Annotated in this window: 44 protein-coding genes (2 of these 44 running past the window's edge); 31 read left to right on the forward strand and 13 right to left on the reverse strand. The window is 27.9% G+C overall.

Going from position 1 to position 57,671, the window contains the following annotated elements; genetic code table 4:
• The 10 genes from topA to MYB_RS00920 all read left to right on the forward strand — a co-directional run.
• Positions 1–1,412: the 3' portion of a type I DNA topoisomerase gene (gene topA / locus MYB_RS00880; protein ID WP_022934972.1), read on the forward strand. The gene continues 475 nt to the left of window position 1, outside the view; the window shows 1,412 of its 1,887 coding nt (coding positions 476–1,887); its start codon lies beyond the left edge, outside the window; it ends in the stop codon at positions 1,410–1,412.
• 9 nt (positions 1,413–1,421) lie between these two features.
• Positions 1,422–2,114: an MHJ_0274 family protein gene (locus tag MYB_RS00885; protein WP_022934973.1), complete on the forward strand. Its 693-nt coding sequence runs from the start codon at positions 1,422–1,424 to the stop codon at positions 2,112–2,114.
• Positions 2,102–2,692, forward strand: a complete 591-nt coding sequence (pgsA, locus tag MYB_RS00890) for a CDP-diacylglycerol--glycerol-3-phosphate 3-phosphatidyltransferase (protein WP_022934974.1) — start codon at positions 2,102–2,104, stop codon at positions 2,690–2,692. The genes MYB_RS00885 and pgsA overlap by 13 nt, the downstream gene beginning before the upstream one ends.
• Before the next feature lie 65 nt (positions 2,693–2,757).
• Positions 2,758–4,101 carry a hypothetical protein gene (locus tag MYB_RS00895; protein ID WP_025279596.1) on the forward strand — a complete coding sequence of 448 codons (1,344 nt, stop codon included), beginning with the start codon at positions 2,758–2,760 and terminating at the stop codon, positions 4,099–4,101.
• A gap of 141 nt (positions 4,102–4,242) precedes the next feature.
• Positions 4,243–5,571: a hypothetical protein gene (locus tag MYB_RS00900; protein ID WP_025279597.1), complete on the forward strand. Its 1,329-nt coding sequence runs from the start codon at positions 4,243–4,245 to the stop codon at positions 5,569–5,571.
• Positions 5,572–5,694: 123 nt separating this feature from the next.
• A complete protein-coding gene (locus MYB_RS03290; RefSeq protein WP_276211260.1) occupies positions 5,695–5,829 on the forward strand; it encodes a hypothetical protein in 135 nt (44 codons plus the stop codon).
• 100 nt (positions 5,830–5,929) lie between these two features.
• Complete coding sequence (locus tag MYB_RS00905; protein ID WP_022935688.1) at positions 5,930–7,270, forward strand: ABC transporter ATP-binding protein; 1,341 nt, start codon at positions 5,930–5,932, stop codon at positions 7,268–7,270.
• A complete protein-coding gene (locus MYB_RS00910) occupies positions 7,263–8,111 on the forward strand; it encodes an ABC transporter permease subunit (RefSeq protein WP_022935689.1) in 849 nt (282 codons plus the stop codon). Before MYB_RS00905 ends, MYB_RS00910 begins: the two co-directional genes overlap by 8 nt.
• Positions 8,112–8,124: 13 nt before the next feature.
• A complete protein-coding gene (locus tag MYB_RS00915; RefSeq protein WP_025279599.1) occupies positions 8,125–8,949 on the forward strand; it encodes an ABC transporter permease in 825 nt (274 codons plus the stop codon).
• Positions 8,934–10,670 (forward strand): type 2 periplasmic-binding domain-containing protein, encoded by a 1,737-nt coding sequence (locus tag MYB_RS00920; protein ID WP_022935691.1) that lies wholly within the window; start codon positions 8,934–8,936, stop codon positions 10,668–10,670. Before MYB_RS00915 ends, MYB_RS00920 begins: the two co-directional genes overlap by 16 nt.
• A 259-nt stretch (positions 10,671–10,929) precedes the next feature.
• Here the strand turns inward: MYB_RS00920 and MYB_RS03270 are convergent, their stop codons facing one another.
• Together MYB_RS03270 and metK are read right to left on the reverse strand one after the other, a co-directional pair.
• Positions 10,930–11,484, reverse strand: a complete 555-nt coding sequence (locus tag MYB_RS03270) for a hypothetical protein (protein WP_025279600.1) — start codon at positions 11,482–11,484, stop codon at positions 10,930–10,932.
• Positions 11,485–11,728: 244 nt separating this feature from the next.
• Positions 11,729–12,865, reverse strand: coding sequence for a methionine adenosyltransferase (gene metK, locus MYB_RS00930; RefSeq protein WP_022935526.1), 1,137 nt, complete (start codon positions 12,863–12,865; stop codon positions 11,729–11,731).
• Between the two features lie 196 nt (positions 12,866–13,061).
• Here metK and MYB_RS00935 point away from each other — a divergent pair, with 196 nt between their 5' ends.
• Positions 13,062–14,441, forward strand: coding sequence for a hypothetical protein (locus MYB_RS00935; protein WP_022935525.1), 1,380 nt, complete (start codon positions 13,062–13,064; stop codon positions 14,439–14,441).
• 155 nt (positions 14,442–14,596) lie between these two features.
• On the forward strand, positions 14,597–15,619 hold the full coding sequence (locus tag MYB_RS00940; protein WP_022935524.1) for a hypothetical protein: 1,023 nt from the start codon (positions 14,597–14,599) through the stop codon (positions 15,617–15,619).
• Positions 15,620–15,783: 164 nt separating this feature from the next.
• Here the strand turns inward: MYB_RS00940 and gap are convergent, their stop codons facing one another.
• Complete coding sequence (gene gap, locus MYB_RS00945; RefSeq protein ID WP_022935523.1) at positions 15,784–16,800, reverse strand: type I glyceraldehyde-3-phosphate dehydrogenase; 1,017 nt, start codon at positions 16,798–16,800, stop codon at positions 15,784–15,786.
• A 117-nt stretch (positions 16,801–16,917) separates the two neighbouring features.
• On the opposite strand from gap, the gene MYB_RS00950 reads away from it, so the two are divergent.
• From MYB_RS00950 to MYB_RS01000, 11 genes are all read left to right on the forward strand, one after another.
• On the forward strand, positions 16,918–18,852 hold the full coding sequence (locus MYB_RS00950; protein WP_022935522.1) for a DNA gyrase/topoisomerase IV subunit B: 1,935 nt from the start codon (positions 16,918–16,920) through the stop codon (positions 18,850–18,852).
• Positions 18,842–21,448, forward strand: a complete 2,607-nt coding sequence (locus tag MYB_RS00955; protein WP_022935521.1) for a DNA topoisomerase (ATP-hydrolyzing) — start codon at positions 18,842–18,844, stop codon at positions 21,446–21,448. The genes MYB_RS00950 and MYB_RS00955 overlap by 11 nt, the downstream gene beginning before the upstream one ends.
• A 1-nt stretch (position 21,449) precedes the next feature.
• Complete coding sequence (gene ileS, locus MYB_RS00960; RefSeq protein ID WP_025279601.1) at positions 21,450–24,098, forward strand: isoleucine--tRNA ligase; 2,649 nt, start codon at positions 21,450–21,452, stop codon at positions 24,096–24,098.
• Positions 24,091–24,741, forward strand: a complete 651-nt coding sequence (locus MYB_RS00965) for a signal peptidase II (RefSeq protein WP_022935519.1) — start codon at positions 24,091–24,093, stop codon at positions 24,739–24,741. Before ileS ends, MYB_RS00965 begins: the two co-directional genes overlap by 8 nt.
• A gap of 230 nt (positions 24,742–24,971) precedes the next feature.
• Entirely contained in the window at positions 24,972–25,277 is a 306-nt protein-coding gene (locus MYB_RS00970; RefSeq protein WP_022935518.1) for a hypothetical protein, read from the forward strand.
• A 92-nt stretch (positions 25,278–25,369) separates the two neighbouring features.
• Positions 25,370–26,224 carry an exonuclease/endonuclease/phosphatase family protein gene (locus MYB_RS00975; protein WP_022935517.1) on the forward strand — a complete coding sequence of 285 codons (855 nt, stop codon included), beginning with the start codon at positions 25,370–25,372 and terminating at the stop codon, positions 26,222–26,224.
• A 414-nt stretch (positions 26,225–26,638) separates the two neighbouring features.
• Complete coding sequence (gene pth / locus MYB_RS00980; protein ID WP_022935516.1) at positions 26,639–27,193, forward strand: aminoacyl-tRNA hydrolase; 555 nt, start codon at positions 26,639–26,641, stop codon at positions 27,191–27,193.
• Entirely contained in the window at positions 27,171–28,058 is an 888-nt protein-coding gene (gene tilS, locus MYB_RS00985) for a tRNA lysidine(34) synthetase TilS (RefSeq protein ID WP_022935515.1), read from the forward strand. Before pth ends, tilS begins: the two co-directional genes overlap by 23 nt.
• 32 nt (positions 28,059–28,090) lie before the next feature.
• Positions 28,091–30,289: an ATP-dependent zinc metalloprotease FtsH gene (gene ftsH, locus MYB_RS00990; protein WP_022935514.1), complete on the forward strand. Its 2,199-nt coding sequence runs from the start codon at positions 28,091–28,093 to the stop codon at positions 30,287–30,289.
• Positions 30,290–30,405: 116 nt separating this feature from the next.
• The gene (lysS, locus tag MYB_RS00995) at positions 30,406–31,872 is read left to right on the forward strand and encodes a lysine--tRNA ligase (protein ID WP_022935513.1); all 1,467 of its coding nucleotides are present in this window, start codon (positions 30,406–30,408) and stop codon (positions 31,870–31,872) included.
• Positions 31,873–31,881: 9 nt separating this feature from the next.
• Positions 31,882–32,709, forward strand: a complete 828-nt coding sequence (locus tag MYB_RS01000) for a Cof-type HAD-IIB family hydrolase (protein WP_022935512.1) — start codon at positions 31,882–31,884, stop codon at positions 32,707–32,709.
• 71 nt (positions 32,710–32,780) lie between these two features.
• On the opposite strand, the gene MYB_RS01005 is transcribed toward MYB_RS01000, so the two are convergent.
• Entirely contained in the window at positions 32,781–34,307 is a 1,527-nt protein-coding gene (locus tag MYB_RS01005; protein ID WP_022935511.1) for an ATP-binding protein, read from the reverse strand.
• Between the two features lie 132 nt (positions 34,308–34,439).
• Here MYB_RS01005 and lgt point away from each other — a divergent pair, with 132 nt between their 5' ends.
• Both lgt and MYB_RS01015 read left to right on the forward strand, forming a co-directional pair.
• Entirely contained in the window at positions 34,440–35,369 is a 930-nt protein-coding gene (gene lgt / locus MYB_RS01010) for a prolipoprotein diacylglyceryl transferase (protein WP_022935510.1), read from the forward strand.
• Between the two features lie 80 nt (positions 35,370–35,449).
• The gene (locus MYB_RS01015; protein WP_022935509.1) at positions 35,450–36,367 is read left to right on the forward strand and encodes an NAD(P)/FAD-dependent oxidoreductase; all 918 of its coding nucleotides are present in this window, start codon (positions 35,450–35,452) and stop codon (positions 36,365–36,367) included.
• 259 nt (positions 36,368–36,626) lie between these two features.
• Here the strand turns inward: MYB_RS01015 and MYB_RS01020 are convergent, their stop codons facing one another.
• The gene (locus MYB_RS01020) at positions 36,627–38,000 is read right to left on the reverse strand and encodes an FAD-dependent oxidoreductase (RefSeq protein WP_022935508.1); all 1,374 of its coding nucleotides are present in this window, start codon (positions 37,998–38,000) and stop codon (positions 36,627–36,629) included.
• A gap of 261 nt (positions 38,001–38,261) precedes the next feature.
• The gene (locus tag MYB_RS01025) at positions 38,262–38,936 is read right to left on the reverse strand and encodes a 16S rRNA (uracil(1498)-N(3))-methyltransferase (protein ID WP_025279603.1); all 675 of its coding nucleotides are present in this window, start codon (positions 38,934–38,936) and stop codon (positions 38,262–38,264) included.
• Positions 38,937–39,062: 126 nt separating this feature from the next.
• On the opposite strand from MYB_RS01025, the gene alaS reads away from it, so the two are divergent.
• The 3 genes from alaS (at position 39,063) to MYB_RS01040 (ending at position 42,616) form a co-directional block, all read left to right on the forward strand.
• Positions 39,063–41,720, forward strand: coding sequence for an alanine--tRNA ligase (alaS, locus tag MYB_RS01030; RefSeq protein ID WP_022935505.1), 2,658 nt, complete (start codon positions 39,063–39,065; stop codon positions 41,718–41,720).
• Positions 41,696–42,142, forward strand: a complete 447-nt coding sequence (ruvX, locus tag MYB_RS01035) for a Holliday junction resolvase RuvX (protein ID WP_022935504.1) — start codon at positions 41,696–41,698, stop codon at positions 42,140–42,142. Before alaS ends, ruvX begins: the two co-directional genes overlap by 25 nt.
• Positions 42,143–42,364: 222 nt before the next feature.
• Complete coding sequence (locus MYB_RS01040; RefSeq protein ID WP_022935503.1) at positions 42,365–42,616, forward strand: ATP-binding protein; 252 nt, start codon at positions 42,365–42,367, stop codon at positions 42,614–42,616.
• A 68-nt stretch (positions 42,617–42,684) separates the two neighbouring features.
• On the opposite strand, the gene MYB_RS01045 is transcribed toward MYB_RS01040, so the two are convergent.
• From MYB_RS01045 to MYB_RS01075, 7 genes are all read right to left on the reverse strand, one after another.
• Entirely contained in the window at positions 42,685–44,871 is a 2,187-nt protein-coding gene (locus tag MYB_RS01045) for a YobI family P-loop NTPase (RefSeq protein ID WP_022935502.1), read from the reverse strand.
• A gap of 73 nt (positions 44,872–44,944) precedes the next feature.
• Positions 44,945–48,121, reverse strand: a complete 3,177-nt coding sequence (locus MYB_RS01050; protein WP_022935501.1) for a type I restriction endonuclease subunit R — start codon at positions 48,119–48,121, stop codon at positions 44,945–44,947.
• Between the two features lie 17 nt (positions 48,122–48,138).
• Positions 48,139–48,702, reverse strand: coding sequence for a restriction endonuclease subunit S (locus MYB_RS01055; RefSeq protein WP_022935500.1), 564 nt, complete (start codon positions 48,700–48,702; stop codon positions 48,139–48,141).
• Between the two features lie 7 nt (positions 48,703–48,709).
• Positions 48,710–50,026, reverse strand: a complete 1,317-nt coding sequence (locus tag MYB_RS01060; protein WP_318023977.1) for a restriction endonuclease subunit S — start codon at positions 50,024–50,026, stop codon at positions 48,710–48,712.
• Entirely contained in the window at positions 49,980–51,185 is a 1,206-nt protein-coding gene (locus MYB_RS01065) for a restriction endonuclease subunit S (protein WP_084626635.1), read from the reverse strand. Before MYB_RS01065 ends, MYB_RS01060 begins: the two co-directional genes overlap by 47 nt.
• Complete coding sequence (locus MYB_RS01070; RefSeq protein ID WP_022935615.1) at positions 51,175–52,737, reverse strand: type I restriction-modification system subunit M; 1,563 nt, start codon at positions 52,735–52,737, stop codon at positions 51,175–51,177. Before MYB_RS01070 ends, MYB_RS01065 begins: the two co-directional genes overlap by 11 nt.
• Positions 52,738–52,831: 94 nt before the next feature.
• Positions 52,832–54,046 carry a phosphoglycerate kinase gene (locus MYB_RS01075; RefSeq protein WP_022935614.1) on the reverse strand — a complete coding sequence of 405 codons (1,215 nt, stop codon included), beginning with the start codon at positions 54,044–54,046 and terminating at the stop codon, positions 52,832–52,834.
• A gap of 189 nt (positions 54,047–54,235) precedes the next feature.
• Here MYB_RS01075 and MYB_RS01080 point away from each other — a divergent pair, with 189 nt between their 5' ends.
• From MYB_RS01080 to mgtE, 3 genes are all read left to right on the forward strand, one after another.
• Positions 54,236–56,251 carry a hypothetical protein gene (locus MYB_RS01080; RefSeq protein ID WP_022935613.1) on the forward strand — a complete coding sequence of 672 codons (2,016 nt, stop codon included), beginning with the start codon at positions 54,236–54,238 and terminating at the stop codon, positions 56,249–56,251.
• A gap of 173 nt (positions 56,252–56,424) precedes the next feature.
• Positions 56,425–57,030: a diadenylate cyclase gene (locus MYB_RS01085; RefSeq protein WP_022935612.1), complete on the forward strand. Its 606-nt coding sequence runs from the start codon at positions 56,425–56,427 to the stop codon at positions 57,028–57,030.
• Positions 57,023–57,671: the start of a magnesium transporter gene (mgtE, locus tag MYB_RS01090; protein WP_022935611.1), read on the forward strand. Its footprint extends 788 nt past the window's final position; the window shows 649 of its 1,437 coding nt (coding positions 1–649); it begins with the start codon at positions 57,023–57,025; its stop codon lies off the right edge, out of view. The genes MYB_RS01085 and mgtE overlap by 8 nt, the downstream gene beginning before the upstream one ends.

The raw sequence follows: 57,671 nt of genomic DNA on the forward strand, positions 1-57,671 counted from the left end.
AAAACGCGCCAACAAATCCATCAGCTGGTAGGGTGCAATCTGTCGCACTAAAACTTGTTATTGATCGTGAAGCAGAAATTGAAGCATTTATTCCTTATCACTATTTTATTTTGTTGGCACATATTGGTCAATTTGAAGCCAAATATTTTAATAGAAGTTTTCTAGAATCACCAGATTGAATTCCAACTGATCAAGTTGAACAGATTCTATCTGATTTATCAAATGTTGAATATTTAGTTGTTACTAAAAAACAAGTAAGTAATAAAAAAGATCCTCAAATCAGCCCTCTAAAACAAGCAACCGTCTTTAAAAAACTTTCTAATTATTCAGCCACTCGTGTGTCTATGTCACTTCAAAAACTTTACGAAGGATTTGGAGATCAAGGACTTATTTCCTATCCACGTACAGATTCCACACGTTTGAGTCAAAGTTTTATAGATACTGCTAAAGTTTTTATTGAACAAAAATATGGGGTTGAATATTATAGTGAAACTGTTAAAGGTTTTGCAGGTGATCAAGATGCTCACGAGGCAATTCGTCCAACTAATTTTGAACTTACACCAGCTCTTGCAAAAGAAAAATATGAATTAGATGAATTAGATTTTCGTGTTTATCAATTAATTTATAACACAACTTTGCAAGCATTAATGAAACAACCTATTAGACAAATAACTCGTTATGAATTTTTGGCAAAAGAAGTTCACAATTTCTTTTTATCAGGTTCAACTATTGTTTTTGATGGGTATTATAAAATTCTAGACCCTGAGGAAAAACCACTTGAGTTGCCAATTTGATCAGAAGGTGATCAAGTTAAAGTAGACAAATTTTCTCATAGTGCTCATCAAACTAAACCACCAGCTCGCTATAATGATGGTTCATTGATTGATAAATTAGATCAAATCAAAGTTGGTAGACCATCAACTTTTGCTGTTTCAGTTAAAATTTTACAAGACCGCCTTTATGTTGAAAAAGAAGGTCGTTCATTAAAACCAACAGCTTTTGGTGAATTAGTTTTAAAACAGCTATTGCAAGTTAGCCCTGAAATTATCAACATTGACTACACAGCTAAAATAGAAGAAGACTTGGACCTAATCGCAGAGGGTTCTATTGATTATAAAGAGAATTTAACAACTTTTTGAAATAGTTTCCAAAAAACTATGGAAAAAGCAAGTGATATAGAACAAACAGTAATTCAACTAGAAAAAGTTGGTCAAAATTGTCCTGAATGTCAAAAAGATCTAATTTATCGTAATAATAAAAAAACTGGTCAACGTTTTATAGGTTGTTCAGGTTTCCCAGCTTGTCGTTATATGGCTTCAGACCCTAATGCTAAACCGGTTTATCGTAAAAAATTTACAAAAACTTCAACAACAAGTCAAGGTAAAGAAGTAACCAAACAAAAAGAAAAATAAAGGAATTAAATGGAAACAGATGCAAGTTTAATTGTCTTAATCTCAATTTTAGCTATTGCAATTGTTGGTTTTTTGTCCTACAGTTTTGTTAGCAATAAGATAAAACGTGACAGAATTATGAAACACAAAAAAGCAATGAAAGAGTTAGAAGAACGAAGTCTTGCTGAGTTTTGTGCACGTGTAAATATAGTGATTGAAAATAATAAGGAGATGTTAAATAAATTTGTGGTTTCCATAGGTTTTATTAAAATGTCTGATATTAATTTGATTGCCAAATATAGTTTAGAACATTTTATGAAACATGAAAAAGTTGTTGAATCTTTTATTAACAACCCTTATAAAACAACTGATATTTTCATTGATAATCTTAGTGAATTGGTTCAATCTAAATCAAATTTGTGAGATAAAAAAAATTCAAAAAATCTTGAATATTTTAGAGATCTTCAAAGTTTTTTACAAAATTATGAAGATCCTAAAATTGCTGATTTGTACAAACAATCACAAGAAAAATATAGCCAATTTTTTCAAAATTTGGTTTCAGATTTGAACTTTGGAAAAATTGATATTGATAAATTTAAAAATGAAATCATTGCTTATGATGAACAAATTAGTGCTTTAGAAAAATCTATTGAAACTAAACCACTCACAAAAAAAGAACAAATTATTGAAAAATTCAAGTCATTATTGATATGAAAACGCTAGTTAAAAAAAATTTTGCAAATTGGTTGACTATTTCAAGAATAATTCTAATTGTTCCCTTACTCACTTTTTTAATTATTTCTTATTATTATAAAGCATACAATAGTTACTTTAGTTGACCAATTAGCTTCTTTTTACTAGCTTTTTTTATTTTTTTATTAGCATCATTTACAGATTTTTTAGATGGTTGATTTGCTCGTAAGTACAAGACAGTGTCGAATTTTGGTAAAATTTTTGATCCTATAGCTGATAAAATTTTAGTGGCTTCAGTTTTAATTAGTTTTGTAGCAATGAATATCACTCCTTGATACTTAGTTATAATATTTTTTCTTCGTGATATTAGTGTTGATGGACTTCGAATTTTTGCAGCGAGCAAAAATATTGTTGTTGCGGCTTCTTTTTGAGGAAAGTTGAAAACAGTTTTACAGATTATTGCAATATCAGTATGTTTTCTTTGTGCACCTTTGATTATAAATTCTTTAAATTATTGGTTGATAAATTTACCTTTAATTTTGGCATCTTTGGTTTCACTATTTTCGGGCATCCTTTATATTAAACAAATCTTAAGCAAAATTTTTTAATAAATTTTGCTTTTTTTATAAAAATATGTTATAATGCCCCAAAAAAGATTGAACAAAGAGGCAAAATGAAAATTAAAAAAATACTTTCAAGTTTAACTTTATTATTAATTCCAATATCAGTGGTTTCTTGTTTTCAATTTCAGACAAACAAAAGTGAACTCAAAAAAGAAGATTTGACTAAAAATGATTATAAAGATAATGAAGAAAAGTATACAAAATTTATGAATGAATTGTTTGGTTTTTTGGATAAATATGAACTAGACAATAATTTTTCTAATAATGTTTATTGACCTAATCATTTAATAGAAAATAGATTTGGAGCACCTATTGATAAAGATGATTATCAACCAAGAACTTGAAAGGATTTGTTTAAATTATCTAATATTAGAGACTTTCAACAGTTTATTGCAAATCCTATTAATAATAAAGAAAAACATCTTAGCTTAGATAGTTTGCAAAAATTATTTGAGCTATCATTTCTAAATGGTGAAAAATTAAATGATGTTTTAAAAACAGTTGATTTATATGTATATCAGTTGATAGATTCTCCATATGAATATAAAAAATATAAAACTTTGCCAATTTACATTAAAGAACAAAGTAACGTTATTTATATAAATCATATTTGGCAAGGTGTTATTAAAGAACACTTTAAACAATCTCTTGAAGGTCATCCAGCGGAAAGAGAATATCCTTACTATTGAAAAATTGTTAGAATTCCAAAAAATAAACAAGTAAAAATTAAGGAAATTAATGAGTTTGAAAAAATTCAAGAAATTAAAGATGAACTTGCTTCTAAATATAACAATTCTGACAACCAATTATTTTATAATGTTTTAAAACAAAAAAATGAAAAGATATTTGATTTTTTTGTTAAAAACCAAACAAAAAACAAAATAATGGCAAAATCACCTTGATTTTTAAACAAACTTGCAAGTTCATCATTAATTAGTTATGACAAACCATTTTTAGAAAATTACACAACTCAAATCACAAATCCAAGTGATTTTCAAAGTTTTGTAAATAAAGTTATAAATTTAGATTCAAGTCAAACATCAAGACAAATATCTTTCAATTTTAGGAAAAGTTTTTTAAATGGACAAACTCCTGAAAGAGTTTTAAAAAACAACAACATTTTTATTTTAGAAACTTGAAAACCAATGTATTTTTCTGATTGATTACTTGTTAAAAAACAAGATAACAACAATATTTATTTAACAACAGCTAAAACAAGTGATTTTGAATTTGAAGAACAATTACAAGATCATTTTAGCTTTGATAAAGTGGGTTTTCAAGTTATTGTTGTGCCAAAAACTCAAAAAATTACTTTTAATTATAAAACTAATTTCAAAGAACTTAATCAAGATTTTATAAAACAAGAGTTGAATTTTAATATAAATGGCAATTAGTTTTCTAAAGGTAATTTTCACATTTTACAAAACAATAGTTATACAAAGAACTATTTCAATCATATTACTGATAAATGAAAAATATTTCTAAAAATTAAAAATATGTTATAGTGTACCAAAAAGATTGAACAAAGAGGCAAAATGAAAATTAAAAAAATACTTTCAAGTTTAACTTTATTATTAATTCCAATATCAGTGGTTTCTTGTTTTCCATTAAAGGCAAGCGAAAACAAACTAAAAAAAGAAGATTTAACTAAAAATAATTATGGAAATAATGAAGAACAATATACAAAATTTATGGAAGAATTGTTTGGTTTTTTGGATAAATATGAACTAGACAATAATTTTTCTAATAATGTTTATTGACCTAATCATTTAATAGAAAATAGATTTTGAGCCCCTGATGATGGAGATGATTATGAACCAAGAACTTGAAAGGATTTGTTTAAATTATCTAATATTAGAGACTTTCAACAGTTTATTGCAAATCCTATTAATAATAAAGAAAAACATCTTAGCTTAGACAGTTTGCAAAAATTATTTGAGCTATCATTTCTAAATGGTGAAAAATTAAATGATGTTTTAAAAACAGTTGATTTATATGTATATCAGTTGATAGATTCTCCATATGAATATAAAAAATATAAAACTTTGCCAATTTACATTAAAAAACAAAGTAATGTTATTTATATAAATCATATTTGGCAAGGTGTTATTAAAGAACACTTTAAATATCTTGTTCCAGGTCATCCATCAAACGGGCAATATCCTTACTATTGAAAAATTGTTAGAGTCCCAAAAAATAAACAAGTAAAAATTAAGCGAATTGATCAATTTGAAAAAATTCAAGAAATTAAAGATGAACTTGCTTCTAAATATAACAATTCTGACAATCAATTATTTTATAATTTTTTAACACAAAAAAACGAAAAGATATTTGATTTTTTTGTTAAAAACCAAACAAAAAACAAAATAATCGCAAAATCACCTTGATTTTTAAACAAACTTGCAAGTTCATCATTAATTAGTTATGACAAACCATTTTTAGAAAATTACACAACTCAAATCACAAATCCAAGTGATTTCCAAAGCTTTGTAAATAAAGTTAGAAATTTAGATTCAAGTCAAACATCAAGGCAAATATCTTTCAATTTTAGGAAAAGTTTTTTAAATGGACAAACCCTTGATAGAGTTTTAAAAAACAACAACATTTTTATTTTAGAAACTTGAAAACCAATGTATTTTTCTGATTGATTACTTGTTAAAAAACAAGATAACAACAATATTTATTTAACAACAGCTAAAACAAGTGATTTTGAATTTGAAGAACAATTACAAGATCATTTTAGCTTTGATAAAGTGGGTTTTCAAGCTATTGTTGTGCCAAAAACTCAAAAAATTACTTTTAATTATAAAACTAATTTCAAAGAACTTAATCAAGATTTTATAAAACAAGAAAGTGAAAATTAATAAAATTTTATTAATTAAAAAACCATAAATAAAAAGATATTTTGTAGATTTGTGAAAAAATCCAACTAAATTTAACAAATTTGTATCAAAAAAAATTTTTTATATATAATTATTACTTTTATTATGTTCGAAGACAAAAAATATTATTATTTTTATAAGTTTTATCAAATTTGGGCACTTAAATATAGTGATCCATCTTTTTGTCTTGAACAAACTAGCCAAGATATTTTTGATAAATTCCCCATCGTTCTTCATTAGAGAAGGAACTTTTTTCTTCAAATATGAAGTTACCAAAATTGTTTAATAAATAATTTATTTTTTATTTGTTTTTTAATTTTTAGTATAGGAATTTATATATATGATAACCAACCAAAACAATATCATCATCTCTTTAGTCGATGTTGATAAGGAATTTGGCAATAGAAAAGTTTTAGACCAAATTAACCTTGACATTAAAAAAGGAGATTTTGTAACACTTTTAGGGCCATCAGGTTCTGGTAAAACTACTATTTTGCGTTTAATTGGTGGATTTGAGTGAGCTACTCGTGGTGAAATTAAATTTGAAGGAATCGATATCAAAGATGTTTCAGCTAATAAACGTGAAACAGCAACTATTTTTCAAGACTATGCGCTTTTTCCACACTTATCAGTGCGTGGAAACATTGAGTTTGGGCTTAAGTTAAAACGTATTGCAAAAAATAAAGCTGATATTCCTGCATCAGTTTGAGAAAAATTGGAAAAATCAAAGCAACAATGAATCAAAAAACGTGATCAAAAAATTGCTGAATTAACCAAATTACAAAACGAAATAGATGCTAAACTAGAATCTGGAAATTTAACAGAAAAAGCTAGACATAAATTGCAGGAACAACTAGATGATTCAGATTTTAGATACTCTAATTGAGAAAATTATGTTCATGCAAAAACAGAACAGTTTGAGAAAAAATATTTAACACGCAAAATTACCAAAGAAGAAATAGATGCTGAAATCAAAAATATTATTGAACTTGTTGGATTAACAGGTCATGAAAATAAAGCAATTCATCAACTTTCAGGTGGGCAAAAACAACGTGTGGCTTTGGCTCGTTCACTTGTTATTGAACCCGAAATTGTACTTTTAGATGAACCTCTTTCAGCTTTGGATGCAAAAATTCGTGACAAAATGCGTGTATTTTTAAAAAATATTCAACAAAAATTAGGACTTACTTTTATTTTTGTTACTCACGACCAGGATGAAGCACTTCAACTTTCAGATAAAATCGCAGTTATTCGTGATGGGAAAATTGCGCAATATGATGAACCTAAACAAATTTATGACTATCCAATTAACAAATGAATAGCTAATTTTATAGGTGATTCTAATTTTTTTGATGCTAAATTTATTGATAAAAATAAGGTTGAAATTCTTGGTAAACAACTTTATACTATTCACCAAGAATTTCAACCAGGTGAAATTTTAGATGCATTAATTCGACCAGAAGATATTGACATTGATTTGAATTCAGGATATTTTGAAGGAACAATTGAACAAAATATTTACAAAGGCTCATATTATTGAGTGACAATTAATGTTGGACAAAAAATTCATGTAGAAACTAATGATTATTATGAAATTGGTCAAAAAGTCTTTTTAAAATGAGACGACGATGCTATTCACTTAATGAGAAAAGAAAATCTTGCAAAGGAAGACAATGATTAAAATAAATGATGCATGGTCCAGATTTAAATCTAATTTAAATTTTAGACTTTCACTTGTGATTCCTTATGCTATTTTTGCCTTGATTTTTATCATTATTCCTTTAATTTTATTGCTAGTTAAAGCAGTGACGCCTCCAGTGCCTAATGTTAAATTTGACAATTATATTTTAACTAAAGATAAAACAACTTGAGTTATCATTGGCCGTTCTGTTTTTGTAGGATTGCTTTGTGCACTAGTTTGTTTAGTCCTAGCTTTTCCCTATGCTTTCATTGCTGCTAATAGCAAATCTAAGGCTTTTAAAATTTATTCACTTTCATTAATTGTTTCACCACTGATTATTTTTACAATTGCTAAAGTGTTTGCTCTTCGTTCATTATTTTTGGCTATTTTTGACCAAAATGACTTAAATAACAACTATTTTTTACTGGTGGGGCTAATTTTTTTGAATTTTCCTTTTATGGTTTTACCGCTTTATTCAGTGCTGCGTGATATGCCCAAAAATCTTTTAGAAGCAGCATCTGATTTGGGTTACAACCACTTTCAATCAATTATTAAAGTTGTGATTCCTTATAGTATTAAAGCAATTTTTTCGGGAATTGCCTTAGTGTTTTTAATGGCAGCAACTTCAATTGTAATTTCAGACAAATTGTTGCCAAATGGTTCACAAAACCAATTGATTGGAAACTTGATTAATAATTCAACTAATCCAGCTAATCCTTTTGACTTAGCACGTGTTTCTTCACTTGTGCTTGTAACTTTGTTAGTTTTTATAGGTATTTATGGCATTCTTTATTTTGCTCCAATTGTAATTATGAAGATTAAAGGATTTAAATATGACTAAAATTAGTCCAATCATAACTAAAATTTGGGATTTTCTCATTCAAAGAGAAATTTGAAAAAAAAGCTATGTTTGACTATTACTTTTGCTTTTTTATATCCCAATTTTTACAGGTTCAGTTTTTGCGTTTAATGCACCTTCAAAAAAAGGTTTTATTTCATCAACTTGAAATAAATTTTCCTTGCAAGCTTTTTATGATTTAAGTAATGAAGGTTTTGGTAATGCTCTTGTTAATACAATAATTATTGCTTTAGTCACTGCTTTTGTAGTTGTAAGTTTATCACTCATTACTGTTTTTGCACTTTGAAGGCAAAAAAGTAAAACAGCTAAATCATATGTAAGTTTAACTTCAAATGTACCACTAATTAATCCTGATGTAATTACAGCTGTGGCAATGGCCACTATTTTAACTAGTATGTTTGGAGTGCTAGCTGCAACATCAGAAGGTTTAGCTCGTGCAATTGTTTCACACATTGTTATGACTTTGCCGTATGGAATTTTACTTTTACATCCTAGAAGTGAAAAATTTCCACTAACTTTATTTGAAGCCGCTCAGGATTTGGGTTATTCTAAGTTACAAGCTTGGTTTTTAGTTTACTTAAAATATATGATGCCAGCAATTACTTCTACTTTAGTTGTTGTAATCTTTTTATCTTTTGATGATTTTATTTTGACTAAAATAACTTCTAATACCCAAACAGTTGGAACCCTTTTATATCAAGGGACATTTAAAACATGAGCACTACTGCTTGGAACATTTATGCTCTTTTTTGTAGTAGTTGGTAACATTATTTGAATTTATCTAAAAACTAAAAAGGATAAAAAATGAACACAAAAATAAAAAAATGATTTTTTAAATCAGCTATTTTTGCTGGACTTTTTAGTGCAATTGGACTTGTAGCTTATTTTAAAATTCAAACTCCGTTTAAACCTGTAGTTTACAATTATGAATCTTATATTTCAAAAACTGGAAAAGAAAGAATTGACCAAGATTTTAACTACCGCGAGTTTGGAGACTTAAGTGAATTTACTCGAGCAATCGAGGATAATCGAACAATTGCAGGTGTAGGTTCTGATTTTCAAATCGCTAGATTAGTACAAAAAAAATTATTACAAAAAATCAATTATGCAAAGCTTTTTCCCAATTGAGATGTTGCTGGTGCTTTTAAAGTGTCAAATAATTATTCAACCCTAACTAAAGAAGCAAAACAAGAATTTATTAATAAAAAAAGAGCTGCCTTTGTCAAAATGTTTCGTCCTGAAATAGTTGCTCATATTGATAAATATGACAAATATATGCATGATGACCAAGGTAAACCAATTGATGTTGACCATGATGGTATTCCTGATCATTTTTGAGAATTTTTTATTCCTTATTATACTCAAGACAAAGTTATGGCTTACACCATTGGGGATTATGATGTTGATGGCAAAGACAAAAATGGTCATGACATTAAAGTTCGCAAAAATATGCGTAAATTCATGGATAAGTGAAGTCCTGAAGAAAAAAAAGAAATTCAAGAAAAAGGAATTCGATTTAAGGATCAAAGCTTAGCTGGCATTGGGACTTCTTTGCGTCAACATGGTTATAAATATTTTGAGTGAACTGAATCTATGTTTGATAATTTACTCATTGGAACTGAAAAGTTAAATGAATATGGAACAGAAATTAATGAAAAAAATTATAAGCAAATAGTTGATGCTTTCATTAATTATATTGGAGCTATTAGTGGTCATCCTTACACTGATTTAAAACATAATGTTTTTAAAACATCAGGTCTTGAGTTGGCAAACTCAGTCATCGACCCTAGTTTAAATCAAGATGTTGGTCTCCTTTATAATGGAGATGCTTTAGATGCTAATTTTTCAAAGGATAATTATGAAATTTTAGAAGAAGAAAATACCATTAGGATCATTAGACCAAAAAATAATTTAACATTATTAGATGGTTGGGTAATCTTAGCATCTACACCTGAAGATACAACTGATAAACTTTATCACACTTTGTATGAAAGTATTTTTAAAGGTGAAGATTTTACACTTGATGAAATGCTAAAACATACTGCAGTTGAAACAAAGTACAATTGAAAACTTAATGATGAAACTGAAAAGTATGAAAAACAATCAGGACAAGGTTATTCATTTGATTTTTCTTCAGTTCCAAGTATGGAGAATTTTGATTATATAAATTACACACCAACCTTTCAAAAATCATATGATTTTTTTAGAAAATTTTACTTTAATGATGATGTAGCTACTGTTAAAGAAAATGAAGATGGTGATGAAATTTATCTATTATTAAATAAGGATTCGCAAATAATTACAAATCCAGATGATTTAACATTTGATAAAGTTTTAGCAAATGCATCAGATCCTAAAACCCTTAAGTCACTTAATATGTATTTGACTCAACAACCTGAACAAACATTGCGTGGTAACTTACCAACAGAAGAAAACAAAGATGAAGGTAGATATTCATTAACTTATACATTTTTAAAACCTATTGACGAACATCTTCTTTCTTTAATTAGAACATACTATACATTAAAAACAAAAAACTAAAGTATATAAAAATAAAAAAAGTGGAAATTTGAAACATAATTTCCACTTTTTTCTAAATTAAAAGTTAGATTAAAAAATATTTGAGAAAAGAACAGGAAAATTATATAAAAACAATTGAAAAAATTACAATATAAATGAAAAACAATTAAAATACAGAAAAATAAAATCTCCCTAAATAGGGAGATTTTATTTTGGCCATTCTACTATAAAAAAATATTAAAAGATTTACAACCAATATTTTTTGTATTTTTTAAAATTATTAACCGAAGTGTTTTTTTATTCACTCAATGTTTTGTTGTAATTGTTGTTGTTGGAGTTTAGTATTGTATCTTTCCTTAGATAACTTCTCTCTTTGTTCAGGATCTTTAGTTTCAGCAATTTCTTTTTTTAATTTTTCTGCTTTCTGTTTTAAAGTATTATTTACCGCTTCACCTGAAGTTGAACTTTGTGTGGTGGTACTTGCTGCTTTCTGTTTTTCTGCTTCCTCTGCTGCTTTCTGTTTTTCTGCTTCCTCTGCTGCTTTCTGTTTTTCTGCTTCCTCTGCTGCTTTCTGTTTTTCTGCTTCCTCTGCTGCTTTCTGTTTTTCTGCTTCCTCTGCTGCTTTCTGTTTTTCTGCTTCCTCTGCTGCTTTCTGTTTTTCTGCTTCCTCTGCTGCTTTCTGTTTTTGCTGCTCTTGTTCTTTGGTAGTTAATTTTTCAGTATCTTTACTTTTATCACTACTTCGACTTTGAGTTACACCAACTGAAATTCCAATTATTGTCCCAATAGCTAGCACACTACCAATTCCAATAAATAATTTTTTATTTTTTAACATATAGTCCTTTCTATAAATCTATTATTTACATACTTATAAGTTTTTTTTACAATTATTGTTCAAAACTATTAAATCTAAGTACACATTAAGATTAAAATAAATTATATCATAAGATAACCTTAATTTGGATTAAAAATGAAAAAATCAAAAATTATACTAAACGAAAATTAAATAATTTCATTTGATCATTTTTATATAAAAGTTTACACTTTTAGTTTGAATTAATACTAAATAAATTAAAAAATTAGAATAACTTTTTAATTTCCTCCACTTTATTTAATTCTTCTCAAGGTAAATTTAACTCTTCGCGTCCATAGTGTCCATAGGTTGCAGTATTTTGATAAATTGGACTTTGTAACCTTAAATTTTTAATTACAGAAGACAATTTCAAGTCAAAAACTTTATTAATAATTTCAATAGTTTTTTCAGTTGAAATTATTAAATTTTTGGCGTATGAAATTGCAATGGAAATTGGTTTTGGAATACCAATTGCATAACTAAGTTGTAATTCAATAGCATCTGCAACTCCTGCAGCTACTAAATTTTTGGCAACTCATCGTGCTGCATAAGCACCTGAACGATCAACTTTAGTATAATCTTTTCCACTATAAGCTCCACCGCCATGATGACAAGCATCACCATATGAATCAATAATTATCTTACGACCAGTTAGTCCAGTATCTCCAATAGGCCCACCAATTACAAATTTACCTGTTGGATTAATTAATACTTCAAAATCAGTGTTTAATCCATATTGTCTTGCAACTTTTTTCATAATTTCTTCTTTTATAAAATTATGAAAGTGTTCCTTATTATAGTTAGCTGAATGTTGGATGGACATAAGAATTTTGTTGATTTTAGGATTTGACTTACTAAAATCAATTTCCACTTGAGATTTCATATCAGCCCTTGCATCTTGAAATTGAGGATTATTTATCCTTTGATTTTCAGCAAGTTTTACAAGTTCATGAGCTAGTGTTGAAGCTAAAGGCATGTATGTTTTGGTTTCGTTGCAAGCAAAACCATAAACAACTCCTTGGTCGCCAGCTCCTAAATCACCATCTGCTTGATCAACGCCTTGGGAAATATCAGCACTTTGAGAATTAACATTTGAAATGATTGTAAAATCATTTTCAGTATAGCCAATAGCAAGTAATATTTCTCAAGCAGTTTTAACAAAATCAACATAAGCAGTAGTTTTAATTTCACCACCTATAATAATTAGTCTGTTAGAAGCCATAGTTTCTACAGCAACTCTAGCATTTGGATCTTGTTCTAAAATTTTATCTAAAATTGCATCACTTATTTGATCACAAATTTTATCTGGATGTCCTTTGCCAACTGATTCAGCTACAGACAATGTTTTTTGAAATGTGTTCATAAATTCCTTATTATGTAAAAGTTAAAAAATATTATGAACAAAGTATTGTAAGTTACGGCTAATTTGATATTATATATTTTTTTAATTTTTTTGTGATTAATTTATTAAAAAATAAATTTTTTGTTTGCTTTTTTTCAAAAAAGTGGTATGGAAACAATATAATTTTTGTATTTATAATTTATTTTAAGGATAATTGATGATTTTTAAAAAGCGATTTTTTATTTTAGGGGGTTCTGCATTAATTGGAACTTTGGCTATTGGTGTTGGTTTAGGGATTGGATTATCAACTAAAAAAAACTTTGCTAAGATCGAAGAACAAGAATTATTTGAAAATAAAAATGAAACAGAAACTGTTCAAGAAACATTGAAAAATATGCACAACTTGTGAAATAAAGGGATATTTTTTCCCACAAGTTTATTAAAACATCAAGAAGATATAGATTATTTTTTAGATAATTTACCCGATGATTTATGAGGGCAATATGAACATAATACAAATTTTATAAAAATGAATGTTAGTATTATTAATTTGTCTCATTTTTACTTAAAATCTCAATTAGCAATTAATCCTAATTTTTTTGAAAATAATTATAAAAAATGAGATACATTTTTCGAAAAATTAAAAGCAGCTCTTATTAAAAAATATCCAAATTATAAATCTGCAATTAGTAATAAATTGCATTTACTTTATAATAAATACAAGATTATAAATGAAGATTTATATGATAAATACAAATTTATAAATAACTACTTTACAAAAGAAAATAATAACTCAATCCAAAATTGAGAAGTGAATTATACTGAAGAAGATAAAAAACAAGCAGAAGAGAAATTGAATCCATTAAGAATAATATGAAATCGTTTTCCATCTTTTCGCTGAGATAACTTGCTAACAACCCAAGGACAAATCAATTATTTTTTAAATAATTTACCAAATAATTTGGAATTTCCATCTGAATGATTACGTTCATCTAGTTTAGAAAACTTGGTAGCTTTCTATCTTAATTCTCAATTAGCAGTAAATCCTAATTTTTTTGCTAATGATTATAAAAAAATTAGTGAATTTTTTGAAAAATTAGAACTTTCTCTAATTAATAAATACCCAGCATATAGAATTATCATTAGTGAATATTTTAATATTTTTTATATTCAAATACAAAGGAATTCAATAAATAAAAATAATAATTCAAGTCAAAATTTAATATCTACTGAAACTAATTATAATAAAGAAGACAAAAAAGAAGTTGAAGAAAAATTAAACCCTTTAAAAGGATTGTGAAATTTAACTGGAATTTTTTTAACAAAAAATAATTTACTAACAACCCAAGGACAAATCAATTATTTTTTAAATAATTTACCAGATAATATAGATCTAAGTTCTGAAAATCTTTTCGCTTTTAATTTATTAGGTTTTTATTTGAAGTCCCAATTAACAATTAATCCTAATTTTTTTAATGATGATGGTGAGAAAAAGTGAAATGAATTTTTTAAAAAATTGGAAACAGCTCTTATTAAAAAATACCCAAGTCAAGAAAATGATATTAAAAATATGTTCAAACACAATAGCATATATTAAAATTAAAAGTTTAAATTTTTAGTTGAAATCAATTAATAAATATTTGTGATTTATTTAAAAAAAACATTTTAATATTTTATGAAATTGCATAATCACTAATATTAATGTAAAATTTATGGGAACATAAATTATATATAGTATGAAAAGGACATTTTATGACAAAGAAAAAAATATTTTTAATTCTTGGAGCATCTACCTTAGGTGTGTCAGTGGCTACAGGTTTAGGAGTTTATTATAGCAATCAAAGTCTAACTAGTGGAACTGGTAATGGAGTAGGTGTTGACTCAACTAATGAAAAAATTGAAAAAGAACCTGGTAAGGTTCAACCTTTTGAACCATCTAAGCAAGTTGAACCAAAAAATAAAGCCGAAAATGAAGATAAATCCAAATTAGCCCAAAATCAGCTAGCACCAAACAAAGATAATAAAGATGAAATTCCTAAAACTCAACCAAAAGTAGAAAATATAGATAAAAATGAAACAAAAAGTCCAACAAAAACAGAACAGCAACCAGAATTAAAGCAAGAGGACCAAAAAATTGAACCCTTACAAAAAGAAGAATCAAATAAGGAAAAAGATTCAACTATCTCTGATTCAAAAGAAAAAGTAGAATTAACTCAAGAAAAACCAAATAAAAATCCACAAGTTGAACAACAAGAACCTATTAAAAGAGAAGAGACTTTGAAAGAAAAAATAGCAAGAATTGAAACACTTTCTGATGAAGAATTGGAGAATATTTCAAAATTACAGAATATAGATTGAGAAGACGGGGAAAAAGTAGACAATGAATTACTAAAAAGAAAATCGCAATACACAGAGCAAGATAAACAAGCAGTTGATGAAAAATTAAAAGTTTTAAACACACTTTGAAACACACCTTCATCCGAGTTTCTTAAAGATTTAGATAAAAATTTAATTACAACCTCACAACAAATGGCTTACTTTTTTAAAAATTTGCCAGATACACTAGATCCAAATATTGGTGCTAACTTAGCAACATTTTATATTCATTCTCAAGAAAAAATCAACCCTCAATTAACATCCACTCCAGAAACGCGACAAAAATTGCTTCAAGAATTACAAGAGCAATTGAAGAAAAAATATCCACAAAACACTCACATTAATGATTATGTAAAAATTATATCTACTGGAGAAAGTGGAACATTAAAATCTCAATAATCAATAAATTCACTGTCATACAAAAGCCTAAAACATTTAGGCTTTTTTACATTTTATCTTTATTTTTATAGCTTTTTCAAAATTGATTAATACAAAATTTGTTTGAAAATATAAAAAAACATCATTTAAATAATGATGTTTTTTTGTTTAAAATAATTTAAAAATTATTTAATAGTTGCTGTTAAGATTAATAGGCGTACATATTGAGATACAAATGAAAATTCATTGTCATATCAACTAAATACTTTATATAGTCTTTCACCTTCTGGGCTAGTAATGATTTTTGTTAATGTTGCATCAAAAATTGAACCATGACGGTCTCCAATAATGTCGGATGACACTAATTGAAAAGTATTGTATAAGAATGATTCATTTTCATATTTTTTCATTGCTGCATTAATTTCTTCAACAGTTGGTTGTTTTTTTAAAACAATACTTAAATCAACAAATGAACCAGTAATCACAGGAACACGAAGTGCAAAACCATCCATTTTACCTGAAAGTGAAGGGATAACTAAACCAATAGCTTTTGCAGCTCCAGTGGAAGAAGGAACAATGTTTGCAGCAGCGGCTCTTGCACGACGCAAATCTGAGTGAGGAGCATCTTGAATTCTTTGATCAGCTGTGTAAGCGTGTACAGTTGTCATATAACCATGACTAATTCCAAATTCTCTTTCTAAAACATTAACAACTGGTGCAAGTGCATTTGTTGTACATGAAGCACCTGAAATAATAGTATCTTCTGGAGTTAGTGTGTTGTGATTAACATTGTAAACAATTGTTTTGATGTTGTTTCCAGCAGGCGCTGAAATAACAACTTTTTTAGCTCCTGCATCAATATGTTGTTGAGCAGCTTCTTTTGAAGTAAATCTTCCTGTTGACTCTGCAACAACATCAATTTCTAATTGTTTTCAAGGTAATTTTTTAGGATCTGACTCAGCAAGTGCTAAAATTTTATGTCCGTTAATTACTAAAAAGTTTTTGTTACCTTCTATTAGGGTTTCAACACTTCCTTGAAATTGACCATGTGCTGAGTCAAATTTAAATAAGTGAGCTAAAATTTTAACATCTGTTAAGTCATTAATAGCAACAATTTGAATATCATTGTTTTTAACTTCTAAAAAACGGCGAAGAACTAGTCGACCAATACGACCAAAACCATTTATTGCAATTTTTTTCATATTTTTCCTTTTTTTCTATAATAATTAAATAATCATATAAATTTTACCACTTTCCTAAATTTGTTTAAAATAATAAATAAATAAAATATTAAACTTAAATTCATAAGGCAGTTCGTTATGGAATATTCAGCAGAAAAATTAAAAGTTTTAAAAGGTCTCGAGGCAGTTCGAAAACGTCCGGGAATGTACATCGGTTCTACAGATTCGCAAGGCTTCCATCATTTGGTTTGGGAAATTTTTGACAACAGTGTTGATGAAGCACTTGCTGGTTTTGCTAATAAAATTTGACTAACCATTAAATTGGATGGTTCAATTGAAGTAGCTGATAATGGGCGAGGAATTCCTGTTGACAAACACCAAAGTGGCAAAACTGGAGTTGAATTAGTTTTTAGTGACTTGCATGCCGGTGGGAAATTTTCTAGTGATGTTTATAAAAGTGCTGCTGGACTTCATGGAGTTGGTTCTTCTGTTGTAAATGCCCTTAGTTCAAAAGTTGAAGTTTGAGTTTTTCGTAATAAAAAAAGTTATTTTACAGCTTTTGAAAATGGTGGATACTTAACTCAACCTACTAAAGAAATCGACAAAACTCAAAAACAAGGAACCACTGTTCGCTTTTGGCCTGATTTTAAAATTTTTGGAAAACAAGAATTTGATGCCAATTTAATTGCTCAACGTTTACAAGAAACCTCTTTTTTGATTTCCAATCTTGAAATTCACTTTAGTGATGAAAGAAGCGGATTATCTCAAGTTTTTCTAAATAAAAAAGGGTTAATTGATTTTATTGAGCATTTGGCCAAGGGCAAAAATAAAATTCATGAAAAACCTATATTTTTTAAAGGAAAACAACAAGAAATTGAACTTGAATTCGCATTTTTATATGTTGATGACTCTGAAGAAAATACTTTTAGTTTTGCAAATAATGTTAAAACTAATCAAGGCGGAACTCACATTAATGGTTTAAAAAATGCATTAATTAGAGCCTTTAATGATTATTCAAGACAAAAAAACTTAGTAAAAAATAAAGTTGAATTTGAATATAATGATATTAAAAATGGACTTTGTGCAGTTGTTTCATTGCGAATTCCAGAGCCAATTTTAGAATTTGTTGGTCAAACCAAAGATAAACTTAGCACATCAGCGGCAAAAGTTGTAACTGAAGAAGTTATTTACAGCTCTTTAATGTCATACTTACAACAAAATAAAGAGATTTCAAGCAAAATTATTACACATATAAATCAATCTTATCAAAATAGGATGGAGGAAAAGCAAGCTAAAATTGAAAGTAAAACCAGTAAATCTGTTTCCAAAGAGCAAAAAATTTTATCAGGAAAACTAACTCCAGCACAAAGTAAAAAACCTTTTGAAAGAGAATTATTTTTGGTTGAAGGTGAATCTGCGGGCGGGAGTGCCAAGTTGGGCCGGAATAGGCTTTATCAAGCAATTTTACCCTTGAAAGGTAAAATAGTCAACGCTGAAAAAACCAAGTTAGTTGATTTACTTAAAAATGAAGAAATTGTTGCAATTATTAGTGCACTTGGCACTGGAATTGGTACTAGTTTTAACATTAAGAATTTAAATTATCACAAAATTATTATTATGACAGATGCTGATACCGATGGTGCACACATTCAAATTCTAATTTTAACCTTCTTTTTCCGTTATTTTAAGTCTTTAATTCAAAATGGACATGTTTATATTGCACAGCCACCTTTATATAAATTAACCTATAAAAATAAAGAAGAAATGTACATTTGAGATGAACAAAAGCTTGCTGAATTTTTAAATAAAAAACCAGGAGCTCAAATTCAAAGATACAAAGGACTTGGAGAAATGAATGCTGCTCAATTATGAGAAACAACTATGGATCCACAAAATCGCTCTTTAATTAGAGTTACAATGGCGGATGAAAATATTATTAAAGATAGAATTTATACTTTAATGGGAGATAGGGCTGATATACGTAAGGAGTGAATTGAACAAAATGTAGACTTTTCGCTTGAAGATTCTTTTATTAAACAACTAGGAGAAGAAAAACCAAATTATGAAAAATAATTTACAAGCTGTTATTGATGCATCATTAGAGCAAATAGTTGCTGAAAAATTTATTCGATATTCTAAGTATGTTATTCAAAATCGAGCAATTCCAGATGTTCGAGATGGTCTGAAACCTGTGCAGCGTCGGATTTTATATTCAATGTGAAATTTAGGACTAAAAAAAGACAAACCCTATAAAAAATCTGCTAGAGTTGTTGGAGATGTTATTGGTAAATATCACCCTCATGGTGATAGTTCAATTTATGATGCTTTAGTTCGTATGTCTCAAGAGTGAAAAATGAATGTTCCTCTTGTAGACATGCATGGAAATAAAGGTTCTATTGATGATGATCCAGCTGCAGCGATGCGTTATACTGAAACACGTTTAGAAGAAATTAGCAATGATTTATTAGAACTTATTAGCAAAAATGTTGTTAGTTGGACACCTAATTTTGATGATAGTGAAAAAGAGCCTACTGTCTTGCCAACAATTTTTCCTAATTTATTAGTCAATGGTGCTATTGGAATTGCCTCAGGATTTGCAACTGATATTCCGCCACACAATCTAGGGGAAGTTATAGATGGCTGCATAGCAATGCTAAATAATAAAAATATTTCAATTGCTGAACTTGGCTCAATTATTCAAGGGCCAGATTTTCCAACAGGTGGAATCATCTATGGAAAAGAAGGTATAAGAGACGCTTTTGCAACTGGCAAAGGTCGTTTAACTTTAACAGCAAAATATGAAATTATTGAAGATAAAAATCAAAGACTTATTCAAATTAGTCAAATTCCCTTTGGGATTGCTAAAGCAAACTTGATTCGCCAAATTGATGACATTAAATTTGAACAAAAAGTCTATGGAATTAAAGAAGTTGTTGATCAATCAGATCGAAATGGAATTTTAATCAATGTTGAATTAGAAGCTGATGCCAACATTGATTTAATTATTAATTATCTTTTACAAAAAACTGATTTGCAAATTTATTATTCATACAATAGCATTGCAATTTGTGATAATTCACCAAAGTTGCTTTCAATTAAACAACTAGTTGGTTATTATTTAGACCATCTTGAAAAAATTAAATTTGCAGAATTGGAATTTGATTTTGCTAAAAATGAGAAAAAATTAGAAATTACTAAAGGTTTTTTAAGAGTTGCAGATATTACAGATGAAGTTATTAAAGTAATTCGGGCATCAGATAATTCTAAAGCCGGAGTTATTGCAGATCTTATTAAGTATTTTCAATTTAGCCCTTTGCAAGCTGAAGCAATTGCACAAATGCGTTTATATAGATTGTCCAAAATTGATCAACAAATGTTTTTAAAAGATAAAGAAGAACTTGAAAATACTCTTAAAAAACTTCAACTTTTAATTAATGATAAAGAAGAATTTAAAAAATATTTAATTGAACTTTTGCTATCTGTCAAAAGCAAACATCAAAGACCACGTTTAACTCAAATTATTGATAAAAATTTGAATGTCAAAATTAATTATGATCAGCTAGTTAAAGAAGAATTTTTCTTTTTTAGTATTTCCAAAAATGGTTTTTACAAAAAAATGTCTATAAAAACCAACATAATTGAAGAAATCAGCAAGCTACCAGTTGCAGAAAAAGATTTTTTAATTTCACTAGATATGGTTAGTTCAAAAGATAAAATTTTTCTCATCACTAACCTAGGAAATTTGATTACACTTTTACCTCATGCACTAGAGGAAAGTCAACTTAAGCAATCAGGTATTGATCTAAAAACTAAATTGGCTTTTGGACATAAAGAATACATTATTGCAGCTATTCCTGTTTCTAACATTGAAAACCAATCATTAATTTTAGTCAGTTTGGCTGGTTTAGCTAAACGTGTTTCACTAGATAATTTTGCCAATTATAAACATAATAAAATTACAAACATTTTTAAACTAAAAGATAGCAATGAATTAATTAGTTGTCATTTAGGTGAAAATAATGCTAATATTGCAATTTTCACTTCATTGAATCGTGGTTTAAAAGTTAGTGAAACAGATGTGCCAATTTATGGCAAAAATTCAGCTGGTGTGCGCTTAATAAATTTACGAACAAATGAAAGCATTTCTGGAACAGCTTTAATTTGTGAAGATGAAAAAGTTTTAATTTTTGATCATTGATCAAGATTTGATCAACTTTTGCCAGGGAATATTCTTTTTGGTCAACGAGGAAGCACTCCTAAAAAAATAGAAACCAATCTAGATTTTTCAAAACCAATAATGAGCGCTTCTGCTTTTAATTCTAATTTTGGAATTTTTGATTTTAGTGATTTGATTAAGATTTATAATATAAATGAAGCAACAAGTTTAAAGGCAAGTTCTAAAAAGTGTTATAAAATTTTAAGGTTGCCAGCAAAACCAGAGTTAAAAAATGAAGTTAAATTCGAACCTAAAGTTGAGACAAAAAGCAAAACTATCAATAAAACAAAGGAAAAACTAGAGTCAAAAGTTCAAAAACCTACCAAAAGTGAAAATGAACAAACTAAAGTTTTTAATTTTGATGAAGCTTTGCAAAGAGCTAAAACCAAATTACAACAAGTTAATGAATTAGATATTGATGCATTACTTAAAAAATTCGAAGAGGATGAATAATATGGATAAAAATTTTTATAAAAATTCACTAAATATTTTCACAACTGATTTTTCAATGAAAGCAGAACTAACTAAAAAACAAGAGTTATTTCATCAATTTTGGAAAGAACAAAAAATTTACAAAAAAGCTTTAGAAAAAAACAAAAATAATAAAAGTTTTATTTTGCATGATGGACCTCCTTATGCAAATGGTGATATTCATATTGGTCATGCTTTAAACAAAATTTTAAAAGACATTATTGTTCGTTATAAAACTTTATCAGGATTTTATACACCTTTTGTACCAGGTTGAGACACTCATGGTTTGCCTATTGAAAATAAAGTGACTAGTGAATTTGGCAAATTATCTGCAATTGAATTGCGTAGGCAAGCAAATGATTTTGCAAACAGTCAAATCCAAAATCAAATGAAGCAATTTAAAGAGTTGGATTTATTTTGTGATTTTGAACATTTTTACCAAACCAATGATAAAAAATATGAAGCTAAACAACTTAAATTGTTTAAAAATATGGTTGAAAAAGGCTTGATTTATCGAGGTTTGAAACCTGTTTTTTGGTCTCCAAGTAGTCAAAGTGCACTTGCTGAAGCAGAAATTGAATATTTTGAACACAAATCGCCTTCAATTTTTGTAGCTTTTGAAGTTAGCAAAGGTAATGATTTAGTTTCTGCAGATGACAAACTTATCATTTGAACTACAACCCCTTGGACATTGGTGGCAAATTCTGGAGTTGCAGTTGGTGGTGATTTTGAATATCTTCGTTTTGAATATGAAGGTAATTTTTACATAGTAGCTTCCGAACTTTTTGACAAACTAGTTGATTTATTTAAATGAAATAGTGCTAAAATAGTTCAACAATTTATAGGAAAAGATTTGATTGGACTTAAATACTTGCAACCAATTTCTAAAGTTAATTGCCCAGTTGTTTTAGGGCATCATGTTACTTTAGAATCTGGAAGTGGGCTTGTCCACATGGCACCACTTTTTGGTGAAGATGATTTTTGAATTGGAAAAGATAACGATTTAGAAATGATCATGCATGTTAATGATGATGGTACTTTTAATGAAGTTGCAGGTGACTTTGCTGGTTTATTTTATGAAAAAGCTAGTGAAAAAATTTGTGAATTTTTAACTAACCAAAATTCACTAATAAAACAAAGTTGAATCACTCACTCAGTGGCTCATGATTGAAGAACTAATAAACCTGTGATTTATCGTGGAACCCCACAATGATTTGTATCTGTAGAAAAACTTAAAAGTGGCATTTTAGAAGCTGTTGAGCAAGTTGAATTTCCAGAAGATTGACTTAAAAAACGTTTATTTAAAATGATCTCTGGAAGAAAAGACTGAATTATTTCTCGCCAACGTTCTTGAGGTGTACCAATCATTATTTTTTATGATGAGCAAGGTAATCCTATTTTAGATAAACCAGAAATTTTTGATTATGTAATCAATTTAGTTGCTGAGCATGGAAGTGATATTTGATTCGAAAAAGAAGCGGATGAGTTATTACCTGCTAAATTTAGAGGTTTAAATTGAACAAAAGAAAATAACATTTTAGATGTTTGGTTTGACTCAGGTTCTAGTTTTATGGCTGCCGATTTACAAGGTCAGAAAGTTCCTTATGATCTTTATTTAGAAGGTTCTGACCAATATAGGGGCTGATTTAACTCTTCACTAATTAATTCTTATATTTATTATGGAACAGCACCTTATAAAAAACTTTTATCTCATGGATTTATTGTCGATGGCAATGGCAATAAAATGTCCAAATCTAAAGGAAATGGAGTTAGTCCACTTGAAATTATTTCTAAATATGGAAGTGATATTTTGAAATTATGAGTAGCTAATAGTGAATATTTCAACGATGTTTTTTATTCAGAAAAAATCTTAGAGCAAAATATTGAGGTTTACCGAAAAATTCGTAATACTATTCGTTTTTTAATTAATAATCTAGTTGATTATAAAGATGGGGATTTTGCTCGCGAAGGAATTCATGCTTTTATTGCAAATCGCATAAATTTACTTAAAAATAATGTTATTAAATTTTATGAAAGTTATCGGTTTGTTCGTGTTGTCAAAGAAATCAATAATTTTGTTGTTGATTTGTCTAACTTTTATCTTTCAATTACAAAAGATAGTTTGTATGCAGATAGCAAAGATAATTTAAATCGAAGAGCAATTCAAAAAAATCTCTATGAAATTTTAAATGTTTTAGCAATAGCATTAGCACCAATCTTGCCAATCACAATTGAAGAAGTTTATAAATTTATTAACAAAGAAAATAAAAAAGAGTCTATATTTTTAGAAGAGTTTTTCAAACCAGCTGATTTTGATGAAAAACTTGAAGAGCAATGAAATGAGTTTTTTGTTCTTAAAGATACTGTTTACAAACTTGTTGAATCAGCAATTCATAGTGGACAAATTAAACGTTCAAATGAAGCTCATATCGAAATTGCAACAGAGTCTGAATTTATTAAATCTCTTGATTTACAAACACTTTTGATGGTTGGAAAAGTAACTTTTGGCTTAGAATTTAAAGTTAGTCAATTTAATTCATCTAAATGTCAACGTTGTTGAAACCACTTTGATAATGCAGAAGGTAATTTATGTTTACGTTGCCTAGATTTTTTGAAGGATTATAGTGAATAAAACTAATTTAATAAATGAAATTACAAACAAAACTAAAGTTAAATTTCAAGAGAAAATAACTAAACTAGGTAAAAAAAGAATCTATATAAATATAGCTATTTTACTCATAGTTGTTTTTGTTTGTCTTTTAATTGATCAATTAAGTAAAAATCTAGTTTTTAGTGATGCAGATTATAATGATAAATTTAGTGTTATTAACAAAGTTTACAACTGAGGTTTTATAGGTTTTAGACCTTTATTACATCATGGCGTTACCACTAAAATTGATAATTTAGTTGGCTTTACAGGAATCCATATTTTTGCTTTTGCATTAACTATTTTTTTATTGATTTTTATTCCTTTTTCAAAGCATTATGCATATGCATTTTTCTTATCTATTTTATTAGCTGGTAATTGAGGAAATGAATTAGATAGATTTATTAACGACAATTCAGTTAAAGACTTAATATTTATCCCTTATCGAGATAATGGAACTTTTAACTTTGCAGATGTCTTTATTTTTTTAGGACCATCTGGATTTGCCTTAGTTTATTTCATTGATTATATTTTAGAGAAATATAAAAATTCAAATAATAAAAAAAGCACAAATGATGATCAAGTTGGTGGTTCTGATTTAGAAAATTTTGAATCAGACAAAAAATAAATTTAAAATAAGGATATAATCTTAATTTATTCTATTTTGTTAAAAATAAAAATAAGTAAATAAAATGCACTTTTGTTAGAAAAATGTGCATTTTTTTGTAATATAAGTAAATAGTAAATAATTTAAAAAAAAATATAAAAGAAATTCAACATATATTTGCAACTGTTATGTTTATAATTTATATAATTTTACAAAATGATTTGAATATTTTTGCCAAGGAGATAGCATAAGTGAAATTGTTTTTAAAAAATCAGGATAATGAAGAAACTACTTTTTGCACCAGAAGCAACAAGTTACCAAAAGCGCAACAAACAATTTTTGTTAGACCACCATTTATAGTTGAGTTTAATTTGGTTGGTACTCAATTAAAAATATCAACATTATTTAACCATTTGGATAGCACTTCAAAAACTAATAGAAAAGATTATCGAGAAGCAAGAGTAGATACTTCTAAATTATTTTACAAAAAATTCATTTCTAATCAAGGTGTGCAAGAAATTAGTGAATTTTTAGCACTTGGACACGTGTTAGATTAGAAGCTGCTAAAAATTCCAAATTTAAACCAGATTTAGTCATTTATGGAGGAGATACTTGCATTAAAAATGAAAATTATTTTTTTATCAAAGAATTGTTAAAAAATCATCCAACAATTCATTCTACTTTAAGTGTAGATCAAGATATGACTAATCCTTCATACAATTATCGTTTTATTACCTCACTTGGAAGCTCTCGGCTTTACTCCAATCAATATGATAAAATGCTATACATTAATTCTTCTAATGATTTAAATGTTAATAAAGTTGAAAGTGCTGGTCAAGATTTTAAAATTGATCTTTACAAAGTTTTTGAACAGTGGTTAAAAGATGACGTAGATATTAATCAATATTATAAAAATTGATTAGAAAAAGATGTAGATAATGTGAATTCGGATTCAAAAATTAAAAATGAGAAAGTATTTATTAAATCTAAAATTTCAGACCACGCTCCGGTCTTTACAGATATCCAAGTGAAAACTGATACTATCTTACCTACCATACAATTGTCTGAAATTTTAATTCCTGATACCAATTATCATAAACAAAAAAACACAATTAGAATAGCTCATTGAAACATTCTTAATTATGGACTTGCACTAAATAGTTCTAAATCAAAATTGAATGAAATAAAAATAAAAGCTAAAATGATTGCTAATATAGCTTATAATTCTGGTTTTGATATTGTAGGCCTAACAGAAATTAATAATGGCAAGGGAGAAAGTGTGCAATTCATTTTAGACGAGCTAAATAAAATGGATAAAAGTCAATCTTATCAAATGATTATTCAAAATGTTGCAGATACTAACATACCTGAAGCATTACTATTGTCAAACCAATTTGGAAGAGCACAACAAGAACAAGTGGCAGTTATTTATAATAAAAAAATAGCACAAATCAATGATGCTTGATCTTACATTAGTCCTATCAAAAATTATGCTAAAGATTAATATTTATTTTAATATAGTAAGCTAATAGAATTCTATAATTTTATTTATTTATAATTTGACTAAATAACTATTTATTTTTTACTAACTTGTCACTCACCTCATTTTGGATTATCCCCAACAAATTTAATAATATTTTTTTCTTTTAATGTTTTAATAAATTTTTTAAAATTTTAGTGCTAATGCAAAATAGCTCATTGAAACATTCTTAATTACAAAATTTCACCAAATAGTTACAAAACAAATAATTGTAAAATTATTTATATCCATTTTATTGAGTATCTAATAAAATTGATAATAAAATAACAAAACAATTTGCATAATAATATAATTATTTTGCTTTTTAAAAAATTCTTAACTTTATTTATAAAAACTATATTGACCTTAATTAATTCAAACTATTCTAAGAGGAGATAAATGAAAATTATTGTTGGGCTAGGAAATCCAGGTGATAAGTATGAAAATACAAGACACAATGTTGGTTTTATGGTTGTTGATGCACTTGCAGAAAAACTAAATGTTCAATTTGATCACAAATTAAGAACAGGAGTTTATGCCAAATATCAAGATTTAATTATTGCCAAACCTTTAACATATATGAATAATTCAGGTTTTTTTGTTAAAGAACTCCTAAATTTTTATAAAGAGGACATTAAAAATGTTGTCGTTGTTTATGATGATTTAGATTTTTCAGTAGGACAAGCTGTAATGAGATTAAAAGGTTCATCTGGAGGTCAAAATGGGATGAAAAGTATTATTGAGCAAACTGGCACTACTGAAATTAAAAGATTAAAAATTGGTATTGGTCGTCAAGGTGATGCAGCAGCTTATGTACTATCACCTTTTGACCAACAACAAAAAGCCAAAATAGATGAGGTAATTAAGCAAGCTGTTGAAATTCTAATGTTTTATCATAACAATAGTTTTTTATCAGCTGTTGAAGTTTTTAATGTTAATAAAGACAAAGCCTAAATATTTAATTGCCGTTAGTGGTGGCCCTGATTCAATTTTTTTGTTGAATCTTTATAAAAACAAAAATATAGTCGTTGCTTTTGTTAATTATAATATAAGACAACAAGCCATTCAAGAACAAAATTATGTTCTTGAATTTTGCAAAGAAAATCAAATTCCTTGTGAAATTTTAAGCATCAATATTGATAAAAGCAAAGGTAATTTTCAAGATTTAGCTCGCAAATCTCGTTATGAATTTTTTGCAAAAGTTTACAAAAAATATAAGTGCAATTATTTATTAACTGGACATCACAAAGATGATTTTATTGAAACGGTAATGTTGCAAAAAAACAAACACAAAATTGTTAATTATTGGGGAATTGCTCGTAAAAGTCAAAATTTTGGAATGCAAATTTATAGACCATTAATTTACAAAAAATTTAAAAATCAAATTGTTAAATTTTTACAAAAAAATAATATTAAATTTTTTGAAGATCAAAGCAATTTTGAGCCAATATATGAACGCAATAAAATACGAGCTGATTTTGCAAAAAAGTCTATATTTTACAAGCAGTTTTTTTTGTGAAAATATCAATTTTTGAACTTGTTTAAAACAACTCGTTTACTTTGGTGAAATTTTCAGTTAAATAGATGAGAAAAAAACAATTACAAGTGCGGTTTTTTAAACAAAATTAAACAAAAAAAGACACTTATTTATTTTTTTATACAAAAAAATTTTGAAAATGTAAATTTAACTGAAAATAAAATACAATCTATAATTGATTTTGTCCTTGGTGGCAAACCCAATGGTGTTTTTGTTTTAGATTCAAGCAATTCAATTATTAAAAAACACAATTTTTTATCAAAATCTAGTAAAATTCTATAGCTAGAATAAAGCTTAAACTAACAAGGAGAACAATGAAACTCAAAAATAAAATGAAGCGACCGTCATATCCTCTATTGATTACAATAGTAATTGTAGTTGCATTGATTGCATACTTATTGTACCAATATTTAGCTCCTCGCTTTGAAGTAAAACCTTTATCTTATTTTGAAGAACGACTTATTGCCAACGCTAAAAGCTCTGATGACAATAACTTTTTTTGATTTGTAGGTTTTGATTCTTCAAACTTTCGAATTAATGTTATCGAAGACCAAGGTGGAGTAATTCACAACTATGCAGTTGTTGCATATCCATCATACATTAGTAAACTTCAAGGTGTTTCATCCTTGCCACTTAGTCAAGATGTTTTAAGCCAATTAGGTGGCCAAAAAATTAATAGTTATTTAGAATTACTTCAGCTTGCACAAAAACCAGGTGGTGTTTCATTACTTAGTCTTTTAACTTCACAAGACCAATCATCACTTAAATACTTGAGAGATTTAAGAAATGGTTTTGCACTAGCAAAAATTAATCCTGATTTGCTCAAATTTAAACCAGAATTTATCAACTACCCACCTCGAACACCTAGTTTTTTTGATAGTTACATCTTTCCATTAATACCTTCATTAATTTTTGTTGGTCTTTTGTTATGAGGAAGTTTGAAAATTGCTCAAAAAACAGGTAGTGGTGGCAATTTTTTCAACCCAGGTAAAAACCAAGCAATTCGTATTAATAAATCAAACAAAAAATTTTCTGATATTGCAGGTAATGCTGAAGTTAAAGAAGAAATTGTTGAGTTTATTGATTATTTAAAAAATCCTGCAAAATATGCAGCAGCTGGAGCAAAAATTCCAAAAGGAATTTTACTTGGCGGGCCTCCAGGAACTGGAAAAACATTACTTGCAAAAGCAACAGCTGGAGAAGCTGGTGTACCATTTTTCTTCATTTCAGCTTCTAACTTTGTTGAATTATATGTTGGGGTTGGAGCAAAAAGGGTTCGCGAATTGTTCAAAGATGCACGGGCAGCTGCACCTGCGATTATTTTTATTGATGAGTTAGATGCAATTGGTCGTTCCCGTGGCTCAGGAATCGGTGGCGGAAATGATGAACGTGAACAAACTCTTAATCAAATGCTTGTTGAAATGGATGGAATGGTTGAAAATTCAGGTTTATTAGTAATTGCTGCAACCAACCGTAGTGATGTTTTAGATCCAGCTTTACAACGTCCAGGTCGTTTTGATCGTTCAATCACAGTTAATTTACCAGATGTCAAAGAACGTGAAGAAATTTTAAGATTACATGCTAAAGGTAAAAGAATTTCTAAAACTGTTACTCTTGAAAACGTTGCTCGTAGAACTCCTGGATTTTCAGGAGCTCAACTTGAAAACATCATTAATGAAGCAACACTACTTTCAGTTCGTGAGCAAACTGAAGTTATTACTAGCCAACAAATTGATGAAGCTATTGATCGTGTAATTGGTGGTCCTGCAAAGAAAAATCGGGTAATCACTGAAAAAGAAAGAATTATGGTAGCTTATCATGAAGCTGGTCATGCTGTTGTTGGTATTCGTTTAGGTTCATCTGTTAAAGTTCAAAAAATCACTATTGTACCTCGTGGACAAACTGGTGGATACAACTTGATGATTCCAGAAGAAGAAAAATACAACTCATCTAAAACAGAATTGCTCACTTCTATTGCTACTTTTATGGGTGGTCGTGCTGCTGAAGAAGTAATTTATGGTCCTGAAGAAATTTCAACAGGAGCAGCCAATGATATTGATAAAGCAACTAAAATTGCTCGTCGAATGGTCACTGAATTTGGAATGTCATCACTTGGTCCGATTCAATATGAACAAGATACAAGTTCACCATTTTTGGGTCGTGACTATATGAAAAATGCTTCATTTTCTTCAAAAGTTGGTCATGAAATTGACATTGAAGTTCGTAAATTTATTTCAGATGCTTATGATAAAGCACGAGAAGTTATTAAGCAAAATCTAAAACTTCTTGAGTTGATTAAAGATACATTATTAGAAAAAGAAACCATTGTCTATGAAGAAATTCAACAACTTGCAACAACTTTAGAACCTCTTCCAAAAATTGAACAAGCAAGTTTGGAACGCACTAATGCCAAAGATGTTCTAAATGAATTAATGGGTGACCAAATTCTTGAAGATGATGCAAATGAAAAAAATCCAAATGAATTAGAATCATCTCATTTTGATGATAATTAATGTTTTGTTAGTCAAAAAATTTAAGAAATAATTAAAGGTAAATAGATTAAAATAAACAATTTGGTATTTTAAAAATAAGATGTTGATCTTATTTTTTTATACAAAGGGAGTTTAATATGGAAAAAATCAATGACCAACAACAGATTCGCCTTGGTAAATTAAAGCAATTACAAAAACATAATGTTGCTTATTTACAATCTAAATTCACCCATGATGATTGAAATCAAATTTATAATAAATATCACAACTTCGAATCTCAGGAACTAGTTGAATCAAAGGTTCAAGCTAGTTTTGCTGGTCGTTTAATTGCGCAAAGAGGTCCATTTTTAGTAATTTTAAGTAATGGGGAGCAAATTCAACTATATGTTGACAAATCTTCAAACCAAAGCTTACAAATGCAATTATTTTTGCAAAACCTTGATCTTGGTGATATTGTTGAAGCTCAAGGAGTTTTGTTTAAAACCAAAACAGGGCAATTAAGTTTGAAAGTTCAAGAATTTGTCTTACTCACTAAATCTCTCAAACCTTTGCCAGATCAATATTATGGTCTAAATGATGCAGAAGAAAAATATCGTAAACGCTATCTAGATTTGCTAGTTAATCAAAAAACTCGCCAAACATTTATAGCTCGAAGTAAAATAATTTCTCAAATCCGTTCATTTTTTGATAACCAAAATTATTTAGAAGTTGACACTCCTTCTTTGCAAGCAATTCTAGGAGGGGCTAGTGCTAAACCCTTCATTACTCATTACAATGCCTTACACCAAGATTTTTATTTAAGAATTGCCACCGAAATTCCACTTAAAAAATTATTGGTTGGTGGAATTGACAGGGTTTATGAAATAGGAAAAATTTTTCGCAATGAAGGTGTTGACTCTACACACAATCCTGAATTTACTTCGATTGAATTTTACCAAGCCTATGCAAATTTAGACATTATGATGGAGCAAACAGAAAACCTATTTGCAAACTTACTTGCATATTTAGGGCTTGGAACCAAAATTACTTTTGGCAAACATGAAATAGATTTTGGCCAAAAGTTTGCTCGCTTAGATATGGCCACAGCAGTTAGTGAAGCAATTGGGGCTGATGTTAATCAGTTAAATTTTGTTGAAATTAAAAAAATTGCTGATGAAAAAGGTATCAAAAGTGCTAATTTTTTTAACAAAGGACACATTATTGCTGAACTTTTTGCTCATTTAATTGAACCAAATTTAATTCAACCCACTTTTGTAACCGGACATCCAATTGAAATTTCACCACTTGCTAAAAAAGTAAGTAGTGAATCTTCTTATACTCAACGAGCCGAATTATTTATAGCGGGTAAAGAATTTGCTAATATGTTCAGCGAATTAAATGATCCATTTGATCAACTAGAGCGTTTTGAAGCTCAGATTGCTGAAAAAAATCTAGGTAATGATGAAACAAGTGAAGTTGACCATGATTTTGTTGAAGCACTTACTTATGGAATGCCGCCAGCTGGTGGTTGTGGAATTGGAATTGATAGATTAGTGATGTTATTAACTAATAACGAATCTATTCGTGAAGTTATTTTATTTCCACAATTAAAAAATAAAAAATAAAGGATAATTATGAAACTATTTTTTGCCTTTGATTTGGATGGAACATTGCTTGATTATCAAAATTTTATTCATCCAAAAACAATTAGTACTCTTCAAAAGGCCAAGGAACAAGGTCACATTTTAGCCATTGCTACAGGACGAGGCCTAAATGCAACTTTAGAAATAGCAAACACTATTCCTTATTTTGATTTTTTAATTTCTAATAATGGAACACTTATTTATGATTATCACAATAAACAAACTTACAATAATGGAGCTATTGAAAGTGAAATTGTGTTAGAAGTTTTAAAAGATTGTCAAACTACTAACTCAATTTGTTCACTTAGCACAGCAAACAATTTATACAAATTTGCACCTGAGTCAAATTATGATTGATTGAAAAATCAACATATTATGGACATTAATGCTTATAAAGACATTAATATTTATGAAATTGGTAAAGTTCTTGAATCTGAAAGTATTACCCAAATTTCTTTTCGAAATCAGGAAGATAAAATCACTGACTTACATAAAAAATGGTCAGCCCAACTATTTGACAAATACAAAACTACTATCACTAATCGTATTTTTTTAGATATCAATCCACTAAGAGTTGATAAATGAGAAGCGCTAAAATTTGCACTAGTTAAATCAGGATTGACTAATAAGCACTTAATTTCTTTTGGCGATAGTTCTAATGATTATGAAATGATTAAAAATTCTAGATTAGGTTATGCAATGGGTGGGTGTACACCAGATATTGCTGAAATTGCCACTAAAGTTATTGACTCTTGTACCACTGATGCAATTGGAAACCAAGTTGAATACATTTTAGAAAATAAAGATAAATTATTTTAAAAAAATAAAATAGCAAAAAACCTAGACAAACTTTCTGTCTAGGTTTTTTAATTTATCTTTTAATTATTAATTTACTTTGAATTATAGAAATCAGGATTTAGAATAAGCCACTTACCTGTTTTGGCACTACCAACATATTTAATATTTTTATTTTTAGTTAAACTTCTAATATCCCTTTTAATTGTAGCAATTGAAGCACTAGCAATTTGCTTTTGTAGTTCAGAAATAGTTATATTTGGATTTTTGGACATTAAATCGATAATTTTACTAAATCTTGAATAAATATCTAATTGTTTGTTTGTTGTTTGAGTATCATCAACAATTTTTTGAGTATCATTTTCTACTTTTTTGGTATCATAAATAACTTTTTGAGTATCATTTTCTTTTGTTTGAGTATCATCAATAGTTTTTTCAGTATCATTTTTGACTTTTTGAGTATCATTTTTTATTTTTTTGGTATCATCAACACTTTTTTGAGTATCACTATTTTTTCTTTTAACATCAAAATTAATTTGAGTAAAGTTTCTGTTAAATAAAATTAATTTAACAAAATTAGATTGAATTATATATTCCGGTTCCTTGTGAAAGCCTGAATAACTCTCAAAAATTCTTCCAACACCTGTGCCATAATTTTCAATTATTCCAATTTTATTTAGTATATCAACAATTATTTGATTTCTTCGGCTCACAAATCCATGTTTTAAAGATTCTAGTGTTACATTTTTTGGTAAACCACCAGGAGATAAAATAGATACTTTATCATCAAAAAATTCAATTTTAATTTCTCCATCAAAACTTCAATTACGATGACAAAATGAATTAACAATAGACTCACGCAAAGCAACTTTGGGAATATCATAAATTTCTTGCCTACTTGGTTCACCTGAAATTAAAACTTTTTTACGATTTAATAATTTTGCAAAATCAATAATTTCTATTAATTGTTTTAAAATAGAACCTTCAAATTCTTTTTTGTCCAAAAATATTTCTACCGTTACGCCTTGGTAAACAGCAAATTTACTTATTTTTGGATTTTGGTCACTAAAAAGCAAGGCAGCATTATTATAATTACCATTAATATCTTTTAGTGATAATGCCATCAAATCAAAAGGAATTTGTTTTGATTTGAAATAATTTTCAAGATAATTAAAAGTCAAATTATTTTGTGGGATATTAATTCTTTCAAAAGGGATTTGGTTATGTGAAATAAACATTTGTTTTATTTCTTCATCGCTAGCCAATCTTTTTGAACTACCAACTCTTATATAAACACCTTTCCCATTAAAACCATCACCATTTTTGAAGTAATAAGGTTTGTGTTGTCCCTCTTCAATTGATATCTTAAAAGAAGTTTCATTAGCAAAAATTTTTATTAATGATCGTGCATCTGAACTAAATGCGTCATTAATCCAGTTTGTTAATATTTCATTTCAATAATTAGATTTTTCTTTTATTTTTTCCTTATGAGTTTTTCCAGAATCATCTACACCCAAAAGAATTTGCCCGCCTTTTGTGTTTAAGAAAGCAACAATTTCTGCTTTAAAGTCTTTATCTTTTTTAGTCAAATCTAACTTGAATTCTGTTCTTGAATCTTCCATGATATATTTTCTATGTTGTATAAATTATAGTTTAAAAAAATATATTTTTTCTTTAAATTCCTGTGTTTTTAGCTGGCAAAAGAGTTAAAAAATAGTATAATTATTAATTTAAAAGTTTGGAGGTAACAAGATATGGCACTAGATAGTCTTGATGGTAAATACGCTTTCAAAGAAGGTGAGGCATATAATTTATTTTGAATTGGTAATTTTAATGTACCGATTTATGCTTTTGTTATTGTTTTAGGAATGATAGCCTCAATCATTACTATTGGTTTCTTTTGGAAACGTGAAGGTTATAAATTAGATCATTTTTATACTTTAGTCGCAATTACAATTCCAACTTCTATAATTGGGGCACGTTTAGGTTTTATTGTTGAGCGTTTAGTTGTTGGTGATATTGCAAGTTTAGCCCATTGATACAACCCGCGAGAAGGTGGGATGTCAATTCAAGGAGGGGTGTTTTTACCCACTATTGCCAACTTAATTTATGCATATTATAAAAGACAAGATTTTGATTGACGCAAGGCTTTTAGTTTTATTTTACCAGCAGTTTTAATTGGACAAGCACTTGGTCGTTGGGGAAATTTTACAAACCATGAAGTTTATGGATACATTGATGAAACAGGTGCCTCAGTAAATTGATTAGGAAGTTTTATTCGTGACAATATGTATATAACTGATAGTGTTGGTACTGGACTAAGAGTTCCTTTATTTTTCTATGAGTTTTTAACATCTTTATTTGGATATATCATCCTAGTTTGAGTTTTCAACCTATTTTCATGATTAAAACCTGGAGCAACAGGAGCTCTATATATTCTTTACTACGGAATTGTTAGAAGTTCTATGGAATACTTACGTCAAGAACATTATCCATACTATTTGGTCTTATCTATATTAATGATTATTATAGGCCTTTTATTATTTGTTCGTTTCCAATTTTTTGCAGATTATATTTTTGAAGGAAAATATAAATTAAAATTAGTTTACAAACCAAGATATAGAAAATCTATAGAAAAAAATTGAGGAATTCATTGAATTCGTTGAAATCGAATTAAAGAATAAATTAATGATAATAGTAAAAGTAGTGATACAATTCAAATTGCTATTTAGCAAAAATAAATAAATTTAAAGGAGAAATAAATATGAAACAATATGATGTTATTATTATAGGAGCAGGTCCTGCTGGTTTAACAACTGCTCTTTATGCTTCTAGGGGTAATTTGAATGTTCTAATTTTAGAAAAAGGAGCACCAGGTGGTAAGTTGCCTAGTCAATCTAAAATTGAAAACTGACCTGGAGATGAAACAATTGAAGGTGCTCAACTTGCACTTAGAATGTACAAACATGCCTTAAAATTTGGAGCTAGTCACCTATATGGTGAAGTTTCTAATATTGAATCAAAAGGTGAATTTGAACACTATGTTCATACAACAGATGGTGATGTTTATCAAACCAAATCTGTTGTTGTAGCAACTGGTATGGTGGAAAGAAAACCACTAGATATCAAAAACTTTTTAGATTTTGAAGGTCGTGGTGTTTCTTATTGTGTGATTTGTGATGGTCCTTTTTATAGTGGTAAACCATCTGTAATTATTGGTGGTGGAAATTCAGCTGTTGAAGAAGGTTCTTTTTTAGCTTCTATTGCTTCAAAAGTTCACATCTTAGTTCGTGATGGGGCTTTTAATGCTGAAAAAAAACTTATTGATGAATTAGTTTCTAAAGAAAATGTTGAAGTTCATTTTAACACTAAAGCTTTAGAATTAAAAGGTGATGAAAATGGATTACAAGAAGTTGTTGCTGAAACAGAAGGTAAAACATTTTCAATTGAAGCTTCATCATTATTTCCATATATTGGTTTTTTACCAGCTACCAAATTTTTAGCAAATCATGATACCTTAAATAAACAAGGTTTTGTTGTGGTGGATCAGTATTGCGAGTCTAAAACCAAAGGTATTTATGCAGTTGGTGATGTTCGTGAAAAAGATATTCGACAAATTGCAACTGCTGTTAATGATGGTGCTATTGTTGGAAAAATTTTAACTAACAGAATTTCATCTTAATACAAGATCAATTATATAAAAAGCAACTAAAATTAGTTGCTTTTTTTCTTTTAATTAAGCTGTTTAAACATGTTCTATAAACAAGTTTCTAGCAAATTTTATTAAGAATTGTACTATCAAAAACAATAAATAAGTTAATTTAAAATTTTTAACTTAATTAATTAAATGAATGAATGAATGAATGAAAAATAATTAAATTAAAAAACACAAATACGTTTAAATATTTGTGTTTTTATTGTAAATTAATTTTAGTTAATTATTAGTGTGCGTATTTTAAACCTAATGCATTTAAAATAGTTTGAATAATAAAGTTAAATGGTTTGTTGAAGTGTGGTAAGAAGTAGAAGTCTGATAAAGCAATTTCTGGCAATGTCATTCCACGTTGGATTGCAAGTGATAAGAAGTAAATTGCCTCAGTGTGGTTGAACGCATGTCCATATGAACCAATTTGTGCTCCTAAAAGTTTAAGAGTTTTACGGTCATAGGTAATTTTGAATCAAACTTTAGATTTGTGTTGCATAAATTCTGGACGGTCGAAATCTTCTAGATATTCTGTTGCAATATCACCAATTCCATTCAACTCACATCCTTTTGAAGTGTATCCTGTTGATGCAAAGTTAAATCCAAAAACACTAATTGCATTTGTTCCAACATAACCTGGGAATTTAATGTTGGTGTTTCCAGCAGCGCTAAATGCTGCAACAATTCCTGATTTAACAGCATTAGTTGCTAAAGCAATGTGAGCGTGTTCACCAGTAACATTATGTTTCATTGAAGCTGAATCACCAATTACATAAACATCTTTGTCTGTTAAACTTCTTTGATATTCATCAACTTTAACTGCACCATTTCTTGTTTTCTCAAATCCTTCTAGTAATTTGGTGTTTGGTACAAATCCAATTGATAGGATAACAAGGTCGGCTTCGTAAAGTCCTTTGTCAGTTTTAACAGCTGCAACTTTTTTACCATCTGGTTGTGCAATAAATTTTTCAACTTTTTCACCAAGAGCTAATTTAAGCCCATCATAACGCATTTTTGATTCCATTTTGGAAGTGAATTCTTCATCAAAATAGTTTGAAATAACTCTTTCTTGCATATCAACTAAAGTGGTATTTTTACCATTTAAGCAAAATGCTTCAGCTAGTTCAACTCCAATGTAACCAGCTCCAATAACAACAACATTTTTAATTTCTGGATCATTTAATTTTGCTCTAATTTCTTTAGCATGAGTAAATGTTTTGGAAATTAAGATATTTTGTAAGTCAATTCCTTCAAATGGAGGAATAATAGGTCATGTTCCACCAGCAAATACTAATTTGTCATAGGTATCAGTGAAAGTTTGACCTGTAACAAGATCTTTAACTTCAATTGTTTTTTTAGCACGATCAATTGAAATTACATCGTGTTGCAATTTAGTTTGAATCCCCATACGTGATAATTGATCGATGTTTGAGTAGAATAAACCATTTGGGTCTTGGAACTCACCACGTACTCAAAGTGCAATTCCACATCCTAAAAATGAAATATCAGTGTTACGGTCATAAGCAACAACTTCAGCTTGAGGGTGAATTGTTTTGAGAGTTCTTAAAAAAGATGTACCAGCGTGATTGGCACCAATAGATATAATTTTCATAAAATTACGCTCCTTATATAATATAATTAGTAATTATACCAAATTAGAAAAAAATAGAAATAAATGTGCTATGTTTTGCAAGTTGATTTATCTAATTTATTAGATAAAAAAATAATAACAACTATTTTTACAAATGAATATCATAGTAAAAAAAAGAATTCCTTTAAGAATTCTTTTTTTTTAGTTTGTTGAGTTATTTGAGTTTTAGGACTAGATAATTATAATTGGTATATTTTTTAAAGTATTATATATAAGTAAAAATTACAATTTAATTCTAGAAAGCAAAAAAATTGCAGCAGTTTCTGCTCTTAGTATTGTTTTTGTTAGTCTAATTGGCTTGAAACCCGAAATTTTAGCTAGATCAATCTCACTATCACTAAAACCACCTTCAGGCCCAACCAAAAAAATAGTATTTGTGAGAAAAAGTGTATTAAAATTCTCTTTGTCTACTTTTTCATGAGCAATAAATTTATGCTCAATATGTTGATATTCATTTAATAAATCCTTTAGATTTATAGGTTTTTCTATAGTTGGAATAATATTTCTAAAAGATTGTTGGGCAGCATGAAGGACTATTTCTTCTCAGCGTTTGATTTTACTTTCAACATTGTTGATTTTGCTTTCGCAGTGTTGACTTATAAAAGGAATTATTTTTGTAACCCCTAATTCTGTGGCCTTTTGAATTACAAGTTCAAAATTTTTGGGTTTAATTAAAGCCATACCTAAAATTACAGGTTGCTCAAATTCATGATTTTGTAGAATTTCAGATTCAATTTTGGCCAAGTTAGGAGCAACAAAACTGCATTTAAAAAATTTAGATTCATAAACGCAAATAAATTGTTTATTTTCAAGGCGTACAACTTTGAGATGTTTGACAGTTGTTGTAGAAAGAACAAAAAAATCACCTTGTTTTTGATTGACGAAAAAACGAAACATAGGTTTAATTTTATAGTATTTTATTTTTTTCAAGTTTATAAAATCAAAAAAGCAACTAAGTTGAATTTATTTGCTAAAATTTAGATTAGAATCCAGGAAAATATTAATTAAATAAAAAGGACAATTATGAATAAGAAAATTAGTTCAAAACAAATTAGGCAACTATGATTAGATTTTTTTGCTAATAAAAATCACCTTGTTGTTGAAAGTAAGTCACTTGTTCCACGCAATGACCCATCACTTTTGTGAATCAATTCAGGAGTCGCAACTTTAAAAGATTATTTTACTGGTAAAAAAACACCGCCCAGCAAACGAATAACAAACTCACAAAAAGCTATTAGAACTAATGATATTGAAAATGTTGGAATCACTTCTAGACATCACACAATGTTTGAAATGCTTGGTAATTTTTCAATTGGTGATTATTTCAAAACAGAGGCTATTGCTTTTGCTTTTGAATTTCTAACAAAATACTTAAAGCTAGAAAAAGATAGACTTTACATAACTTATTTTGCAGAAGATGAAAAAACTAAAAACCTTTGACAAGAACAAGGCATTCAGTCTGATCATTTAATTGCCGGAACTAGAAAAACTAACTTTTGAGATATGGGACTTGGACCCTGTGGCCCTTGCACTGAAATTTACTATGACAGAGGTTCTAAATTTGATTCTCGCGGTGTTGAATTGATACAAAATGATATTGAAAATGATCGTTTTATAGAAATTTGAAACATAGTTTTTTCAGAATTTAATAATGATGGTGAAAATAACTACACACCTTTAATTAATAAAAACATCGATACTGGAGCAGGTTTTGAACGAATTGTTTCAATCTTGCAAGATGGACCTACTAACTTTGATACTGACCTTTTTCTCCCTATAATTGTTGAAGTTCAAAAACTAACTAGCTATGTTTATAAACCTGAAAATTACTTTGAAAAAGAAGAAAAACAACAAAAAATAAACGCTTATTTTAAAGTTATTGCAGATCACATTCGAAGCGTTGTTCATGCAATAAATGATGGAGTTGAACCTTCTAATACTCATCGTGGATACATTATTCGAAGATTAATTCGAAGAGCTTATCATAGTGGGAAAAAATTAGGAATTCAAAAACCTTTTTTACACACTTTAGTTGATACAGTTAAGGAAACATTAATTTATCCAATTGATGTTGAAAAAGTTGCCAAAATTATTGAAAAAGAAGAACAAATTTTTGAAAAAACTATTGAAAATGGTGAAATTTTATTAAGTAAAGAAATTGCTAAAAATCAAGGAACCTTTGATGTACAAGTTGCCTTTAAACTCTATGAAACATACGGCTTTCCTATTGAATTAACTAAAGAAATACTTGCCGAAAAAGGTATAGATATAAATTTTGATGAACTAGAAAAGTTGAAGGTGCAACATGCACAAGTTTCTCGTGGACAACAATTTGTTGGAATGGAAAAAGCTGTTAATTCTTTAGCACTTGTAGAGTCTAAAATTAGTGAATTTATTGGTTATCATACTTTAGAGTCACAAGCTAACATTGTCTTTTTAGCTAACTCAGAACAAGAGATTGAGGAAAGTCAAGCAGGAGATCAAAGTTATGTTATTTTTGATAAAACCCCTTTTTATGCTACAGGAGGTGGACAAAAACATGACCAAGGTTTTGTGGTTCAAGGTGAACAAAAATTGGAAATCATCAAGGTTTTTAAAGATAAATTTTTAAATAATGTTCACATTATTAATGGTAAATTAATTAAAAATTTACCTGTTGATTTAGTTGTAAACAAATCAAATCGCACTAATTTAGAGCGTAATCACTCAGCAACCCACTTACTATTTAAGTCGCTTCGTGACCAATTTGGTTTGCAAATTAAGCAACTTGGTTCAGATAATAATGAAAATCGTTTGACATTCGATTTTCCAGCAGATGTTAAACCAACAGATGAAGAAATTCATCAAATTGAAGCTAGAGTCAATGAGTTTATTGCTAAAGGAGTTGATAGGCAATACTTAGAAACTAGCATTAAAGAAGCAGAAAAACTTAATGCAATTATGACTCTTGAAGAGGCAGAGTACATGGATCCAAAAAATGTTCGTCTTGTTCATTTTGAAGGTTTAACAACCGACTTATGTGGCGGAACTCACATTGCAAATACATCACTAATTGAAAAATTTAAGATTGTTTCTTGTCAAAATAAAGGAACTGGAATTTATAGAATTAGAGCAATTACTACAAATGAAAAATATCTTGAATTTATGCAAGAAGTAAATTCTGAAAAAGAGCAAAATTTAGCTAGAATAATTGCCAAAAACAAGGAACTCAGCCCAAATTACAACCTAAATATTTTGCTTACATCCAATCAAGATAAAAATAGTGAACTTCTTGATAATTTAATTGAAATAGCTAAAAATGACTATAAAAATCTATTAAAAGCACAAAAAAATGATGTTAATCAGTTGGTTTTTGATGCAAATAAAATTATAAAAATTAACAATTACAAATTTTATTTGGATTTTACAATTCCAAATTCATCATTAAAACAAGTAGCTGCCACTTGAAGAGAAGAGCACCCACACGTTTGCTTTGTTTTAGGATCAAAAACAAAGCAAGATAATTATTTATTGGTTGTAGCTTCTAAGGACTTAAAAGCTAATGAAGTTTTACAAAAAGTTTTACAAACCTTTGGTGGCAAAGGTGGTGGAAACCAAATTATTGCACAAGGTAGCTTTATTTTTAAAGAAGAAATTGAAACTATTGACGAACAAATATGCAAAATACTAGCAGAATTTTAGCCATTGACTTTGGAACCAAAGTGTGTGGGTTTGCTATTAGTGAACCCTTAACTGGCAATATTTTTCCACTTGCTAGTTTTGAATACAAAAATAAAGATTTAATGCAAGTGATTAAAAAAATCAAAAATATTATTGTAGATTATGATGGGAGTTTTCCAATATCTACTTTGGTTTTAGGTTATCCACTCAAATCAGGTCATCTCAAAACTCAAACTACACTTTTTGTAGAGCAATTTTATCAATTGCTTTTAGCAAATTTTGCTAGTTACAAAATAGAATTAGAAGATGAATCGTATAGTAGCAATGAGGCTAAAGTAATTCTAGATGAGTTAGAATTTAGTCCTACAAAATATAAAGAAAAAATTGACCAATTAGCTGCATATATTATTTTACAAAGATACTTGAGCAAAGCGAATGTTTAAAATTATCTCACTTTAAACAATAATTTGTCTTATAGTCTGTTGTTTTTAAATATTTAAAAACAACAGACTATAACAAACCACACCAACCTATAACAACCTATAACATTACCATAGAACAATTTGTATTATTGTACTTTCTAGATACAGTACCCCAGAGAGTACCCAGAAAACTTTAATAAAAATAAAAAAATATAATACAATTTATATAAATAAAAGGAAAATATGGGAGATAAAGATTTTTGTATTTCATTAAAGTATAAAAGTGAATCATTGAAATTAGAACTTAAGAGCCAATGAATTTTAAATAAAGCTGAAAAAAATAGAAAAATTTTAAACACTATTAGTGCTTTTTTGAATACCAAAGGTGGAACATTAGTGATAGGTATAACTGATGAAAAACGAGAAATAATAGGTATTAGCAACAATATAGAGGAAATTAAAAAAATTAAAGGTGATATTGAACTGCTATTTTAAATTGTATATCTCCATCTACATAGCAAAATCTTATTGTGTTAGATACCCATTTGTGTGAAGATAAATTTTTAATATCTATCAAAGTTTACATATGGATGAGAACAAGATTCCATTTTTCTTTCTTTTTGGATTTTTTGCCATAATTCATTTATTTTAACTTTATCTTCATTCTTGATTTTTAGAATTGCATCTAAAGTGAGAGCCTTAGGAGAAAAACGTGAATCATAAATACAACTAAAAAAATTAAATAATGAATCATTATCTAGGGCATCAATCATTTGTTCTAAGTTCTTCCAATTTAATATTTCTTTAATAAATTTAATTTTAACTTCATTCTCTACAAGTCAAAACAATTTAATTAAGAATCTAGAATATTTAGATAATCTATCATCGCCTCATGGAATTTGATTTATTTCAAATATGCGCTTAATTAATTTATTTAAATTAGATTCATTTTCTTTTTGTTCGTTCAATATTTTAGATATTGCAAATATCAATGATATTCTATCATATTCATAATTGTCAAAAGACTCCAAAATGTCCAAGTTTATTTCTAATCGTTCAATCTTGTGTAGGAATTGAAATTCTTCCTTAATGAATTCTTCAGGAAAAAGAAATGAAAATCTTTTTTCAATTTTTTTAATTTTTTCAGATGAACTATACTTTAAAAAAGATGCAATATTTGTTCCTTGATTTTCTAGTAGTTTAAAAAAATCATTTTTATTATATATATTCTTGACATAATTATTGTATTTATCATCTTTTTCAAGATTTGTATCAAGAAATTTCTGACTATCAAAAGGGTCTTGCATATAAATGCAATAATTATAAAATTCATAAAAATTATAAGAATGTTTACATTTTGTGCAATAGACTTTTCGATCATTGGGTGAATTATATCATAGAGAAGAAAAAACGGAATATCTCAAAATTTTATTTGTTTTTTCATTTTGCGTTAAATTTTTTTCTAATATTGCTCAAATGCTTTCAAATCATCCATTTAATTTATTTAAAATTTCATTTCTATGTTGAATGATAATTAAAGGTTTTTTTACATTTTCTTGAAATAATTTACTTTGATGATTTAATAATTTCTTAAAAGTTTCAGGAAACTTATTTTTTAAAATTAAAAAAGATAATACTGAAGTATAATCTGAATAATGTTCATTTTTATTTTGTTCTCAATAAATTATAAATTCATTGTGTAAATTATGTATTTCTCTAACACTATTAAATAATTTATGTGTAGACCTTACTAATAATCTGAAATTTCAATTATTATCTCAATATTCTTCACCAAAAAGTTGTTTAAAATAATTTATAGAATCAAAGTTATTTACAATAGGTATAATTGGTATAGAAATATCAAAGAATTTAATAAAATCATCCTGTTTTTCAAATAAATCTGGTTTTACAAGATAAATAAAATTTATTTTTTGATGGTGTGTAAATTTGTTGTCTATATTATTATGTAGATATTTATTAATAATTAAATTTAACTCTCTTAGTTTTTGAAATATTAAGTTATTGCCAAATCTATCTAGATCTTCAAAAACAAAAATATTTTTTTCACACTTAGAAAAAATATATATTAGTTCTGCAAGGTTATTGTCGAATTCTGATAATTTATTAACTTCCATTCGAACTTCAAGATTTGCAAGTTTGAATTTTAAAATTATTTTATAGGCATAGTTAATTATAGTTTTAATTTTTCATATTAGTAATATAAATAGAAGGATAGATAACCCACTAATAATTAAAAATTTTAATCAATCTAACTTACCTACTGAAGGAAATTTGTCTCAAAAAATATTAATACCTATAATTAATGTTGATAACACAAAAATTCCAAACAAAATTAAAGCAATACGCTTTCAATTTACTTGGTTAAAAGATAATTTATACTTTGATAAAGGTATTTTTGTTGGATCAACTTGAGAAACTAATTGGTTTATAATTTGTTTTTCAAGCAATACTGTGGTTGCTAAATCATCTTTTGGATTTTTATAATAATTACCAATAATAACTTCAATATATTTGTCTTTATATTGGTCATTATTTTTTAAAAAACTTTTAAAAATAGTACTTTTACCAATACCATAATCACCAGTAATTGCTATATTAGTGTATTCAGGATTTTCTAGTGAGTCTTCAAAGTGTTTTTTATAAATTTTGTATTTTTGGTCAAATTCTTCTTTGTTTATGTGTACTTCTTTTAAAGTGAGTAATTTACTATCATCTACATTACTTTCCATAAATACAAATTATAATGAAAATATTTTATTAAAGAAAAATAAAAATTAATAAGTATAGCAATTTTTCAATATTTTACTCATTAGCAGTATCTATAAATTTTTCAATTAATTGATTGTATTTTTCAAAAATATCATTCATTAGTTCAGCTAATTTTTTGTGCATTTCAATATTTGTTTTTCTAAAGCTAAATTTAATAAGATTTGCAAATTGACTTGTTTCAGAATCAAAATTACTTTTTCTAAGAGATTTATTCAAGTATTCAATAACTTCTTGCCTATTTACATTAATATTTTCTTTTTTAATAGTATCAAACATTAAAATTAAATCTTTTTTAGATTCTTCAGTTGAATATTGTGACAACTCATAAGTTGTCATTTTAGAAATTTTACCTTGAATTTTGGTAATAAAATTTCTAATTAATTCTGATTTTTTTCTTGTATCATATGAGGCGTTTGCTGTTGTTTCAGCTTCTTTGCTTAATTGATCAATACTAATAGTAGGGTTGTTTTTTGCATTTTTTTGAACAATTTCTAAAACATTAGCCAAGTCATATCTCATGACTTCTCACATTTCAACTTCATATTCAAGGTCATCTTCAATGCTTTCTTTATCTGCATTAATCATACGTTTGAGTTTGTCTCTAATTTCGTGAAAAGCACTTTTGTAATTATCTAGTTTAGTACCACTTAAAAGTATTTTATCACCGGTGAACTCAGGAAAGCATTGAAGAATTAAGTCCAGTTTAAGTATTCTAGAAAATGCTTTAACAAATTTTTTATAAGTTGTTTTGTCTTGTATGGTTTGCCAATCAGAATTCTCGATTGGAAATTGTTTAAGTAATCGTTCAACATTTTTTTTGTAACCATCACGATCAAATAATATAAATCGAATATTTTCACTTGCTGGATTTTGATGACCATAGTAGTAATTGTTAAAACTATCAAAAGAAATGAATGTTTTTACTTCTTTTCCTTCTGCAAAAATTTGAAAGGCTTTTTCTAAATTATATTTCAAATTACGAAATGAAATAATATTGCCCTTTGGTTTTAAAGCATTAAAAATCCGATTGGTTCTTGAAATGGCTTGAATAAGTCCGTGATCTCTTAATACTCTATCTATCCAAATAGTATTAAGTCTTTTGGAATCAAAACCAGTTAGAAAAATATTAACAACAATTACAATATCTAATTCTACTTTTTTGATTTTATCTGCAACATCGCCATAAAAAGTATAAAATCTATTTTGGTCAATGTAGTTGTTTCTAATGTATTTATTATCATACATTTGATAAAAGTCATCAATTACATTTGCCAAAAAATCTTTATTTGACTCGTTCAATTGCTGAATTTCTAGATCGCTACTTTCAGCTTCACTAGCACTAAAAATTGTAGTTACCTTAATTTTTTTATCCTCATCTAGATTTGCTATTTGTTTTTTAAATTCATCATAATATTTACGAGCAAGTTCGATATTTTGAACAGTAAAAATTCCATTAAAACCTGGATCGTTTGGTCTTAAATTTTTTCTTGTGTATATAGGATGGTTTTTTAAAATTGATTCTACAATTTTAGATATTCTTTTTGGCGATGCTAAAGCAGAATCTTCATCAATATCGATAACATCACGGTCATTCATATTCTTTTTTTCTAAAAAATTAGAGTAATGTTCATAGTGAAAACCAAGAACATTACCATCAGCCATAGCATTTCCAAGTGTGTATGAATGTAACTGATTTTTAAAAATATTTTCAGTTGTCAAGTTAATGTTATCTAGTATTTTATCTTCACTTTTTAAAAATTTTTTGTCATTGGTTAATTTTTCTAAAGTTTTTAGTGCTTGTAAATTGCTATTTTCAGGAAAAATAGGTGTTCCAGTAAAACCAAAAATATATGATTTTTTAAATTTATTGTGAATATTTTGTTGCATTTGTCCAAATTGTGAACGATGACACTCATCAAATATTAAAACAACATTTTCATTTAAAACCGGGATATTCTTTGAATTATTATTTTTAGATGACAAAACTTTATTTAGTTTTTGAATTGTTGTTATAATGATTGAATGATTTTTATCATTTAACTTTTCTTCTAAATTTTTAGAGCTAGAAACACCTTGTGCCGCCCCTTTTTCAAAACTATCATATTCTTGTTGAGTTTGACGATCAAGATCTTTTCTATCTACAACAAATAAAACTTTTTCAATAAAATTTATGCCTTTTTCTTTTAATCTGGCAGCTAATGTAGCCGCTTTAAAAGATGTAAGAGTTTTTCCAGAACCTGTAGTATGTCAAATATAACCTTTGGATTCATTTTGATTTCATTTTTTATTTATGTAGGCAAGTCTAATTTGATTAAGTATTCTTTCCACGGCTGTTATTTGATAAGGTCGCATAACAAGCAACTTAGGATTTGCACTATTTTCACGTTCTAGTACACAATATTTTGTAAGAATATTTCACAAAACAAATTTACTGAAAAAGTAGTAAGTAAAATCCACTAAATCAATAATTTTTGTATTTTTTGCATCTGCTCAATGTGAAGTAAATACATAGCTTTGTTCTAGTTTTTTTTTGTCATTTGTATCAGCTATAGTTGTATTTGAAAAATATTTAGTTTCAGTCCCATTTGAAATGACAAATATTTGCACAAATTCAAATAATCCTGTTTCAGCTCAGAAACTTTCGTTTGTATATCTATGAATTTGAGCAAAAGCCTCTTTGATGTTTACCCCACGTCTTTTTAGTTCAATATGAACTAGTGGTAAACCATTTATCAAAATTGTTACATCATATCTATTTTGATACTTATCACCTTTGTTTTTGACTTGATTAACAACTTGAAAAGAGTTATTAAAGTAATTTTCTTTGTCAATTAATTTTAAATTTTTAGAACTTCCATCATCTCGCCTGATGCTAAAAATTTCTTCTCTTCTTGATTGAATGAGTTTGGTTTTATCAATATTTGTAAATTTTTTATTAGCTATTTTTTCAGTTCAAATATAATTTCATTCATTTTCACTAAAAATAGTTTTGTTTAATTCTTCAAGTTTTTTTCTTAAATTTTTCTTGAGTTCATCACTATTTTTAATGTGTGCAGCATATTCATAACCAATTTCCCCAAGCATTTCTATGAATAGATTTTCAAGATCTTCTTCGCTTTGGTAGTACAATTCTTCTTTTTTTTGTTCTTTGAATTCAGATACTACAACTCAATCTTCACTTTGGATAAATGGTTTAAAATATTTTTTCATAAAAAGTCTTTCTCAGATTAATTTTGGATTAGTAATTTAATAATTTTACTAAAATAATATTGATATTGATTGGAAATTAATATTACTTGATTTTCCAAAATATCTATTAAATTATTGTTATTTTCTTCTAGTTGTTCTAAAATATTAACTATTGAATTTTGTTTGTGAATTGGTGGTAATGTGATTGAAATATTTGAGATTACATCTTTTCCTAAATTAGGGATTGCTGAATCATTATTTACATATAGTCTTGCAACATTATTTAAAGCATATTTAATATATTTTATGTTATTGTGAGTTTTAGGAATTAATAACCCACAATGACTATTCATGTTGAATTTCCCATTTCTATAAAAGATATGTCCAGCATAGCCATCTGTGGTTCATGTTAAAAACTCACCGTCATAATCATAAGTGTTGATTTTACCAATTTCGCCATTATTTTCAGTAGAGCCAGAATAAACAGGATACTCTCCAGGGTTTTCTAAAATATACTCTGTAGTATATTTGCTATTTCCTCTTTTAATGTCAAATAAATCGGAAATCAAAAATTCTCGTGGCTCGTTTGAAACATTTTGCATTCAATAATTAATCAGAATGATTAATTCGTCTCTCTCTCTCTCTCTCTCTCTCTCTCTTATCTAGTAGAACATCAATAATACTTTTTTGATAAATACCAAATTGTTTTTTTCTCAATTCTATTTCATTGTCCATAGAGTTGATTAGTAAGTTATTATTTTCATCCAAATTAGACAAAAATTCAACAATTTTATTTTGGATGTGAATTGGTGGTAAAATAATTGGAATTTTTGCTATTGCACTTGATTTAAGGCTATAATAATTTTGTTTAATAAAAGTCACATACTCTTTAGTAATATTGTTTAAAATAAATTTAAAAAATTTTAAATTTACCTGGTGTCTATAATTGTGTTTAATTGATAGTAGTCCGCAAGCTCCAGTTATACTAAATTGCCCATTTCTATAAAAAACATGTCCACCATAACCAGCAGTGGTTCATGTTAAAAATTCACCATCATAATCATAAGTATCAATTTTACCAAATTCACCATCATTTTCTATTGCTCCAGAATACACAGGATAGTCTCCAGGATTTTCTAAAATATATTCTTTACTATATTTACTATTCCCACTTTTGATTTCAAATAGATCAGAAACTAAGAATTCTTGATTTTCATATAATGCATTCTGCATTCAATAATTAATCAAAATGATTAATTCGTCTCTCTCTCTCTCTCTCTCTCTCTCTCTATTTCTCTTATCTAGTAAAATATTAATAATACCTTTTTGATAAAGGTTAAATTGTTTATCAGTTAAAACAATATTTTCATTCAAACTCTTGTTTAAATTTGAATTTGTTTCTTCAAATTCATCAAGAATTTCTGCAATTTGGTTTTGAATTTTTAAAGGTGGTACTAATATATTTATTTTATTAATGTCTTTTATATGTAATTGTGGAATTGGTCCACTATAATTGCCATATTTTTTAATATTATTTCTTAAAAAATAAAATAAAAATTTTAAATTATATTTATCAGCATTATTATCTTTTAATTTGAATGCATAACAAGATCCAGTTATACTAAATTTTCCATCTCTATAGAATGTAGTACCAACAAGACTACCTCTTGAAGTTACTGTAAGATAAGTTCCATCAAAATCAAAAGTGTTAATCATTCCCATTAGTCCTTCATTTTGAGATGCACTAGAATAAACTGGATACTCCCCAGGATTTTCTAAAATAAAATTTTTAGATATTTCTTTTCCTGAAGATATTTCAAATATTTCATTAATTGATACTTTGCTTATTGCAAAATTATTAATTCATTTCTGAATTTCATTAGCAATTAATATTAATTCGTCTCTCTCTCTCTCTCTCTCTCTTATCTAGTAAAATATTAATAATACCTTTTTGATAAGTACTAAATTGCTTGTCAGTTAAAACAACATTTTCATTTAAACTCCCGTTTAATTTAGTACTTGTTTGTTCAAATTCATCAAGAATTTCAACAATTTGGTTTTGAATGTGAATTGGTGGTATGGGAAGTGAGATTTCTTTTAAATTTGTTAGTGGCAGTTTTGGCCGCCCACCATTTTCATTCCTATATTGGATAGCAATATGTGAGAGCAAAAAATAAAAATACTTTATGTTGATTTGATTTGATTTTGCTTGTAGCACACAGGAATCAGAGTTTATACTAAATTTCCCATTTCTATAAAATACATGTCCAGCATCTCCATTTAGAGTTGCAGTTAAAAACTCACCATCATAATCATAAGTGTTGATTTTACCAAGTTCACCATCATTTTTTGTAGCAGCAGAATAAACCGGATAGTCTCCAGAGTTTTCTAAAATATACTCTTTAGTATATTTACTATTTCCTCTTTTGATTTCAAATAAATCACTTAGAAATTTATATTCTATTAATGAACTATTTTGCTTATTAGAATTTTCTTTGAATAATAAATTATGATAGTAGTTATATTGTTGTTTTCGTAATTCTATTTCTTTAGTAATAGATTGAATTAATGAATTTTTGTTTTCACTGAAACTAGACAAAAAATCAACAATTTGGTTTTGAATGTGAATTGGTGGTATTGGAAGTGTGATATTTGAGATTACATTTCTACCTAGATTTGGAACAGCACTACTACTATTTACATATTTTTTAGTAATGGCCTCTAAAACATATTTAATATATTCTATATTGTTATTTGTTTTTGCTTTTAATAATCAGCAATTTTGACTCAAACTAAATTTACCATTTCTATGAAAAAAAGTTCCAGCATGTTCGCCACACGCTGTTAATATTAAAAACTCACCATCATAATCATATGTATTGACTCTACCCATTTCTCCATCATTTTTAGTTGCTCCAGAATAAACAGGATAATCTCCAGGATTTTCTAAAATATACTCTTTAGTATATTTGCTATTCCCTCTTTTGATTTCAAACAACTCAGCAACTTTTTTTAACTCAATTTTGTCTATATTTTGTTTGATTAGTTCAATTAATTTATCAAATTGTGACATCTTAAAACTCATTTTCTTCTATTTTTTTAATAAGTAAATCTATAGCATTTCTGTGCTTTTGTTCTTCTAGAACAAGTTCAGAAATTTCTTGATTAAGTGTATTAATATCTATTTCTTTTTCAGGTTCTTGTTCAACATACTTAGACACAGATAAGTTATAGTCATTTTGAATAATTTCATCAATGCTAACTAACTTGCTGCGATATTGAATTTCTTTTTTATCCTTGAAAATGGATGTAATAAATTCGATATTTTCATCACCTATTTTATTAAGTTTTGGTAACTTTTGAAATTGATCGCGAGCATCTATGAATAATACTTTATCATCAACTCTACCTTTATTTAAAACAATAATACATGTTTCAATACTTGCACCAAAGAAAATATTTCCAGGTAAATGGATAACAGTTTCTAATGCTTGTTCTGTTAAATATTTTCTAATATTTTGTTCTGGACCCTTGCGATACAATGTTCCAGGAAAGCTAACAATTGCAGCTTTTCCATTATTTTTTAAGTGGTATAAAATGTGCATAGCAAAAGCTAAATCAGCTTTTGATTTTGGAGCTAAAGCGCCAGCTGGGCTAAATCTTTCATCATTTTGTAATTGAGGATTTTCGTCTACATTTCAGGAAATTGAATAGGGTGGATTAGAGACAATAACATCAAATTGTTTTTGGTCATGTTGTGGATTTAGTAAAGTGTCTCCATGAGCAATTTTAAATTTGTCATAAACAATATTATGTAAAAACATATTCATTCTACAAAGATTGTATGTTGCTATATTAACCTCTTGTCCATAAAACGCTTCAACATTAATATTTGGATTTGATTGAAACTTTAAAAGTAGAGAACCTGTTCCACAGGCCGGATCATAAACTTCAATTGATTTTTTTTCTTTATTGATAGTTGTTAAGTTTATAAGTAATTGAGAAACTTCAGGTGGAGTAAAAAATTCACCTCCACCTTTTTTTACCCCTTTAGCAAACTCTTCCATTAAAAATTGGTATAGTTCGCCAAACATATCCATATTGTCTAATTTTATGTCTAGATCATTAATTGCAAATAAAATTTCAACAAACCGACGATTTCTCTCACTTACTGATAAACCAATTTTGGTATTTTCCAAAGACAAACTTGTAAAAAGTTTGTCCAAAGGTTTATCACCTTTTGAAGTCACACTATCTCTTTCTATTGTTTGAAAAATTTGACTTAGTTGTTCATTAAGGTTTGCATTATTTTTTGCATCTTTTATCAAATTGCTAAAAAGATGAGAAGGTTTGATGAAAAAACCGGTAATTCTTATTATATTTTCTTTATACTCATTAGCATTTTCATCTGTTTCTTGACTATAATCGTAATCATTATCATGACCATCTTGTTTATCATTTTCTTTTAATTTATAAACTAAGTGCTCAGAAAGAAATCTATAAAATAAAAATGTAAATATATATTCTGAAAACTCAATGGGACTTGCATTTTTACCTCGCAATTTATTTGCTAGTTTTCAAAAATTATTAAATAATTTATTTCTATCTTGATTGTTATTGGTATTATTTACTTCCATTTTGTTCCTTTGATAGGTATTATATTTTCAAAATATAAAAAAATCCACTACATTAGTAATGTTTTATATGTAGTAGATTTTAATTATATCAAAATTATTTGTTTTGAATTGGATGCAATCCAACTAAGTCCGCTTTTTCTATAAAGGTAATTGAAGCTCCACCACCAGTTGAGATGTGGCTAAAAAATGATTGAAGTCCTTGGCTTTCAACGGCAGCAACTGAATCACCACCACCGATGACACTATAACAATTTGGTAATTTAGCAATTATTTTAGCAACTGAAAGAGTTCCTGTTCGAAAGTTACTAAATTCAGCAACTCCTAAAGTTCCATTTCAAAGCACAGTTTTTGCTCCTTGCAATTGTCTTTCAAATAATCTAATTGATAAAGGTCCAAGATCCATTCCCATTGCATCTTTGTGAATTTCAAGTGGATTATCGTGGAAATAAACTGGTTTGGTGTCTTCAAACTCATAACTACAAGCAACATCAATTGGCAAGACAATTTTGTCTCTATATTTATCCATTAGATTGCGCGCCAATTCTAATTTGTCATCTTCGACAATTGACTGACCGATTTCAAAACCTAAAGCTTTTCTAAATGTATAAGACATTCCACCACCAATTAAAACTTTATCAGCTTTTTGTAGCAGTGATTCTAAAACTCCAATTTTATCAGAAACTTTTGCTCCTCCAACAATTGCCATAAAAGGACTTTCAGGACTTTCAACAACTTTTGAAAGTGCTTTAAGTTCTTCTAAAACTAGATAACCAAGCGCTGATTCACTAATGTGGGTGGCAATTCCTACATTTGATGCATGTTCACGATGCATTGTTCCAAAGGCTTCGTTAATGAAAACATCTCCTAGAGATGCTCAATATTTTCCAAGTTCTTCACTATTTTTGGATTCTGCTTTATTATTTAAATCTTCAAAACGAGTATTTTCTAGTAAAATGATTTCCCCATTTTTCATATTTTCAATAGCTTTTTCAACTTCAGGACCTCTGGTATGTGGAACAAAAGTCACTTTTTTTCCTAAAGTTTGCTCTAATTTTTCAGCAACAATTCGAAGAGATTTTTTAGCAAGGTCTTCTTGTGATTTAATTCTTCCAAGGTGAGAAAATAAAATTAATTTTCCACCTTGGTTTATAACTTTATTAATACTATTAATTGTTGCATCAATTCTTTTAGTTGATGTGATTTTTCCATCTTGAATTGGTACATTGTAATCAACACGCATTAATACTTTTTTGTTTAAGAAATTAATGTCTTCAATTGTTTTTTTATTTGCAAAACTTGAATTATTCATAAATTTGCTCCTTTATGCATAAATTAACATATAATATTATAAGATAAAAATCATAAGTTGAAACCTATTTTAAAATAATTTGGTTTTATTTTTTAAATGCTATAAAAATAAACAAATTTTATTTAAAAGTATGCTTTTTATGGTAAAATTTTTAAAATAAAATTTAATACAAAACAAAAGAGAATCGCTATGGGGAAAAATAAAATTCTTAAATTCTACAGTTCTGAATTATGCTATGAAAACAATGGGCAACGTGTTTGCCAACATTCACTTCGTTATGACAAACAAACCATTGGTGTTTTTGCTAATTTTTTTGACTTATTAGTAAAAATTAATAGTCTTAACTTAGTTGCACGTCTTTGAGTGCGTCAAAATAAAAAGTTTTCATTAGTTGTTAGATTTCCATTTAAAAGAAGTCTTGATTCTCTTAATACTGCAGATATCCAAATGTTGTTAGATAAAATTGCTGATCCATCTAGCACCGGCGATATTATTGAACAACTTCAATACACAGAAGAAGAATTTGTGCAAGTTTTAGAAGAACAAAATAACAACAAAGATCTTAATATTTCCAAAACTATTAATAAAATTTTATTTGATGTTGAAAGTGATGACGAACCTGTTGAGTGTGAAATTTGCCAAGAAACACTTCGCGAAGATGAAATAGATTGTGGTTGCGATTCAATAGAAATCCATCGAGCTGACTTTGAAGGATTTTCTTGTGATTGCCCAATTTGTTTATCTGATAAACATGCACACACCTATGAGGAACCAAGGGTTGAAGAAGAACCTTTATACTTATGTGAATGTGCCAAATGTTTGGGTCAAGAAGTTGACGAGCCATTAAATATAATTGAAGAAACAGATTGCAAATGTGAAAGTTGTGTTAAAGGTTTTGATGACATTAAACCAATTATTATAGATGAACCAACCACTCAAGATTATCCATGTCATTGCCAAAACAATCAACAATCCAATGCTCAATTAATTCAAACCTACTTTGATGAATCATTATACAGTTGTAATTGTGTAGATTGTGCTAGTGAACAAAAACAAGTTGAAGAATTTGTAGATGAACCTGAAATAAAAGTTGGAACTTTATTGAGCAATAGTTGCAAGGGTGTTCGTTGCCCAATCTCAAAAGAAGAAACTTCTGATGAACCAAAAACAGAAGTTCTTGAACCAACTATTGATGAGTCAAAAACAGCTTATGAATTGCCTTATGAATGTTTTTGCCATGAGTGCCAAAATCCAGTTCCATCTAATCTTGATTACTTCTTATGATTCAAACAATCTCAACCAAAACAGATAGACTACACATTACCTTATGAGTGTCAGTGCCACTTGTGCAGTGGGCAAGAAATTGAGTTGAGTCTTGACTATATTTTGGCTGAAACTTCTGTAAATAAAGAGCAATTAGAAGAAGTTTTAATAGCAGATGAACCAATTATTGTTGACAATTTTGAGTCAAAATCAGAAATTTTATGCAATTGTGATCACAATGAATGTGATGAGCCACAATTAGATCCAATTGTTAATTTGGATCATTTAAATGCACCACTTTTAGCACCTACTACAACTGCGACAAACTTTGAGTGTCCAGCTTGCCAACATGTTGCTACATGTGACTTTTGTCAAAAATATAAATTGTACTTGCTTGAAGCTATTGAGTGTCCAGGATGTCAAAAACTATTTGCTGACCGTGGAATTTCAATAGAAGAATTACTAAAATCTTATTTCCCACACATTAGTTATGATGGTAAATCTCATGGTTCTCAGTTATGTAGTTTAAGTACTTCTGAACAAGAATGCCCACTTGCTAAATTAAAAGATCAAAAATTCATTGATTTACACGATGAAAATCGTGGAATTATTTACACTCCAGAAGATGGTGTAAGTAGTGGCGACTATGATGAACTTTTAGAAGGAAATGTTAATACCAAACGTGGTTATGGTGGAGGTGGAGTTGGTGGTCCAGCAACTGGCCAAGGTGTGGGTCGCTTTGCAGTTGATGATACTTCAGCAATTATTGGTGCTGTTTCTGAAAAAAACAAGCCAGATGAAGAAATTGTTTTAGTTACAACTAAAAAAACAGGCTTTTGAGGAATTCCTGCTTATGTGCTTTGATTTATTGTTTTTGCACTAATAGCAGCAATTATAATTATAGTTGTTATGTTCTTTGTCTTTGGTTCAGGACTAATTTAATTTCAAACTTTTTAAAGATTCATAAAAAAACTAGTTTTTACAAACTAGTTTTTTTATTTTTTCAAAAACTTTTAGGTTTGAAAAAACAAGTCAAATCAATGAGTTTTTTAAAAAAAATTAAAAGGAAAAAAATTATAGTATAATTCCTAAATAATTATATTTTGAGGGGGAGTATGGAAACAGCAATACAAATTGTAATTTTATTTTTTGTGATAGTTATTTTTGCTTTTATAGCTGGTAGATTCATAGCCTGACTTGTTTTACAATACAAAACAAGTCGCAAAGCCCAAACCCAGTCAAACTATAATGATTTGGGTATTTCAACTCAAAAAAAAATTGTTTATGAATTGCAATATGCAATTAAATATTTGTCTAAAAACAAAATTGGAGCTCTCATCACCATTGAGCAGCAAGTTAGTTTGGACCAATTTCGCACTGATGGAGTTGCTATTGATGCTAAAATATCAGCATCACTTTTAATAGCACTTTTTAACAAGAAATCTCCCTTGCACGATGGTGCTGTAATTATTTTAAATGATCGCATTGCTTTTGCATCTACTTACTTTAGTGTTTCTGAATCACCAATGTCAGATCACCAATATGGTGCTCGTCATCGAGCAGCACTTGGAATTGCTGAAGTAACTGATTCAATCACCATTGTTGTTTCAGAAACGACAGGCGAAGTTCTTTTAGCCCGACACTCACAGTTTTTAAAAATTCCTAATTTGGATAAGTTTGTCGAGATTTTAGAACAGGAGATGAGTTGAAAAAATGAATAATCTTTCACACTTAGTTAGTCAAAAAAAAGTTAGTCAAGTTCGTCAGTTTTGTAACCAAACTCCATTAACTGAAGTTGTAGAGATTGTTTCAAAATTTGATCCTTACACTCGAGTTTTGTTTTTGAGAATGCTCGATACTGAAACTGCTGGTGAAATTTTTAGCTTTTTTCCTATTGAAATTCAAAAAGACATCATCAATTTGCTTCCAGATCAGCAAATGACTCAACTTCTTGATGAGTTATATACAGATGAAATTGCTGAATTGCTCGAGGAAATGCCTGAGCAAGTTACTAAAAAGATTTTACGTAATATTGACAATGACACTCGTAAAAAAGTTAATCAACTATTAAGTTATAGCGATAATCAAATTGGTGCTTTTATGTCAGTTGACATTATTTATTTAAATTTCAAACTAACTTGTGGAGAGGCTCTTGAAAAAATTCGAAAATATAAAGACCTTGCAGAACTTGTGCACTACTACTACATTGTTGATGAGCAAAAAAAATTAGTTGGAGCAACCACACTTGAAGACATTGTTTTTAGTGATCCTGACGTGCCAATTGCTGACATCCTTTTTGCTGTTCCTTCTTTATCAACTTCGGATGACAAAGAAGAAGCTGCAAACATTTTTGCTAAAAATG

This window comes from Mesomycoplasma bovoculi M165/69 (assembly GCF_000524555.1).
Classification (GTDB): domain Bacteria; phylum Bacillota_I; class Bacilli_A; order Mycoplasmatales; family Metamycoplasmataceae; genus Mesomycoplasma; species Mesomycoplasma bovoculi.